A 57,671-nucleotide genomic window follows, 5' to 3' on the forward strand; every position below is an offset into this window, starting at 1 on the left:
GCTCAGAGATGTGTATAAGAGACAGGCGTCGGCGTCGGCCAGACAGCGGTCGCTGGCCGTCTCTAGATCGAACCAGCCCCACATTTATTGCATTTTAATAACATAAGTGGAAATATCTCTTAAAAATGGATACTCGTGTAACACTCTTACTGATAGCGGCTGTGATTATCGCACTCGAAGGCTTCCTTCCGAGTCTCGGATATTCTCCTACGAGTACACAATCGACGCTAATGTTGGCAGTCGGATCAGTATTTGGTATCGCCGGAATAGTCGCGTACATATCTAATTACGTAAAATAATAAATTATAAATAACAATAAAAAGGTATAATGAATATTTATTAAATAGCATCTAATATGATGTAACTAGTCCTGGGTGTGTGCCCATGCCAATCTTGTCCGCTGTAGCTTCCAGCCCCTGCTACGAGCTAACCAACAATCCCCTACTCAGAGCATAGGGGGAATTCGGGAGCATAAGCGGACGATGACGCCTACTGAGCGGACGGGAAGGGATCCAACGAACCACCTCCGCGATGAACCATATGCATTGAGACAACCGGCCTCAACTACTCTTATTGCAGGTGAGTTTCAACTTGAGAACTAAGTCGCTTGATCAGTACTGCGGTTTTCGACGGGTTTCAGTCCGATTCCGTATGGAACCCCACCCGCTCGGCGTCGGCCAGACACCGCTCGCTGGCTTCCTCGAGGTCGAACTCGCGGACGACCTCGCCGTCCCGGACGAGCGGCTCGAGCAGCGCCTCGCCCTCGTCGGGGGCCTCGCGGTCGGCCAGCGCGACGTGGTGGCCGCCGTCGGGCGTGCGGTAGACCTCCTTCACGCCGGAGAGCTTGCCCCGTTTGGAGATTGGTTCGCCGTCGATTTCGACGATGTCGAGGCTAAAGTCGACCGAGTCGGCGCCGGTGATGTGACTGCCGACGCCGAAGCCGTCGGCGACGTCGCGGAGGGGGCGGATGGTCTCGGGGGTGAGCCCGCCGCTACAGAAGATGTCGACGTCCTCGCGGCCCCGCGCGTCGAGTTCCCAGCGAACTTCGCGGATGATGTGCCGAAAGTCCCCGCGTCGTGAACTCGTGGTGTCGATGCGGACGCCGTCCAAGTCCTCGCCCAGCGTCTCGGCGGCCAGCAGGCTCTCGCTCTTCTCGTCCCAGAAGGTGTCGACCAGTGCGATCCGCGGGACGTCCTCGCCGACGGCCTCGTCGAAGGCCGTCCAGGCCTCGTTCTGGTTGCCCTCGCCGAAGCAGAACATCAGCGCGTGGGGCATCGTCCCGCCCGGTTCGCGATCCAGAATCTCGCCCGCGGCGACGTGGGAGAAACCGTCCAGCCCCGCGAGCAGGGCCGCGCGTTCGACCGTCGACGTGATCGACGGGTGGACGTGGCGGGCGCCGAAGGAGAGCACCAGCGAATCGGGCGCCGCCAGCCGCGCCTCGAGGGCGGCCGTCGCGAAGCCGCTCGGCTGCGAGAGGAATCCCAGCAGCGAGGTCTCGAGTTCGGCGAACTCGAGGTACGGACCCTCGATGCGCAGGACGGGCCCGCCGTCGAACAGCTGGCCGTCGGGCAGGGCGTCGACGTCGACGTTCCGACCCTCGAACAGCGTGGCGACGTCTGCCACGCCGGTGAAGACGTCGAAGGAGCCGGTGGGAAACTGGTCGGCGGTCACCTCGGCCACGACGTGAGGGTTCTTCCCCGCGTGCTCGAGCGTGGCGCGGGTGCGCTCGAAGTAGGCGTCGGTGGCGCGCCCCTCGAGAACGGCCTCTGCCGGGACGGTACCGAACGGATTTGACATATCGGTGAGTTCCCGAGGGAAGTAAAAAAGCTACTCGTCTGCGGACGCCGTCGCCGCCGGCGCCGGTGACGGTGTTGGTGTCGATGCTGTCGCGGCTCCCGCACGCAACGGGGCGGGTGGCGCGGCCGTTGCGACCGGTTCGCTCGGCGCGGCTGGTGCAGTCGCCGCGGTCGGTACGTCCGACAGGGTCGACGCAGTCGGCGCGTTCACTCTCGGCGCGTGAACGGCCTCGAGGTCGTCGACCGTCGGCGCGCCGACGATCGTGACGGTGTCGCCGTCGACGGTCACGCGGTAGGCCCCCTCGAAGGGGTCGCCGTTGGGAATTCTATAAGTATCCGATCCGGCGTCGACCGACTCCGCACCGCGGCCCTCGAGGAGAGTGCGGTACGCGGTGGCGAACTCCTCGGCGTCGGCGTCGCTCTCCCAGGCGAGGCGCCAGACGTGGCCGGTCCGCTCCCCGCCGGCGTCGCGGTACGCGGTGAAGCTGTCGCCGGCCCAGCCGTCGGTCGCGGGATGGGAGTAGTTGTACGGCGAGAGCTCGGTCGCTCCCTCCGTGATCGAGCGCTCGACGACGCCGTTGGCCCACAGCGCCCCGAAGAGGGTCGCCTCGCCCACCGTCTCGGTCCGAACCTCGCCGTCGGCGGTGATCGGGTCCCACTCGTCGCTCGAGCGATCCGGGACGTCGACGTCGACCGGTCGGTCGTCCGGGTAGCGGTCGGGGTGGATCACCTGGCTGGTGCTGGGGGGATACTCGTCGTGGGCGTCGTCGACCGCGGCCCAGCCGCCGCGCTCGGAGAGGGCCTCGACGAACGACGGGCCCTCCGCGTACGGCGCGTAGATCGAGAGAAAGAGGCCGACGTTGAACGGCCGCTCGGCGCCGACCTCGGACGGTGCCGCCGGCGTGACGGGGAGACACTGCCACTCGTCGCCGCAGCGCTCGGCGTAGCGGTGGGGGACGTAGTTGGCTTCGCCCTCGATCAGGCCGAGTTCGGCCCGCCGCTCGTCGATCGTCTCGCCGTCGCGCTCGAGGCCGAAGCGCTGATCCTGGAGGGCGTGGACCAGTTCGTGGACCAGCGTCTCGCGGTCGATGCGGATCTCGTCTGCGTCGTCGGCGATGACGACGATCCGATCGTCGACGTAGTAGCCCTGAACGCTGCTGCCGTAGAGGTCGTCCATCGCCTCGTTGACGTCCGTCTCGCCGTCGACGACGAACGACCCGCGCCACAGTTCGTTCGTAAACGCCGACGCCGACTCCGACCCGCTCCGCTGGCTTCGGTACTCGGATCGCGAGATCACCTCGAGGTCCACGTCGCGTTCGAACTTCTGCCCGCGGACGACCTCGATCCGGGCCATCGAGCGGTACTTGACGGCCTCGAGTTGGGACTCGGTGAGCGTCTCCTCGCCGTCGAACGAAAAGGTGTCGTCGTGGGCGTAGCCGCCGACGTGTCCCAGTTCTCGGCTCGTGTCGAACCTGTCGGGCGAGCCGGGGACCGCACACCCCGAGAGGAGCAGCAGGCCGACGAGCGCGAGCACCGAGAGGCGGCTCCGTTGCATCGAGGGCCGGTTTCGAGGGCAGGGACAAAGGCTCGTCGTTCAGGCGCGACCGCGGTCGGAACGGCCGCCGTCGGGTTCCTCGGGTCCACCGTCGGGTCCGGACGGCGTCGAACGCGGGGACGCGGCGGTAACCGGCGCCGTCCGCGGCGACGAATCCGACCCGCCGCCGCGCTCGGCTTCGAGCCGCCGTGCCCGCGCTCGCGCCGCCAGCAGCGCGATCGCGACGGCGGCGCCCGTTCCGGGGACGGCGAAGCCGGGCAGCGAATCGTCTTCCTCGCTCCCGTCTTCCGCCTCGCCGGTGTCGGTCGTCTCCTCGCCGGAGTCGTCGGCGTCGGCCGACTCGATCGAATCCTCGCCCGCCGGCGCGGCGCCCGCCGAGAGCCCGTCGAGCGCGGCGATCGACGGCCCGTGGACGATCCGCACCGTCTCGCCGTCGCGCTCAAGGGCGTACGCGCCGGGGTACTCCTCGTCGTCGATCGCGTAGGTGTTCCGCCGATCCTCGACGGCGTCGGCGCCGTTGATCTCGAGCAGGTCGACGTAGGCGCCGGCGAACGCCGCGGCGTCGTCGGCCGACCGCCACTCGGTCTCCCAGACGTAGCCGGTTTCCTCGCTGGCGTTCCCGCCGGCGTAGGCGACCAGTTCGTCCCCGGCCCAGCCGTCCGTGTACGACTGGTTGTAGTCGAACGTCGTCGGGTCGTCGCCGAGCATGGCCTCGCGTGAGAGCACCGACGACCGAGTCGGCTCGAAGGCGCCGTCGGCGAACATCGCGACCATCGTCCCCTCGCCGACCGTCTCCCTCGCGACCTCGCCGCCGACCTCGAGGGGCCGCCACGACTCGTTCGAGCGATCGGCGACCGAGACGTCGACCGGGTCGCGGTCCTCGCGGTGGATCACCGTCGACGAACTCGCCGGCGGATCGGCGTAGCGGTCGTCGACCGCCGACCAGCCGTCGCCGGACTCGCGCAAGTGGTCGACGTAGGCCGGGCCGTCGCTGTAGGGTTGATACAGCGACAGGTAAATCCCCCAGTTACTCGGGGTTTCGCCGCCGGAGTCGTCGTCGGGGAGACACGCCCAGTCCGTCCCGCAGCGCCGCTCGTACTCGGTCTCGACGCTGATCGCGTCGCCCTCGATGAGCCCGTTCTCCGCCGCTTCCTGATCGATCGTCGCGCGCTCGTAGTTCGACAGGTCGAACTGCTGGTCCTGGAGGGCGTGGGTCAGCTCGTGGCCGAGTACGATCTCGTCGAGCTCGAGTCGGTCGGGCGTGTTCGAGACGATGACAATCCGGTCGGTCGAGGGCTCGTAGTAGCCCTCGACGCTCCCGCCGTAGATCGCCCGGAGCTCCGTCGTCGCATCGGTCTCGGCGTCGACCATGAACAGCGCCTCGTAGGTGACGTTTCGGGCGCGCTGCTGGCTCTCGTTCGAGTCGACGAAGGCGCTGTCCCGGGACTGGAACTCCTCGCGGGAGATTACCTCCACCGGCACGTCGTCCTCGAAGGTCAGCCCGCGGATCTTCTCGACCCGGGCCATCGACCGGTAAACGACCGCCTCGAGTTCGTCGTCCTCGACGACGGCGTCGTCCCCCTCGTCGACCGGGAGCTCGTCGTCGTACCAGTAGCCCTCGACGTAGCCGACGGTCTCCGCGGTGGTCGGATCGTCGGCTCGGTCGGCGCCGTCGGGCGACTCGTTCGCGAACAGCGGCGGGGCGGCGCCGGCCGCGACTGCGACTAGTGCGAGCGCCGCGACTACGGCCAGCGCGGCGGTGACTCGCGTCGGAGGGGTCCTCATTGCGAGCGGATGGTTTGCCGTACGGCGGCGAGCGCAAAAAGCCCGCTGATCGGAACGGTTCCGGCACCCGAGAGCCGTCCTCGCCGCCGCGAACTTTTTACGAAGGCATCCGTAGGTTTACATATGCATCTCGAGCCAGACAGCACGGCGGTCGTGGTCGTCGACATGCAAAACGGGTTCTGTCACCCCGACGGCTCGCTGTACGCGCCCGGCAGCGAGACGGTGATCGAGCCGATCGCCGACCTCGTCGAGCGGGGCCGGGAGGCCGGTGCGCAGGTGATCTTTACGCGGGACGTCCACCCGCCCGAGCAGTTCGAGGACGCCCACTACTACGACGAGTTCGACCANCGAGGGCTCCTGGGAGGCCGAGATCGTCGACGAACTGCCCGTCGAGGAGGCAGACCACGTCGTCGAGAAACACACCTACGACGCCTTCCACGAGACCGAACTCGAGGGCTGGCTGAACGCCCGCGGGATCGACGACCTCGTCATCTGCGGCACGCTCGCGAACGTCTGCGTGCTCCACACCGGCGGCAGCGCCGGCGTGCGGGACTTCCGGCCGATCATGGTCGAAGACTGCATCGGCGCCATCGAGGACGAACACAAGGAGTACGCCGTCGACCACGCCGGCTGGCTGTTCGGCGAGGTCCGCGAGATGGACGACCTCGAGTTCGCGAGCGCGTGACCGGGCGGTTGGACGGCCAACCCCGAGCACGGCGAGTCGGGACGGGACTCTCCGACTCGAGGCGGGAGTGGAAGGGGAGCGTTTTCAACGTCCCGTCCCAACGGCGTAGTATGAGTGACGTTCGACTCGCTCGGGCCGACCGACTCGAGCGACCGGTCGCGACGCGAGCGGGTGAGGTCGCATGAACGCCCGCCGGCTCCGAACGATGTACGTGTTCGGGATCCTGCTGAACGCGGTCGCGCTGATTTACGCGGCCGTGGACGGGGCGATACTGTTCGCGGTGACATTCGGGATCGTCATGGTCTACCTCGGCGTCCGGTACTGGATGGTCTCGACCGCTTGAGAGCCCCGCCGCGACGCCGAACCCGGGTCGGACCTCGAGTGCGAGTCGGCCGGTTCGCTCGGTCGGAGGACCTCGTTTCGGGCGCGGACGCCCCTCACTTCCGCTCCGGTCGGAAGATGCGGAACGCGCCCTGTCCGGTCGCGACCTCTTTGGTTTCGCCGTCGGGGCCGGTGCTCTCGACGGTGATTTCGCTGACGCCGACGCTGCCGCCGACCCTGATCACGTCCGCCGTCGCCGACAGATCGCCCGTCGCGGGCCGGAGGTAGTTGACGTTCAGGTTGATCGTCGCGATCCGGGCCCCGAACGGCTCGTCCAGTTTCGTTCGGAGCACGAGGCCGCCCGCCGTGTCGATCAGCGTCGCGGCGATGCCGCCGTGGATGTCGGCTCGCTCGTCCGGTCCGGTATCCGGCCGCGTGTTGCTCAGTTTCTCGTCGTAGGGCAGCGAGAGCGTCATGGTCCCGTCGCCGACGTCGTCGACGCGCGTCCCGATCCACGAGAGGAACTCCTGGTGTTCGTCGATGAAGTACTGAATCATCTCCTCGAGGTCGTCGAACCGCTCCATCGTCGTCCGCATATCCTCGGCCATGTCCACTTCTGCCCCTCCGACGGCCTTTACCGCTGTGTTTCTCGCCGTCCCCGTTGTCGACAGTTCACTTGACTCGCAAGCGTGGCGTCTACGGTGTGTAGGTCGCTACTCGAGAACGAGCGTAACTGCCGGTGAGCCAAGTGACCGACGAGAGCCCCGAATACGACGTCGACTTCCGCGACCGGCCGGAGAAGTACGAGATCGGTCGCGGCGAGCAAGGCGCGTTGCACACCTTTTTCCGTTCGGGATCGCGGTCCGCGGCGCTTCGCGCAACGACCGCGACCGCTCACGCAAAAAATCTGGGCCAAAAAAGACCGCCTCGAGCCGATGGCGCTCGGTGGCAGACCAAGAGGGAACGCAATGACTGACGAAGGTCCCGAGTACGACATCAACTTCCGCGAACACCCCGGAGCGTACGAGATCGGCCGCGGCGAGCAGGGCGTGTTCAAAGTCGAACCGTACAAGAGCGAACTGCTCCCGCTGTGGTCGTACCGCGACGAGGACGCAGCCCGCGAGTCCGCGGTGGCGATCTACGAGGAGTACGAACGCTACCGGGAGAACGACGAGTTCCCGGGAATGGATATGGCCCGGAAGTACCTCCAGATGGGGTATACGCGGGCGATGCGCTACGCGAAGTACCCGGGCGGTCGAAAGTACGATTCCGATGGCGACGAACGCGAGCCACAGCGCTGGGCCGACCGCGAGAAACGCGCCGCCGCGCTCGTCTTCGAGCGGTACTGGGAGCGCGTCCGCGAAGACGACGCGTATCAGCGGGCGAAAGACGCCCATCGAGAGCGACGGTGACGGCCGCTCTGAACGCTCAAAAGCGTCTTTGAGTCTACCGAAGGTGTTTATCCCCGGCGAACGGCTACTCGAGTATGACCGCTGACAGGCGACGCGTGCTGGCCCTGACCGGCACCCTCCTCGCCGGCGCCGCGGGCTGTCTCGGCGATTCGACCGACGGGGAGGATCCTGCGAACGGCGACGAAAGCGGCGATGAGAGCGGCGCGCTCTTCGCGGACCGCGACGCCCCCGACTTTCCCCGACTGGATCTCACCACCGACCCCGACCTCGAGTCCGACCGCCTCGCCGAACAGATCCGCGGAAACGTCGCCGTCTCCTTTGACGTCCTCGCACGGCTTCGCGAGGAGACGCCCGGCGAGAACCTGTTTTTCTCGCCGTACAGCGTCTCGATCGCGCTGGCGATGACCTACGCGGGGGCTCGCGGCGAGACCGCCGCGGAGATGGCCGACGCTCTGCATTACGATCTCGAGGGCGAGGCCCTCCACGCCGCCTTCGGCGCCCTCGAGGGCGAGTTCGAGCAGCGAAACGCAGACGGAGAAACGGTCGAGACGCCGGAGTGGTCCGACGACGAGGGCAATGAGGGAGAAGGGGAAGGGAGCGAGGGCGGCGAGGGCGACCTCGGGTTCCGGCTCTCGAGTGCCAACGCCGTCTGGCGCGACGAGGGACACGACTTCGACGACGCCTACGTCCAGTTACTCGAGGCCTACTACGAGGCCGGCGACCACCTCGCCGACTTCTCGGGGAGCCCCGAGGCGGCCCGGGAGGAGATCAACGCGTGGGTCGAGGAGCGAACGAACGACCGAATCGAAGACCTCCTGCCGGCCGGATCGGTCGACCAGTCGACCCGGCTCGTCCTCACGAACGCCGTCTACTTCCTGGCCGCCTGGGAACACGACTTCGACCCCGCCGACACGGAGCCGGCGACGTTCACCAGCCTCGACGGCAGCGAGACCGAGGTCGAGATGATGCACCAGTCGCAGGAACTGCGCTACGCCGAAATCGACGGCCACCAGCTCGTGGAACTCCCCTACGCCAACGGCGACACGAGCATGATCGTCGTCCTCCCGGCCGAGGGCGAGTTCGAATCCTTCGAGGCGTCGTTCGGCGTCGACGAGTTGGCGATCATGCTCGAGGAGGCGTCCCGGCCGAAGGTCGACCTCGCGCTTCCGAAGTTCGGCCTCGAGTCGAAGTTCGGCCTCGTCGAGACCATGCGGGAACTGGGGGTGGAGCGTGCCTTCGACGGCGGCAGCGCTGACTTCAGCGGCATGGTCGAGAACGCCGAATCGGATCTGTTCATCGACGACATCATCCACCAGAGCTTCGTCGAGGTCGACGAGGAGGGGACCGAAGCGGCGGCCGCGACCGCCGTCGTCGTGGAGGACACCGCCGTCGCGGACCGCGTCGAGATGACCGTCGATCGCCCGTTCCTCTTCTACGTCCGCGATCGGCCGACCGAGACGCCGCTGTTCGTCGGGCGCGTCGTCGACGGCGAGCAGTTACAGGAATAATAGCCGCGTTGTCCTACTTTCCCCATCTTTGCGCAGTGGCGCGCGCCGAACGGCACCGAACGGATAGTGAGGAGCCGTTCAAAATCGTGCGAGGGATGAGCGAGGGAGGAACGACCGAGCGAATCGGCTGGGGAGGAAGTGGCAGTTCCGCGTTGCCACGGTAGCAAAACAGTTCGTTTCGCGTATCACCGCTCGGGTGTCTGCCCTTCGCTCTCTCATTGATTCGAGGACGCTCCCGTCACTCTCTAGCGCTCGAGCGCGCCTGCACCCGCACCCGAACCCGCTGGCCGACCTCGAGCGGTCGATCGGGACAGATCAGCTTCGCCCCGAAGGCGGCGTCCCGAGCGCAAAACAGCGAGAGGCCGGTGATCGGCTCGCCGTTGACCGTGACGACCACGTCGTCCCAGGCGATCGTCCGCCCCCGGGCGACGCCGAGGCGGTCGCCGTTCAGGCGGACCGGCGTCGCTCCATCCTCGCGAGCCTCGCCACCGGCCGTCTCGAATTCCGTCCCCGCTCGCTGGTGCAGGCCGCCGCCGTCGTAGTGTGGCAGGCCGCCGTCGAGCACGCCCCCTTCGTCCGCTCGAACGCCGACGAACGACTCGCCCGGCGCCGGATGCGTCGGCGCGTCGAGGACGGCGTAGGTCTCGCCGGTCGACGCGACGGTTCCGGTCCCGTCCCACTCGAGCGGACGGAGGTCGATCCCGAGCGCGAGCGGGAGCGACCCCGACGCCCGGTGGGGGTTCTGGTCGGGCCGGCGCAGGCCGACGTGGAGGTGGTTGTCGACCCACGGCGCGAAAAAGCCCGCGCGGACGAGTTCGCCCAGCGAGTCGCCGCATTCGACGCGGTCGCCGGCTTCGACGACGGGGTCGACGTGTAGGATCCGGGCGGTCAGCCCCTCGAGTTCGCCCGGTCCGTCGCAGTCGACCAGGATCAGGTGATCGTGCTCCGGCGCGTAGGGCTTCGGCGGCGCGGTGACGGCGCGGGTCTCGCGGACGGTCCCCGAAACCGGACTCGGGGCGGCGCTCGTCCGCCCGTCGCGGAGCGTGCCGGGGTAGAGATCGATCGCACACCCCTCGTCGTGGGCGGGATACGGCGAGTTGTACAGCGAGAAGCGCTGGTACTGTTTCAGTAGTTCCGCGGGGAGCGTCACGGCCATCGTAGTCGCCGTCTGCGCGGCGAGACCGTTTAGGTCCGTCGGGTCCAATCGACGCGACACACGATGCGAGTGTTCCGCGGCCGCGCGGCGACGATCGAGACCGACCGCGAGGTCAGCCGACGGCTCCTCTCGACGGCCGCCGACGGCGAGCCCGCGGTGCGCGTCTGGACGCCCCACCGACAGGTCGCCTTCGGCCGCCGGGACCGGCGGCTCGAGGGATACGACCGCGCCTGCGAGCGGGCTCGAGCGCGCGGGTTCCCGCCGGTCGAGCGCGACGTCGGTGGTCGGGCGGTCGCCTACGACGGCGAGACGGCGCTCGCCTTCGCCCGCGCGGAACCGGTCGCGGACTTCCGACGCGGGACCGACGATCGGTACGAACGCGCGACGGCGGCCGTCGAGGACGCGCTCCGATCGCTCGAGGGTCGTCTCGACCCCGTTCGCGGCGAGCCCGATGACTCCTTCTGTCCCGGAACGCACTCGCTGTCGCTGGCGGCCGGCGGCGAGGGCGGAACCGAGAATCACCGCAAGGTCGCCGGCATCGCCCAGCGCATCCGCCAAGACGCCGCCGTCGTCGCCGGGATCGTCCTCGTTGCGAACCGAGACCGGCTCGCGGCCGTGCTCGAGGACGTTTACGGCGCGCTCGAGGTCCCGTTCGATCCCGACACGGTCGGCTCCGTCGCGTCGGCGGGCGGCCGGTCGGACCCCGCCGTCGTCCGCGCGGCCGTCGAGGACGCGCTGGTCGGCGACGCGGCGACCGTCGCGGTCGAGTCGGTCGCGGCGAGCGAGTAACCAGGAGACAACGTTTTTTCCCTCGCCGTCCACCGCCCCGAGTATGGAGACTCGAGCGCGAGCGCGGACGGAGGGAGATCGATGACGACGACCGACGACGCCTCGCGGTGGACGGAACTCCTCGAGGACGCGGCGGCCATCGCCGAGGAGTTCCGGGACAACGGCTGGGACGTCATCGTGTTGGAACCCGAGGCCGTCGTCCCGATCGACTGCGAGGAACGGACCGGCTTCGATGTCGGCGTCTCCGACGAGGAGTACGACCTCGTCGAGTCCCTGATCGACGGGGGTGACGTGACCGTCACCGCGGCCGACATCTACTACCGTCCGCCCGAGTCGGACGACGAGGGGCGGATCGCGCTCGTCGTCGAGCGCGACGAGGATACCGAAACCGCCGTTTTCGTCCCGCTGCGATACGATCTCGAGGACGAGGCGACCCGATCGGTGTTCGAAACGGCGCTCGCGACGGAGGAGGTGTTCGTTCACGTGACGCCGACCGAAGCGGCCGGGGCGACGACCGACGCCGAACCCGCGAACTGGGTCAGTTTCTCCCACGACGATCCGTCGCTGTTTCTCGAGGAAGCCGACGTGCGAAACTGGTAGGGGGGNGGGATCTTCGCCGCCGTTTCAGCACCCGCCGTACTCGAACTCGAGTTCGCCGTTCAGCGCCATCGAGTGGTCGTCGTAGTAGGCATAGAGGTTTTTCGGAGCGGTGTACCGTCCGCCGTAGTGCCCGACGGGGCCGGTCGTGTCGATGATGTTGTCGTCGAGGTCCTCCGTGAACGAAATGTCCTTGCGCTCGAAAACGAGGTCGTCGTCGAGCCAGTAGCGAACGACCCCGTCGTGGTTCGCCTTGCCGTTGGTAATCGTGTTCACGCGCACGTAGTACTCAAATTCGTACCACACGCCGGGTTCGATTTCCGGCGACCCGAGCGCGTATTCCTCGCCGTCGACGAGATAATCGTGGTCACCGATACCCTCGTCACCGTCGCCCATGTGGTAGGTGTTCGAGAGGAGGTGGAACGGTCCCTCCGGATCGGTGTCTTTGGTGGACACGTACATGCGATTGCTCCAGCCGTTGGTGCCGTCGGGCCGACCGCCGCCGGCGCTGCCTTCGCCCCTCGCGATCGCGCAGTTCCAGAGGCGACAGTTCGTCGGCGCGTCGCGCCCGGGCATCGCCCAGTTGCTGTTCAGGGCGAAGTTGACGCGTCCGTTGAGTTCGAACAGTCCGTCGTCGAAGTCGTAGTGCGTGCTCAGGCCCCAGTGAGCGTCTTCTCGAACGCGCAACTGCAGGGCGCTCTCCCCGGACGCCGTCGGGTTCGAGACGAGCGTGAGATTGTCGGGATCACCGTTCGACATCCGGTAGACGTCGTCCCAGCTATCGTAGTCATCGTAATCGAGGTGAACGATGCTGTCCGGGTGGCTGCAATCCGCTGTTGCCGTATCGGTTCCGAATCCGGCGACACCGAGCAGACTGCCCGCGCCGACGGCTCCGCCCATCTGAAGTGCCCGACGTCTGGTCACGCTGGCGCCCGTCGTCTTCTCGGCCGCTCCGTCTCCGTTGTCGTCTTCTCCTCGGTTCGCTGCATCAGTAGTATTTGTAGCCATCCGGCTTGGTGTTGTAACATAGTATCTAATTGTATCGGGTTCTCTACCCAGAATAAGGTGGCAATCATATAGTAACACTAACAATTGGCGTGCGAAGAACTGTCGTCGTAGTGAGGCGACTCGCGATCGATCAGTCAACGAGTACCCTCGGGCGTACGGCGCGATACGAGCCGGAATCTGACCGACGCTCGGTCCGGAGACGAGTCGAATTTCGGGTGTTGCGGTCGTCGAGACGCGTCACGAGAACCGCGTCCTACTGGCGTGCATAAGTCGTTTGCTTGCGAATAACAGCGAACAGGCGGTCCGTTACTGCGGAAGGCGGTACGTGAACGGCGGGGTCACTCCTCGTCCTCTCGCTCTCGCAACTCCTCGCTCGCCTCCCGCACCTCGCGCATCACGCTCGAGATGCGCTCCTCGGCCTCGAGTTCCTCCTCAACGGAGAGGTCGACGCCTTCGACCTCGAGCAGGAACTTGGCGACCTCGGTCGACTCGTACATGACGTCGTCGAGTTCCTCGGCGGTGAAGAAGTCACACATCGCGCCGTAGAGGAAGGTCGCGCCCGCCTTGCGAACCTTCTCCTCGAAGGAGGCCCGGGCCTGGTTGACCGCCTGCGGGGTGTAGGTGTCGGTCATGAAGGGGACCAGTTCGGGAAGGTTCTCGCCGATCTTCGTCATCTCGACGCCGGTCTCGGTCCGGAAGTCGGAACAGAGCCGGGCGATGGCCCACTCGCGGGCGGTGACGTAGGTACGGTCTCGGAGGAACTCGTTGACGCGGTCGTACTGCGCGCCGTCCATCTTCGTAAAGCGGGCGTACTTCTGGACGTCCTCCGGCACGTCGTTCTTCTGGGGGTCGGGATCCGGAACGTTCGGCATCGGTCCGTCGCCGTCCGCGTCCGCGTCGTCGGCGCTCGCGTCGGATTCGGGGTCGGTGTCCGCTCGGGAGGGCGATTCGTCGTCGGCCGCGAACCGGGAGGCGTCCAGTCCGTCCTCGTCCATGGCCGCGTATTACCAGCAATCCGAGATAAGCGTTCGGAAGGGGACCCTCGCGTCGGCGGACGATCGCGGTCCGGCCGCACTGACTCCCGTCGACTCGCGCGGACGTGAGAGTCAGTTCGGCAGCGCCCCGACGAAACGCGAATCGAGACCGATCGGCACGCGACCGTTTCGGTGGAAAACCGGGATATGAGCCTCGAGCGGCGCGTAAACGGTTCGAACGTGTACGGGAGTTCGACCGGATTTAAGTCCGTCAGGGACGTTCGGTAGTATATGTCACAGACGCCAGTCGTGGTCGAGGCAGTACGGACCCCGCAGGGGAAAGAGGACGGCGTGTTCGCGGACGTCCGCAGCGAGGACCTCTCGGTGCCGCTGATCGACGAGATTCTGGCCGAGACCGGACTCTCTGGCGACGAGATCGACGATCTGATGTGGGGCTGTGCACAGCAGCGCAGCGAGCAGGACAACAACCTCGCTCGCGTCATCGCTCTCCTGTCGGAACTCGGGGAGAACGTGCCGGCGACGACGATCAACCGCTGGTGTGCCTCCTCGATGCAGTCGGTCATCTCCGCCTCCGACGCCATCGCGGCCGGCAACCGTGACGCCATCATCGCCGGCGGCGTCGAGAGCATGAGCCGCGTCCCGATGGGCGGCGGCTTCGAACATATCCACCCCAAACTCGCCGAACTGTACGATCTCGGCGACCTCCAGATGGGGATGACCGCCGAGAAGGTCGCCGAGGAGTACGGCATCTCCCGCGAGGAACAGGACGAGTACGCCGCCCGCAGCCAGCAAAACGCCGCCGAAGCGACCGAGTCGGGCCGCTTCGACGACGAGATCGTCCCGATCGAGACCGAGGACGGCACCGTCAGCGAGGACGAGGGCATTCGCCCCGGCACGACGACCGAGAAACTCGCCGAACTGCCGACCGTCTTCAAGGACGACGGCACCGTCACGCCCGGCAACGCCTCCCAGATCTCCGACGGCGCCTCCGCCCTGCTGATCACCAGCGAGGCCTTCGCCGAGGAGCACGACCTCGAGATCTTAGCCGAGGTCGGCCAGAACAACGTCGCCGGCGTCGACCCGACCGTCATGGGGATCGGTCCGGTCCCGGCGACGAAGGGCCTGCTCGAGCGCAACGGCCGCGACATCGACGAGTACGACCTCGTGGAGCTCAACGAGGCCTTCGCCAGCCAGTCGCTGTACTCCCGCGACGAACTCGGCATCGATCCCGAAATCTTCAACGTCAACGGCGGCGCCATCGCGCTCGGCCACCCGCTGGGGGCCTCGGGCGCGCGCCTGCCGGTCACGCTGATCAACGAACTCCAGAAGCGCGGCGGCGGCCTCGGACTGGCGACGCTCTGTGTCGGCTTCGGGCAGGGTGCGGCGATCGAGTTCGACGTCAACTGAGACAGTTCGTCTGGGCTTTTTGGTCCAGGTTTTGTGAGCGAGGAGTGCGCGGTTCGGAGGCCGAAGGCCGAGAACCGCGACTGACGAGCGAGACAAAAGGTGGTCGCGTCAGGGCGCGGCGATCGAGTCCGACGTCAACTAACGCGTTCGTCGCCAACTGAGTCGGTCGGCTCGAATTCTGCAATTCTTTGCGGACGGACAAACCGACAAGTAGCGAGAGCAATCCAGTGCCGTGGCGCGCGCTGACGGTGCGCCTGAGTAGAGCGAGGTGCGAGCTATGCGAGCACCTCGGAAAGTGAACGGCGAACGAAGTGAGCCGTGAGCACTGCGAAGGCGTGCCGGTGACTGCGTGCGAGGTCTTCGCGAGTTGTACGAGCGAATGGCTTGGAAGACGCGGAGCGTCTTTCAATGGATGAGTGAGCGACCAATGGGAGCGAGCGAATCGGCTGGGGAGAACGTGGCGATCCCCGTTGCCACGGTAGCAGAGAGACTACCTCTTCGTCACCACTCGGAACGCTCGCGGTCGAACAGATAGCACTGCCAGCGCGCTCGAGTCCGCGCCATCAGAGCGATGGTTGTCACGAACGACCGACGCCTCGAACGCCGAAGAGAAATGGCTCGCACCCGCCATACGACCGGGTATTTAGATAGCTCGAGTCCGAGGAGGCTAGTATGAGCGCGCCCTTGCTGGCAATCATCGTGGGGATCCCTCTCGCCTGGCACCTCGGGCTCACCGCCGTCGCCTACTACGACGCGGGACGGGTCGGCCTCGAGCCGCCGACAAAGTGGGCGGCGATCACGTTCTGCATCCCGCTCTTTGGCTTCTTCATCTACCTCTTCGAGCGCAGCGAGCTCTCCTACGAGCCGGACGACGACCCCTACCGCGGGAACAACTTCAACATCCACCCCTCGCGGGCCGACGACGCGCCCTTGCCCTCCCGCGGGGACGATCGACTATCGGTCGACGAGGACGATTGGGACGAGACCGGCGGCGAGGACCCGCCTCGAGACCGAGCGGAGCGAGGGGACGGCGATCCGCGCGACGGCCGGTAGCGGGTCACCGCCCTCGAGCAGTTACAATAGCGGGACAGGTACAGACGAACAGTCATCTCGTCGCGGTCGAAGGAATGACCGTCCCGCGGATACCCTCGATTGCCTCTCTCTGTTCGTGTCCGCGGGATCCGCCTCCCTCTGTGCCGTTTTGCGTCGTGAGGCTGCACTCGCTCGAGCGATCGCGCTCGAGACGAAGACGCAGCCGCTGACAGCAACGCGGTCGCGAAACAGCCGACTTCGAACAGAAAACGACGAATCGTAATAGTCGCCGTCGCGGAGCCCGCTAGTCCCTCAGTCGTCGGCCGGCGCCGCGTCGAAGTCGGCGTCCTCGAAGCGCTCGGCGGGGACTGTCCCGTCGGCCTCCCAGCCGCGTTCGTCGTAGTACTCCTCGAGGCCGTCCTCGAAGTCCGGAATCTCGTAGGGGAGGGTATCGTCGCTCCGGTCGAAGCCGCGCTGGTTGTTGAAGTGGCGCTCGAGGGAGACGACGGTGCCGCCGAGTGCCAGCAGGTCCTCGTAGTCGGCGTCCAAGAGGATCTCGAAGCGCTCCTCGGTGACGAAATCCCGCGAGAACTTACAGAGGACGGCGCTGTCCTTGACGGCGTTGATGTTCTCGAGTTCGATGACCTTCGGCGGCTTCCCCTCCAGACCCGACTTGTCGAAGGCATCGTCGGCGTCGACCAGCGGGTACTCGTAGGGGTAGAACTCGGCGTACATGTGGTCGGCGCCGCGGTTGGAGGTGGCGAAGGACAGCCCCTGGCCGTTCAGGGTGCGGCCGTCGTGGGCGGGAAACTCCATTCCCTTGACGGTCCAGTTCTCGACGCCGAGGTCCTCGTGGAAGCGGTCGATCCCCTCCGCGAGCCGGTCGCCGACACCCTCGCGGTAGGCGATCTGTTCGACGAGGTCGTGGATGAGATCGACGTTGCCGAACTCGTCTTCGCTCGCGAGGTAGGCCGCGACGGCGTCGCCGGCCGAGATCGCGTCGAGCCCGAGCTCGTCGCAGAGCTGGTTCGACTTCATCACGTCGACGATGTCGTCGACGCCGGAGTTGGGGCCGAACGCCATCAGGGTCTCGAACTCAGGGCCCTCGGTCTCGACACCGGATTCCTCGTCTCTGGTCGGCAGTTTGCAGGCGAACGCGCAGGCCGAACAGGTTCCCTTCTTGTACTTCTTCTCGGCGACGCGGTCGCCGTTGACGCCGTCGATCCCCTCGAAAGAGAGCTCCGAGAAGTAGTAGCTGGGCAGCGCCTCGACCATGTTGGCGTACTCCGTGACGGAGGTCGTCCCCGACTCCTTCATCGGGTGGTCGGCCTGGGCGGCCTCGCCGTGGATCTCCATCTGGGCGGCCGGAATCTCGACCTCGTGAGTCGAGTCGCCGTCGAAGGTGATCGCCTTCACGTTCTTCGACCCCAGAACAGCGCCCAGTCCGCCGCGGCCGAAGGCGCGCTCCTCCGAAGTCATCATCGAGGCGAAACGGACCTCGTTCTCGCCCGCGGGACCGACGACGACCGTGTGCTCGGAGTCGAGGCCGTGTTCGTCCGCGATGTACTCGCAGGTCTCGGGGACCGTCGCCTGCTCGAGGTCCGGTACGTCCTCGAACTCGACGCCCTCGTCGGTGACGTGGACGATAACGAGGTCGTCGCTCGCGCCGGTGACCTCGACGGCGCTGTAGCCCGTTCCGGTGAAGTTCCGCGAGAGGAAGCCGCCGGCGTTCGAGGAGAGCAGGCCGTCGGTTAGCGGCGAGACGCCCGTCGCCGACATCCGGCCCGTGAAGCTCATCGTCGAGTGCTGGAGCGGGCCGGTCGCGAAGAACACGCGGTTGTCGGCCCCCAGCGGGTCGACGTCGAACGGGATTCGATCGTGGGCGAGTTTCGTTCCGAGCGCGCGACCGCCCAAGAACGACTCGAGGAGGTCGTCGATCGCCTCGGTCCGCATCGTCCGCTCCCCGACGTCGATCGTACACAGCGGTCCCTGGACGTGTCTCATGTGAGTGGAATTACCTTCCGCGGGTGCAAAATGGTATCGGTTCCTGTTACAACCGCACATGGATAGTGTATATATCGGGGACAGAAACCGATACGCGACGGCTGGCCGATCCCGATCTGAGCGGCCTCGAGCAGTCGTGGTTCCCGGGGCGCGTACCGTTCGTGCCGTTCCCGCCGTTCCCTCCCGAGGGACGGTGCCGAAAGGACGCGTGCGACGTGCTTTAGCCTCGGTAGTGTGAGAAACCGCATATGGCAGCATCGGAGGGTCAACCGGACGACCCGACGTTAGACGATCTGTACGAACAACTTGAGGCCTTAGAGGAGACGGTCGACACGGCCGACGAGCGGACGGAAGTACGCCGGACGCGACGGCTCGTCCGCCGCCTCTCGCACAACGCCGTGGTCGGGAAGGTGATCACGCAGTTCACCCGCAAGGACAAGGCCGAGGCGTTCGTCGGCAGCGTCGTCATCGGCATGCCGATGCTCGTCGAGGACGGCGTCTTCGAGATCGGTCGGTTCCTCGCGGCTCATCCGGCCGCGTTCCTCGCGAACCTCGCGATGGCGGTCGGCCTGGTCGTCGGCATCCTCTACGTGGCCGACTTCCGGGCGGTCCAGATCCACAACCCCTACTTCGGCGTCGTCCCGCGGCGGCCGGTCTGGGTCTGCGGGATCGCCTTCGCCACCGCGGCCGCCCTGATGACGCTGTGGGGACGGATCACGTGGGACGAACCGTGGGTGAACCTCTGTCAGGTGTCGGTCGTCTTCACCGCGATGGCGCTCGGGGGCTCGCTGGGCGACATCCTACCCGGCGAGTCGTAAGCGACGCGGACCGTTTTAGTCCGATCGAAGCAGTTTCGGCTCGTCCTCCGGCAGGTGCAGCTCGTCGTCGAGGACGATCTCGAGGCGGTCGTCCTCGAGCAGGCGATCGATCTGGTCGTGGGTGAACCGGCCGTCGCAATCCGGCCCGACGAAGGTGACGAACCGGTCGGTGTATTCGACGACGGTCGCCAGCGAGTCGCCGGTGCGGTAGTAGTAGTGGACGGTCGTCCCGGGATGGAGGGCGGTAGCGGTCGTCCGAAACGACGACCGGCGAGGATCGATCATGCGGGCAGCCACTCGAGCGACCAAATAAAGCGGCGGGGCGAACGAGTGCAGCCATTATCAGTAGCGACTAGCAACATCTCGTTATGTAGGTCTGGCACGAAACGCGCGTTCAATACAGGATGCAATTATCGACGGAGCAGTCGGTCTCTCTGATTCCCGTCAAAAACATGCTACTGAATACAATGTATGCAGCACGACGGCTTCGTTTGTTTCACGCCGAAACCGGTGAACCATCCTCTCAATAGATCTTGCGTAATGCCCATGCCTCTCAAAGCACTGAGTGCATCTAATGACGGATCCGGAGACGCCGAGTGAACCCCCCGATCACAGTTCTCCAGAAGAGGTCTTGGAGCGCGTAACCGATGCTGTCTTCGCGCTTGACGAAGACTGGCGGTTCACGTATTGTAACGACCAAGCTGAAACCCTGTTCCAGCGAGACCAAGCAGATCTCCGTGAGGAAGTGATCTGGAAGGAGTTTCCCACGTTGACCGACTCGCTGTTCCAGTGGGAGCACGAACGTGCGATGGAGACCCAAGAAGCCGTCACATTCGAGACGCACCAACCGCCACAGGACGGTTGGTTTGAAATCCATGTCTATCCCTCTGAAACCGGACTTTCGGTGTACGTCCGTGACATCACTGACCCGGATGACCGTCAGCAAGAAATCGAGAAACGGGAGCAAGCGCTCCGACGTGCCAATGAAGTAATGGCGGCCACAGACCAGCCGTTCTCCCAGCAGATAGATTCCCTCCTCGAAGTAGTCCGGACGACGGTCGGAACCAAGTTTGCGACGCTCTCCCGTGTCAACGAAGATGCCGGTGAATACATCTTCGAACACGTGGTCGCGCCGGAAGGTGTGGACCTCGAACCGGGTGACACGACGCCGCTGGAGACCCTGCCCAACTGCTCGCGCGTCGTCGAGACTGCGGAGACGCTCGTCCTACAGGACGTAAAGTCCGAGGCACCGGAACTGGTCGATCCCGAGTGGGGTATCGCCTGTTATCTCGGGACCCCGGTCATCGTCCATGGAGAAGTGTACGGGACGTTCTGCTTCTACGGGATGGAGGCGCGGATCGAGGCGTTCTCCGATTGGGAAGTCTCGTTCATCGGTCTGCTCAGCAACTGGGTGAGCAATGAACTCGAGCACAAGGTGTATAAGCAGGAACTCGAGGAGTCCAATGAACGCTTGGAGCAGTTCGCCTACGCCGCCTCGCATGACCTCCAAGAGCCCCTGCGGATGGTGACGAGTTACCTCCAGTTGCTGGAGTCGCGGTATACCGACGATCTCGACGAGGACGGCCGGGAGTTCATCGAGTTTGCGGTCGATGGTGCCGACCGGATGCGCGACATGATCGATGGACTACTCGAGTATTCGCGGGTCGAAACGCGTGGGGACCCCTTAGAGCCGGTCGAGTTGGACACCGTTCTCGAAAACGTTCACAAGGACCTCCAGTTGAAGATCGAGGAGGCGGACGCGGAGATCGTCACGGAGACACTTCCTCGCGTCAAAGGCGACGCCGACCAACTCCGGGAAGTGTTCCAAAACCTGCTCGGCAACGCCATCGAGTACAGTGGCGACGGGCCACCACGAGTGCACGTCTCAGCCGAGCAAGCGGGTGACGAGTGGACGATCTCGGTTCGCGATGAGGGTGTCGGTATCGATCCCGCGGACGCCGACCGTGTCTTCAAGCTGTTCCAGAGCCTCCACACGCAAGAGGAAGGCGCGGGGACGGGAATTGGGCTGGCACTGTGTGAGCGCATCATCGAGCGCCACGGCGGCGACATCTGGGTCGAGTCCGACCCTCGCGATGGAACAACGTTTGCTTTTACGCTGCCGGTAGCAGACGAGTCTGATAACTGAGCGCACTGTACTGAGTGAGTACCACTTCCAAATCAAGCCGGATCTCGTGTTACATTCGCGCTGTGTATTCAGCACGACCGCCGGCATATGTCATCTCCTGAGGGTTTCGACAGAGCCAACGCAAAGTATCGACGCCTGTCATAGCACGCTGGCGAGAGATATGACAACTGAAACGTACCTGTTAACACTCACCGACGCGACACCGCTCTGTCTCTCGAATCATCCGCGATCCGATGGCAACCCGCGAACGGGACGAGGCGCGACCATCGGAGAGACCAACGCTTAATGCAGCGGCCACAGACCTTCAGACAGATGCTGGGCCAGGACTCGGCCATCGACGTCTACAGGCAGGCGCTACCGGTTATCCTCGTCAGCCTCGTCGCGGGACTGTTCTCCGGCACGCTGCTGGGTACCGAGGCCATGCGCGAGGGAATCGAGAGCGTCCCCGGGATCCTGCTGTTGCTGCCGGCCTTCCTCGCGACGCGGGGCGGCGTCTACGGCTCGCTCGGCGCGCGCCTCTCGAGCGGTCTCCATCAGGGGCTGATCGATCCCCACTTCGAGTGGAACGATCGCCTGCGAAACGCCATCGTCGCCTCCTTCCTGAACGGGATGATCGTCTCCGTGTTCATCGCGGTGTTGAGCTGGGGCGTGTCGCTCGTGCTGAGTCGGGAGGCGAACCTCCTCGAGTTGCTCATCGTCCTGATCGTCGCCGCCCTGCTCTCCGCGTTCGCGATGCTTGGGGTGTTGCTGACGGTGATCTTCAAGGGGTACCGCCGCGGCCTCGATCCGGACAACGTCATCGGTCCGGTCGTGACGACCGTCGGCGACGTCTTCGGCGTCGTCTTCCTGTTGATCGGGATCTCAGTCGCGGGGGTGGTGCTGTGAGCGCCGGCGGCGACGGGGGTCGCCGCGACGAGTCGGCGGAGGAAATCTCCGAGGAGTGGACCGTCAGCGGGATCGTCTCGACGCTCGTCCCGTTGTTGCTCGCACTGTCGATCCTCCAGATGGTCTCGGGGACGGTCCTCGAGTCGTTCGAGGAGCAGTTGCTAGCGTACCCGTCGTTGCTCGTCCTCGTGCCGGTGATGATCGGCACGGCGGGTAACCTGGGATCGATCATGTGCGCGCGGCTGTCGACCCAGCTCCACCTCGGGACGCTCGAGTTCTCGCCGACCAACACCGACATCCGCGCCAACGTCGGGGCGGTGATCGGGCTGGCGGCGACCGTCTTCGTCCTCTTGGGATTTGCCGCGTGGGGGATCGGACGAGTGCTCGGCGGGAGCCTCGGGCTGGGAACGTTGCTGGTGATCACGATCGTCAGCGGGATGCTGCTGGCGATCTGGGTCGTCCTCGTCAGTACGGTTTCGGTTTACCTGTCCTATCGACTCGGCTACGACCCCGACGACACGACGATCCCCGTGGTCACGAACGTCTGTGACATCACCGGCGTGTTGATACTCTTCGGCGTGGTCACGGTCGTGCTGTGACTGCGATACGGATCAGCGTACACCCGGTGGCCTACACGGGCGTTCCGCACTGTTCGATCGCCTCGCGGACCCCTTCGCTCCGACCGATGAGCGTAATGTGATCGCCCCGCTGCAGTTCGACGTCGGACGTCGGCACCTCGTCGGTTCCGTTCCGGCTCACCAGCGCGATGAGGACGCCGTTCGGTAACTCGCTGCCGATATCGGCGATCCGCTTGCCCACCAGATCATCGCGAGTCACCTCGATTTCCTGTACGTCGCCGGACCGGCCGAGTTCGGACATCCAGTTCGAGAGCGCCGGCCGTTCGATCTGGTTGTCGATCGCCCACGCGGTCGACTCGGCCGCCGAGATGGTCTCGACGCCGAGATCCTCGAACGCCGTCGCGTTCGAGGGTTCGTTCGCCCGGGCGATGACCTTCTGTACGTCGAAACTCGACTTCGCGAGCTGGGCCACGAGGAGGTTCGCGTCGTCGTCGCCGGTCGCCGCGACGACGGTCTTGGCGTTCTCCGCGCCCGACTCGCGTAACACGTCGACGTTGGTTCCGTCGCCCTTCCGAGCGGTGAACCCGTCGTTACGGAGCTGCTTGAGGACCGTCTGATCGTCCTCGATGATGACTACGTTTTCGCCGCGCGCTTCCAGTCGTTCTGCCAGCGAGCGACCAACGCGGCCGCCGCCGACGATGAGTACACGCATTGGTATCACGTCCAGTTTTTCCGCGATCTGTCTGGCGAACCCTCCCTCGAGGACGACCGTCACGAAGATGACGAGAAAGACCGTCCCGACGAGTAGATCCGCGCCGGCCGCGTTCGTCGGTGCGTTCCCGGCTCCACCCTCCTGCAGCCGAATCGCGAACAGCGTCGCGACCGAGGCGGGGATGATCCCGCGCGGGCCGACGAAGCTCATGAACAGTCGCTCCCGGAACGTGAAGCGATCGCCGCGAGTCGAGAGGAGAACGAGCGCCGGCCGCAGGACGAACATGACGGACGCGACGACGGCGACACCGCCGAGTCCGAGCGCGAACAGCTGGTCGAACTCGAGTAAGGCCGCGAGGGTGATAAAGACGAAGGAGAGCACGAGGAGCGTGATATCGCCCTTGAACGCCTCGATCTCCTCCTCGTAGGGGAGATCAGCGTTCCCGAGGATGAGTCCGGCAGTCGCCGCGGCCGCGACGCCGGCCTCGGAGAAAACGAAATCGGCCGTCCCGAAGGCGACGATTGCGCCGGCTAGCGTGAGCAGCCGCGCGTTTCGCGGCGCATTGTCCGGCGAAATGTCGACGTACTGCAATATAGACCAGACGACCGCCGCGACGACGACGCCGACGAGCAGCCCCGTCCCGAGCCGCTCGGCGAACAGTTGGAGGTAGACGTCGGCGTGGATTTCCTGGATGGTCATCGCCTTGAACAGCACGATCGCGAGGATCGCCGCCGTCACGTCGTTGACGATCCCCTCGGTCTCGAGGGTCGCCGCGACCCGATCGCGGACGGGGACGACCGTCAGTATCGGCGTGACGACCGTCGGCCCGGTCGCGACCAGCAGGGCGCCGATCAGCAGGCTAATATCCCAGTTTGCGCCGACGAAGAATCGGACTGCGGCGGCGGTCCCGACGAACGCGATCGCCGCGCCGATCGTCGTCAACCGCAGGACGGCCCGCGGCGCCTCCCTGATCTTGTCTGCTTTGAGGTGAAACGCCCCTTCGAAGACGATGATCGCGACCGAGAGCCCCACGATTGTCGAGAGCGCCGGGCCGAACGTCTCTCGAGTCACGAACGGCTCCATCGTCGCGATCGACGGGGGGACGTTGCCGGGGCCGACGATCGCCTCCGTGGCGATCGGGAGCCATTTGCCGATCCCCGACGGTCCCAGGAGGACGCCCGCCGTAAGCAGGAAGATGATACTCGGTACCCGAAACCGCGCCGAAAGCAGTTGCGAGATGACGCCGAGTCCGACGATCGTGGCGACCAGTAAGAGGAGCTCGCCGCCGCCTCCTGCGGCCGTCATAGTCGCGACTGGCGGTCCGCGGACGGTCGACACGGTGACGCTGCGATTGCGACCATTCGTATCGACAGAATCAGTCCAGCCTGTTAACTCCTGTGAGGGCGGTCTCACTCCCCGAATGTGGTGAGATACCACCGAACGATGTGAGCACGTCCGTCCGGTAGCGGTCAGCTCTCGGCGTAGATCCGCTCGACGCGGTCCTCGAACCGGTCGAGGATGACCCGGCGCTTTTTCTTCATCGTCGGGGTCAGCATCTCGTTCTCCTCGGTGAACTCCTGTGGAACGAGTTCGAACCGCTTGATCGTCTCGTGTTTCTCGAACTGCTGGTTGACGCGGTTGACCTCTTCCCGAACGTGCTCGCGGACGCGCTCGTCGTCGCACATCGCCTCGAGGTCGTCGGACAGGTCGATCCCCTCCTCGTCGGCCCACTCGCGGATGTGGGTCGTGTTGGGGACCAGCAGCGCGCCGATGAACTTCTCGCCGTCGCCGACGACCATCGCCTGCTCGACGATCTCGCTGGCCGCGAAGGCGTCCTCGATCGGCCCGGGAGCAACGTTCTTCCCCGTGGAGAGGACGATGATCTGCTTGAGCCGGTCCCGGAACTCGAGGTAGCCGTCGGGCCGGCGGTGGACGATGTCGCCGGTACGGAACCACTGGGTGCCGTCGTCGCCTTCCGTGAACGCGCCCTGGGTCGCGCCGGGCCTGTTCCAGTAGCCCTCGGTGACGCTCGGCCCCGCGACGAGGAGTTCGCCGACCTTGCCGGGATCGTCGTCGAACGCCTCCTGATCGGCGACGGTTTCGTCGATCCTTAGGTCGACGTTGGACACCGCCGGTCCGATGGTGCCGATCTTCGCGGCGTCCGGCGGGTTCGTCGCGACGACCGGCGAGGTCTCGGTCAGCCCGTACCCCTCGAAGATGGGGAGTCCCATGGCGTGGTAGAGCCGACAGAGCTCCGGCGAGAGGCTGCCGCCGCCGCTGATCAGCAGGTCGATGTTCCCCCCCAGCGCCTCGCGAACCGTCGAGAAGACGAGTTTGTCGGCGATGGCTTGCTTGGCCCGGAGGAGCGGCCCGGGCGAGTCGGCCTGCTGGTACGCGACGCCGACGTCTGTCGCCCACTCGAAGATCGTCTGTTTCGCGCCGGACTCGCTGGCCTGCTCGCGGATGCCGTCGTAGATCTTCTCGTAGACCCGGGGGACGCTCGTGGCCGTCGTCGGCCCGACGATGCTGAAGTCTTCCTGGAGCGTGTCCGGGTTCTCCGCGTAGGCGATACAGGAGCCGCTGGCGAACAGCACGAAGTGGCCCGCCGTCCGCTCGAAGACGTGGGCCAGCGGCAGGTACGACATCGCCAGGGACTCCTCGTCTAACGTCGGCACGTCGTCGTCCCGGTCCGGCCTGCGGGCGAACCGCTTGCGGATCGCGTTGACGTTCGACCGAAAGTTCCAGTGGGTGAGCCGGACGCCCTTGGGCTGGCCCGTGGTCCCGCTGGTGTAGATTAGGCTCGCCAGATCGTCCAGTTCGACCGCGTCGAGGCGCTCCTCGTAGGCCTCGAGGTCGAACGTCTCTGTGCCGCGGTCGTAGACCTCGTCCAGGGTGTAGACGTCGTCGCGGTCGTCGTAGCCGTCGAGCTCGTCGATCGAGACGACGAACTCGAGGTCGAGTTCGTCCTCGACTTCGAGGACCCGCTCGAGGAGCGCCTCGTTCTCGACGACGACGGCGTCGGCGTCGGGATCGCCGAGCAGGTACTCGACCTGTTTCGGCGAGGAACTCGTGTAGACGGTCGTGACGGCGGCGCCCGCGCTGAGGAGGGCGAAGTCACACTGAGCCCACTCCATCCGGGTGTTCGAGAACAGGCCCACGCGGTCACCGGCGTCGATACCGAGGTCGTGAAAGCCCGCCGAGAGCTTGCGCACGATATCGCGCATCTCCGCGTAGGAGAGCGGACGGAACTCGCCGGGAGTTGTGGGCCGAATCACCGAATCGGTTAGCGATCGATCGTAGACGCCGCCCTTGTACCGCTGGGCCGGCCGGTTCGCGTTTCGCTCGGCCGAGCGTTCGAACATCCGTCCGAGCGTCGTCTCCCGGATCGTCTCGTCCTCGTACTCTCGTTCCGCGTCCCGCCAGTCCATATGCGTGTGACAGTACCTCCCGAGCGATAAAACGTGCTAAAACTGCGATCAGTTACCTCGAAGCACAGTTCGGTTCCCGAATCGCTCCGAGAGCGGCTGTACGTGCCGATCGACCGCCCGCGACGAAAACTCGCGACGGGTTGGTCGCTCCTCGATCGCCGACGGACTCGAGTCCGTTTATACGGTCTGCCGTAAGTCATTTCCGGCGCAACCGCAACCCGTCCTGCGGTTGCACCGGTAAATCGTTACAGCAGACCGTATCAGTCGCGCTCGTCGAGGTAGCCGAGGACGCCGCGCGCGTTCATCGCGGCCTCGGCGCCGGCCTTGCGCTCCCCCCAGACGTCGGCCATCTCCTCGGAGTCGGCGAAGTAGTCGATCACGGCCGCGTCGTCCTCGAGTTCCGCGCGCTTCGCCGCGACGGTCGCGACCCACTCCTCGAGGACGGTCGCGTACGCGTCGAGCGCGTCTGCGACGTCGTCGCCGACCTCGCGGGGGCCGAAGTGCGTGTAGCAGAGGACGTCCGGGTCGATCGATTTCAGGGTCTCGACGTCCTCGAGACACTGCTCTAAGTGGAAGTCCGACGGCGGCGAGGTCTCCCGAATCTCCTCGATCTCGGGAACCCAGATACCGGCGGCGTCGCCCGTGAAGACGGCGTCGTTCGCGGGGTCCTCGAAGACGACCTGGTGGAAAGCGTGGCCCGGCGCCTCGTGGACCCGCAGTTCGTGGGTCCCGAGGTCGACGGCGTCGCCGTCCTCGATCTCGACGATCCGGTCCTCGTCGATCGGCTTCGGTTCGACGTAGAACTCCCACTGGTCGCCGACGGCGGCTTTCGTCCCCTCGACCAGCCGCGTCGGATCGACGAGTAGCCCCGCGCCCGGCGACGGGGCGTAGACGTCCGCGTTCGGACACGCCTCGGCGAGGAAGCCCGCGCCGCCGGCGTGGTCGAGGTGGATGTGCGTGACCGCGATGGTCGCGACCTCCTCGCGGTCGATGCCGAGCTCCTCGAGGGCTTCGAGAATCAGCTCGTGGTTGGTTCCGAGTCCGGTCTCGACGACGGCGGGCCGGTCGTCGTCGACGATATAGACGGCTCCGTACTCCGGGGTATCGTACATTCCCGTGTCGATGTAGTAACAGTCCGTACAGTCGCCGGCCGTCACTTCGCGTACCGCACCGATCTCCGTGGCCATACTGGTATCCCGTCAGCGCCGGAAATAAAGGCTGGCCCCGGCCCGCGGCCGACGCCGATCGGCCGCGTACGGTATCTGAGGGTCGCCGTCGCCGCGAGACGGGCCGGACTAATCAAAGTCGTTACAGACTTTACACCGGCCTGCGTTGGCTATCGCAGATGCCGTTACGGTCCGCGGGTGGTTCGTCGGAGGGGGGAACATGAGCGGCGCGGCGAGGCGCCGACGGGTGGAGGGGGCGGCGCGGGTGCTCCCCCGGGCGGTCAGCGGGCTCGGGCTCCTGTCCGCCGGCGGTTTCGTCGCGTGGTGCCTCTGGTTCCGTTCGCTTCTGTCCCCGACGGCCGTCGTCGTCGGGTTCGCCACCGTTTTCCTCCCCGCGCTCGCGCTCGTCTGGGCCGGGTTCCAACTCGCCCGGGGCGGTATCAGCCGCGACCGGTACGGACGAGTCGTTCGGTGGTCTTTCGGCGGCGCGATCGTCTTTTTGGCGGTCAACGGCTTCGTCATGGCGTTGTTCCCCTGGAACGGCCTCGCCGGTAACCTCGCCTGGGCGCAGTTCTCGCTGAACGCGGGGGGCGGGGCCGGCTTTCTCGTCGGCTACGTCGAAGCGCGAGCGATCCAGCGGGAGGTCGAGGCGACGGCCGCGGTCGCCCGCGCCGCACAACTCGAGGAGGACCGCGAACTGCTCACGTATCTCAGCGACCTCCTGCGCCACGAGGTGTTGAACAGCACCCAGATCATCGGCGGCCACGCGACGTTGCTCCTCGAGGAGGCCGACGACTCGACGCGAGAGTCGCTCGAGGCGATCGACCGCGAAAGCGAGAAATTGACCGACGTGATCGACGATATTCGCGCGATGCTGAACGCGACGCAGCCGTCGGCGGGCCGCGCCGTCGTCGCGCTCGACGACGTCCTGTCCGACGAGATAGCGGACGTAGAGCGGCGGTTCGACGACGTCGGGGTCGAGGCGTCGGTTCCGGACGGCGTGCGCGTCGAGGGGAACGAGGGGATCGGGTGGATCTTCGCGAACCTCCTCGAGAACGCCGTCGAACACAACGACGGCGAGTCGCCCCGCGTCGAGGTGACGGTCGCGACGACGGACGAAACCGTTACCGTGCGGATCGCGGACGACGGGCCCGGCATTCCGACGCCCGTCCGAGAGACGCTGTTCGACCGACGGACCGACAATCACGGGCTGGGGCTGTACCTCGTCCGGATTCTGGCGACGCGGTACGGCGGGCGCGTCGATCTCGCGGAGACCGGACCCGACGGGAGCGTCTTCGCCGTGACGCTATCGCGGGCCGGCGACGGGCGAACCGCTGAGGCCTCGGATCGTCACCGAAACGGCTTTCGTCGCCGGCGGGAGCCGAGAACGGGAGTCGACGACGGAGACGATCTCCGCCGATCGGGAACCGACCGAGACGAAACCGAACGAACGAGACGGGATCGACCGGGCGCGATCGACTCCGCCGCGGGACGGTCCTGAAATATCGTCGCCGATCACCGCTCGTCGAGTCGCTCCTTCCACTCGCCGATCCCCGACGGGTCGAGGTGGACGTGGGCGTCCCCGACGTCCTCGAGGTCGCGCACCCGGTCGACCAGCTCCGACTCGACGTCGTGGGCCTTCCGGAAGGGCATGTCGCCGTCGACCTCGACGTGGACCTCGACCTCGAGGACGGTGCCGTCGTAGAAGACGGTCAGGTCGTGGACGCCCTGAACGTCGGGGTGGCTGCGGAGGGTCTCGATGATCTCCGCCCGTTTCTCGGGGCTCGCCGCGGCGCCGATGAGGTAGTCGACGTTCTCGCGGCCGATCTCGACGCCCTGATAGACGACCAGCAGGCTGACGAAGCCGCCGGCGATCGGATCGAGCAGCGGCTGGCCCAGCAGGACGCCGACGACGCCGACGACCGCGGCGAAGGAGGTGTAGATGTCGTTGAGGCAGTCGACCGCCAGGGCCTTGAGCGCGGTCGAGTTCAGCGCCTCGTTGATCACCGTCGTGTAGCGGTAGACGAGGTACATATCGACGATCGAGAACGCGAGCGCCCCGAGCAGGAGCGGGCTGAACTCGACCTCGACGCCGTGGAGGATGCCCTGTGCGGACTCGTAGAGCAGGTTCAGTCCGAGGAGGGCGATAACGGCCCCGACGAACAGCGCCGTCAGCGGTTCGATCCGGTCGTGGCCGTGCGGGTGGGTGTCGTCGGGCTCGTCGTAGGAGCTGCGACCCCAGACGAGCACGACGAGGCTCGCGATCAGATCGGCGATCGAGTGGGCCGCGTCGGCCAGCAGGGCGACGCTGCCGAAGAGCAGCCCCGCGGCTCCCTCGACGACGATCTTCACCGCGTTCCCGAGAACGTTGACTACCGCCGCGCGCGTAAAGCCCCGCTGCCCGCTCCCGGCGCCGTCGGTGGCCATGGCACGGTCTAGAGCCAGTCTAACCTTGGCTCTTTTCCTTCCGTCGGCGGCGGGAGCGACGCGCCGCCGGGCCGAGCGCTCGAGGCGTCGTTTCGCAATCCTGATACCGATCGTGTGAGAACTCCCACCGTCTTCGATTCGACGGTCGGACCGTTCGCGATCGGCTGATCGCCTCGCCGACGGGCCGCATTCAGAACCGCCCCTTCCCACCGCCCACTCATGACCGCCGACACTCCGCTCGTTCGCCTCGAGACGCTCGCGTTGGTCGCCGTCGGCGCGTTCGCCGGGGCGAACCTCCGCTTTTTCGCGATGGGGTTGGGATCCGACGTTCGGGCGGTGCTTGCGGTCAACGCCCTCGGAAGCACCGCGCTCGGCTTCATCGTCTACGAAGCCGAGTACGCGGGCCTCCTGGGCCGGCGGTCGCGGCTCTGCCTCTCGACCGGCTTACTCTCGTCGCTGACGACCTACAGCACGTTCGCGCTCCAGACCGCGCTGGCGACCGATCCCGTCGTCCTCGTCGCTATCGTCGCCGGCAACTACGGGTTCGGCTTCGCGGGCGTCCTCGCGGGGCGAGCCGTCGCGCGTCGACTCGGTTCGGTCCTCGAGCCCGAAACGGGCGGTGAGACGGCGTGAGCCTCGAGCCGGCGCTGGTCGTTGGAATCGGCGGGGCGATCGGCGCCGTGCTCCGCCACTTGGTCTCGCTCCGGTTGGCCAGCGAGCGGTTCCCGTGGCCCACGCTGGCCGTGAACGTCCTCGGGAGTTTCGGCTTCGCGCTCGCCCTCTTCGCGGGCGCCGGCGAGTCGACGCTCCGACTGGTCGGGACCGGAATCTGCGGCGCGTTCACTACTTTCTCGTCGTTTTCCGTCGAGACCGTCGGGTTGTACGAGCGCGGCGACCGGCGCCTGGCCGTCGCTAACGCGGCCGGCAACCTCGCGCTCTCGCTGTCGGCGATCGGACTCGCGTGGGCGATCGTCGACGTCGGGCCGCTGTGATCGACTCGAGCGATCCGAGACACGTCCGCAGAACGGACCCACGAACCGATCAGAGACGCGGCCTCTCGAGGCGACGCTCCTCCGCGTCTGCTTTCGCTTTTGATTCCGTCGCCGCGGCGTCGCCGCTCGAGTCACCGCCGTTGCGCAGCAGTCTGTACCCCGCGTAGACGGCCCCCGCGACGAGTCCGGCTCCGAGCGCGCTCGCGCCGGGGAGTTCCCGCCGCTGGCGGAGGCTCGTGTAGAGGCTCGTCTCGGCGACGTGGCCCTCGTAGCCGCCGCGTTGCTCGAGGCTGCCGGTCGGCTCCTCGAGGCCGTCCGGGGCGTCGGGACGCGGCGGATCGCCGGTGCGCTGCTGCCGGTAGAAAACGGTCTCCATGATCGTGTCCATCAGGCGCGCGGCGTGCTGTCCGAGGACGGTCGTCCCCTTGCCGCCGGCGCCGACGGTCACCTCGTGCTGGGGGTTCTCGGCGGCGTGGAGGATGGCCCGGGCGACCGTCTCCGGCGCGTAGACCGGCGCCGGCAGCGTCGCTTCCTCGTCCATGTGATTCTTCGCGTGGTCGGGGAACGGCGTGTCGATCGCGCTCGGCTTGATCAGCGTCACCGAGACCGGCGCGTCCTCGCGCTCGAGTTCCATCCGTAGCGTCTCGGTAAAGCCCTTGACGGCGTGTTTGGAGGCCGAGTAGCTCCCCTGCAGGAGGACGGCGCGCTCGGAGACGATGCTGCCGACGTTGACGATCGCACCCTCCCGACCGCTGGATTTGAAGTGATCGGCGGCCTCGAGCGAGCCGTAGAGCAGCCCCCAGACGTTGACGTCGAACTGGTCGCGCATCTCCTCGATCGGAACGTCCTCGAGCTCGCCGTAGATGGAGACGGCCGCGCCATTGACCCAGGTGTCGAAGCCGCCGTACGTGTCCTCGGCGACTCGCCGGATCTCGCGGACGTCGTCGCGGTCGCTGACGTCGGCGACGACGGACGTCGCCTCGCCGCCGTCGGCCTGGATCTCCGCGGTCAACTGCCGGAGGGCGTCCTCGCTTCGGGCGGCGACGACGACGCTGGCACCCTGATCGGCGGCCATCCGCGCGGTCGTCAGTCCGATCCCCGAGGACGCGCCGGTGATCACGATCACCTGCTCGTCGAGCGGCTTCAGCTCTGGGTTCATGGTTCGTCCCCGTACTACGGGCTCGATCGGCCTTGCACTCGGCCCCTGTATGGGCATGGCCGCGGCCGCCGGGGTCGTTCCGGCGGACTCGAGCGGAGACGTCGGCCTCGGTCGACATCGAGCGGCGAGTCGGTCGGCCTCGATCGGCGGACTATCGGACGCGTCGCGTGTCCGACGTCGGGCCCGCGTCAGCTACGCGTCAGACCGTCAGTCGAACGTCTGACTGAATTTCAAGTGTCCGACCGTGGGCTCGGTCTGTATGGACCCTGCCCCACGACCCCCTCGAGATACCCGACGCCGAACGGACCGAGACACCCGGTTCCCACCACACCGAGACGCTCACGCGCGAAGCGAACGCCGCAAACGGAGGCCGGGTCGATGATCAGCTTCCTCAGGACGATGCCGATTCGAAAAAGGAGCGAGACGCTCGTCCCGTTCGCGCTGGCCGCGGTGATCGCCATCCTCGGGGCCCTCGTCTACCTCGAGCTCGTGACCGTACTGCTCGAGTACGCTGACTGAGCCGACGAACCGATCAGGCCCGTGCGAGGTCCTCGAACGCCGCCGCGGACGTCCGCGTCCCCTTCGAGATGAGGACGTCCCCGCCCTGTAGTTCGGCGTCGGCGTCGGTGACCAGTAGCCAGCCCTCGCCGGGCCGCCGAATCGCGATCACCGACATGGTCGACTCGACGTCCGGAACGCCGCCGGTCACGGCGATGCCGTCGAGGTCGCTGCCGGGCTCGACCTCGACGCGCGTGATGATCTCGTCGCTCTCCTGGACCGCCAGCTGAACGACCGGATGGACGTCGATATCCCGGAGCACGCCCTCGCTGATGTCGATCGCCGCGTCGCTGATGGCCTCCGTGCTGGTTCCCAGTCGGATCAGGCCGCGCAACACGACGGGGTCGTCCGCGTCCGCGGCCGCCCGGAGCGTCCAGGCCTCGAACCGCGACTGCATGGCGTCGACCTCGACCTCGAGGTTGCGCACCTCCTCGGCGAGTTCGGCGCTGTCGAACAGCACGCTGCTGTAAGCCAGGTCGACCGCCAGCTCCGAGAGGTTCTTCATGTGGATGATGGTGTCCACCGCCCGCTCTAAGTCGGGAATGCCGGGATCGTCGACCGACGGCGACTCGTAGACGTCGCCGGTCAACTCCTCGCAGACGTCGCCGATCGACGGATCCGGGCCGCGCAGCAGCGCGACGTCATCGCTCTCGACGGTCGTGTTGGGGCCGGGGTTGAGCAGCCACTCGTCTCCGCGGCGCAGGGCGATGACGCGGACGCCCGTCTCGGACTCGAGGTCGATGTCCTGGAGGGTTCGATCCGCGTAGACGGAGTCGGGATCGACGACGCCCCGGACCAGCGTCTCCGCCGCTTCGGGCAACGCCGCGCGCATGGCCTCGGGCAGCCCCATCTCCTCCAAGACGATCTTAGCGATGTCGCCGGCCGCGTCGCTGATCTCGTCCGCGGCGGCGACGATCCCGAGGACGGGGGCTAGCTCCTCCGCATCGGCCGGCTTGCGGACGGCCATCATGAGGCTCATCCGCGCCCGGAGCTTGAGCACGTCCATCCGCTCTTCCAAGCGGAGCACTTCCCGCGCGAGGTCGGCGTTGCGGTGGAGGACCGCCGAGTACGAGAGGTCGATGAGCAGCTCCGCCGTGTCCTTCATCTCGACGAGCACGTCCTTGACGCTGACCGGCTCGTACTCGATCGATACCGACGACGTTTCCCCCTCGAGCGGGTCCATAGCACGAACTCGGTTACGCGGCGAAAAAAGCGTTTCCCGCATCGATCGTCAGGGACGCCGGGCGGACGCGACCGCGACTCGACGAATCGGCCGGAGACAGGTCCGACACGGTTTTGGCGGGGCACAGAGAACCCACGGGCAATGATCGATCGGACCTACCTGCGCGAGAACCCCGAGGAGGTACGCGAGGCCCTCGACGACCGCGGCGCCGACGTCGACCTCGACGAGATCCTCGAGATCGACGAGCGCTGGCGCGAGCTGAAGGCCCGCGGCGACGAACTCCGCCACGAGCGCAACCAGATCACCCAGCAGATCGGGGAGCTGGTCGCCGAAGGCAAAGACGAGGAACGCGAGGAAGCGATCGAGCAGTCGAAAGAGCTCAAATCGGAGATCGAAGACGTCGAGACCGAAGCCGACGAGCTCAAGGACAAACTCGACGAGCGGCTGCTCGAGGTTCCCCAGATTCCCCACGAGAGCGTCCCGAAAGGGGTCGACGAGCGCCACAACGTCGAGGACCGGCGCTGGGGCTTCGACGACCTGCGCGACGTCCCCGACGACATCGTCCCCCACTACGATCTCGGCGAGGAGATGGACATCATCGACGAACAACGCGGCGCGAAGACGACCGGCGGCGGCTTTTACTTCCTCAAGGGCGACGGTGCCCGCCTTGAGCACGCGCTGATCCAGTTTATGCTCGACGTCCACCGCGAGCAGGACTACGTCGATATTTTCCCGCCGGTGCCGATCAACAGCGAGTCGATGCAGGGGACCGGGCAGTTGCCGAAGTTCGCCGACGACGCCTACCGGCTGGGGGGTAGCAACGAGGAGGACTACGAGGACGACGATCTCTGGCTCTGTCCCACCGCGGAGGTGCCGGTCACCAACATGTACGCCGACGAGATCCTCCTGCAGGACGACCTTCCGCTCAAACACCAGGCCTACACGCCGAACTTCCGTCGCGAGGCCGGCGAGCACGGAACCGAGACTCGCGGCATCGTCCGCGTCCATCAGTTCAACAAGGTCGAACTCGTCAACTTCGTCGAACCCGAGGAGAGCTACGACCGCCTCGAGGAACTGCTCGGCGAGGCGGAGGAAGTCCTCCAGCGACTCGGCCTTCCCTACCGCGTGCTCGAGCTCTGTACCGGCGATCTCGGGTTCAAGGCCGCCAAACAGATCGACCTCGAGGTCTGGGCCCCCGCCGACGACATGGACGACGGCCCCGAGGAGGGCGGCCGCTGGCTCGAGGTTTCGACGGCCTCGAACTTCGAGGACTTCCAGGCTCGACGGGCCGGCCTCCGATATCGCCCCGAGCGCCACGAGTCGGCGGAGTACCTCCACACCCTGAACGCCTCGGGCGTCGCGATTCCGCGCGTGATGGTGGCCATCCTCGAGTACTACCAGAACGAGGACGGCACCGTGACGGTCCCCGAACCCCTGCGGCCGTACATGGGCGGTCAGGAGGTCATCGAGGGCCACGAGAAGGTCGGCGAGAGCGCGCTCGGTGCGGGCGAGCGGGAGTAAGCGCATCTCGGCGCTGGTGGTAGCTCACTTCTCGAACGCTTCTCGAGTCCGTTTCACTCGTTCATCGCCGCGAGCGTCGAGCCGGTCAACTGCGAGTCGTTCGTTCTCCGAGCGAGCAAAAAATAGTCCCTCGAGCGGCGGTGAACTGAGCGGATCAGTCGCAGCCGCTTTGAGGTTCGAAATCGTCGAGAGGCAGAGATAGCACTCGAGGCGAAAAATAACGGAAGAAATCGCGGTTGCGAGCGGCGAGTCGACCTTACAGGTAGTCGATGCTCGGCGGCAGCTCGAGCTTCATGCCCTTGCGCTCGCGGATCTCCATGATCTTGTCGCGCTGGAGGGAGTCGGACATGACCTCGAAGCCGGCGTTCTCCGTGTTCCAGGAGGCGCGACCCTCGGTCGCGGAGCGAATGTCGCTCGCGAAGCCGATCATCTCGCCGACGGGCGCGATACCCTCGACGACCATGAGGTCCCCTTCCTGGTACATGTCGTCGACGCGGCCACGACGACCCTGGATCTCGCCGGAGGCGGCGCCCATGTGGTCGTTGGGCACGTCGATGCGGACGTCCTGCATCGGCTCGAGCATCTTGATCTTCCCGTCGATCAGGGCCTTGTGGACGGCCTCGCGGGTCGCCGGGATGACCTGTGCCGGACCGCGGTGGATGGTGTCCTCGTGGAGCCGGGCGTCGTGGAGGCGGATGAGCGTCCCCTGGACCGGCTCGTTGGCCAGCGGGCCGTTGTCGAGGGCTTCCTCGAGACCCTCGACGACGAGTTCCATCGTCTCGTTTAAGTGCTGGATACCCTTCGTGTCGTCGATGAGGATGTTCGTCCCGTGGATGTGCTCGACGTTCTGGGACGTGTCCTTGTCCATGCCGGCTTCCTGCAGGGCCTCGCGGCGTTCCTGCTCGGGCATGTCCATCGAGGCCTCGCCGAGCTGGATCGTCTCGACGAGGTCGTCCGTCATCGGTTCGATGGAGATGTAGAAGCGGTTGTGTCGGTTCGGCGAGATGCCCTCGACCTCGTCGCTGGGGTTCTGGGGCTGCTCGCGGTAGACGACGATCGGCTCACCGGTGTTGACCGGAATACCCTGATTCTTCTCGATACGCTGGGTGATGACCTCGAGGTGGAGCTCACCCTGTCCGGAGATCAGGTGTTCGCCGGTGTCCTCGTTGATGTTGATCTGGATCGTCGGGTCCTCCTTGGAGACCTGTCGGAGCGTCTCGATCAGCTTCGGCAAGTCGTCCATGTTCTGGGCCTCGACGGACTTCGTGATGACCGGCTCCGAGATGTGTTCGATCGACTCGAACGGCGTCATCTCGACGCTCGAAACGGTCGAGCCGGCGATGGCGTCCTTGAGACCGGTGACAGCGGCGATGTTCCCGGCGGGAACTTCCTCCACTTCCTCGCGCTCGCCGCCCATGTAGATGCCGACGCTCTGGACGCGGTTCTTGCCCGCCGTTCCGGAGACGTACAGCTCCTGGCCCTTCTCGAGGGTACCCGAGAAGACGCGGCCCGCAGCGATTTCGCCGGCGTGGGGGTCGACCCCGATGTCGGTGACCATCAGCACGACCTCGCCGTCCTCGTCGACGAGTCGCATCGATTCGGCGAGGTCGGTCTCGTCGTCGCCGCGCCAGACCCGCGGAATACGACGGGGCTGGGCGTCGATGGGGTTCGGGAAGTGCTCACAGACCATGTCGAGCACGACGTCCGACAGCGGCGTCCGCTCGTGGAGCTCTTGACGCTTGTCCGCGCGCTCGAGTTCCATGATCTCGCCGAAGTCCATCCCCGTCCGCTGCATCGAGGGCATGGAGACGCCCCACTTGTAGAGCGCGGAACCGAATCCGACGGTGCCGTCCTCAACGGAGACGGTCCAGTCGTCGATGTCGTCCATATCTTCGGTCATGCCGCGGATCAGCTCGTTGACGTCGCTGATAACCGACAGCAGACGCTGCTGCATCTCTTCGGGACCTTCCTGCAGTTCGGAGATCAGGCGGTCGACCTTGTTGATGAACAGGGTCGGCTTGACGCCCTCGCGAAGGGCCTGTCGCAGCACCGTCTCGGTCTGGGGCATGGCCCCCTCGACGGCGTCGACGACGACGAGCGCACCGTCGACGGCGCGCATCGCCCGCGTCACGTCGCCACCGAAGTCGACGTGGCCCGGCGTGTCGATGAGGTTGATGAGGTGGTTGGTGTCCTCGTACTCGTGAGTCATCGAAACGTTTGCCGCGTCGATGGTGATCCCGCGTTCCTGTTCGTCTTCCTCAGTGTCCATCGCGAGCTGCTCGCCGGCGGTCTCGTCGGAGATCATGCCGGCACCAGCCAGCAGATTGTCGGTAAGCGTCGTTTTCCCGTGGTCAACGTGAGCGGCGATGGCGATGTTCCGGATGTTCTCCGGTTCGTCCATCAACCGTTCACACTCTTGGACGATCTTCTTGCGTCGGCCCATATACCCCCCATTACCGCCAGCGGGGTCAAAAGGGTAGTGTTTCGTCGCCGCCGGAATTCGTCGCGTTTCCCGGTTCGAGCGGTGGAATATCCAATTTGAGTGAGTGAATCCCTTGCACAATTTGGTCGCTGTCAACCGGCCCGTCTACCGCCGAACCCGTCGTTCTACGCAGCAATCGTCAGCAAACCGTCTGATCTCGCCTACTCGTCCCCGCGAACCTGCCCGATTCCAAACCGGTTCGGGGCCGCATCCGCGCTGCGTGGAATCCTGAGGTCGTCCGCCGCACGCGAACGTACAAAAGAGTCAAATCCTTCGACCCCTTGCTATCCGTACACATGAATATACGCGTACAGGGACCGGGACCGACTTCTCCATTCCTCAGCGCCCGCGACCTCTTCGAGACCGAGCACGACCTCTCGCTGCCGGTCGACGTCCGACTCCGGGACGATCCCGACGAACGCACCTGGGCCGGCCACTACGACGACCGCCACGTCCTGAACATCTCGAGACAGGCCGCCTCGAGCGCCATGGCCCGCGAACTGGCCCTCCACGAGTTCGCGCACATGGCCCGGTACGAACAGGAACACCCCTCACACACCCAGTCGACCGAGGAAGTGCTCTTCCTCGCGCTGGCCGGCAAGAGCGTCGAACGGCGGAAGCTCTCTCACTGCTACCAGATCGCCAACCACATGAAGGACATCTACGCCGACGACATCACGCTCGCGGTCGGCCCCGGCGAGAAACTCCTCTCCTTTCTCGAGTCGAGCCTCGCGATGGCCGTCGCCGACCGCCCCGAAACTCCGTCGCGGCCCGGTTTCGAGCGCCTCTCGGCGAGTTCGGATCCCGAGATCACGGCCGTCAACGCCGCGTTCGCGCTGGCGCTGGCCGAACGTCACAACTTAGTCGCCGACGACCACCGGCTGTACGACCTCGCACACGCCGCCGCGATGGACGCTCCAAACGTCGATTTCGAGGGGTTCAAACGCCGCTTTCGGGAACTTGCCCGCGACCCAGATCCGAGTACCTACCGCCAGGTTCTCGTCGATGCCACTCGCTCGTACGTCAGTAGCCCGGAGTCGCGGGCGGACGGTCCTGCGGCGGACTGACCGACACCGACGCTCCGGCCGTAAAGCCGGTCGCCGATAGGGAGGCCGGTTCGGGCCGATTCCTCGCACGTCCAGCTTCGCTTCAACCCGAACATTTAATGTTTGATCCCGCTAACGGTCTAACATATATTGATGTTTTCGCGCAAGGGCTGGGGTAGCGGGTCCGGGGACGAGCAGTTCACGGCGGAGCTATCGCAGCTGAAACGCCGGGGAGCGAGCGTGCTCGTTGTCGGAGCCGTCCGAACGGAACAGCGCCAGGAGGTTAGTCGACGCCTGCTGGGGCAGACAACGTCCCAGCCGCGTCGACGCGTCCTCGTCTCGACGACCGGCGAAAGCCACACCATGTCTCACCTCGCCGACGGCGACGACGCCGAGTCAGCGACGACCGCACTCGTCAACTACGAGACTCAGTCTCGGGGTGCTGCCGCCGCTAACAGCGACTCGCAGTCGATGGAATCCGTCTCCGTGCAGTCCGACGACTCCCCGACCACCGTCGCCACGCTCGCCGACCTCGGAATCGCCGTCTCGAACGCCATCGAGGAGTTCGAACGCGACGCCACCAGCCTCGCACCGGGTGAGCTTCGCATCGCCGTCGACTCGCTCGTTCCGCTCCTCGAGGAGTACGGCGCCGAACACGTCTTCAAATTCGTCCACCTGACCAACGGCCGCACCCGAGACGCCGACGGCATGATCCACTACCATCTCCCGCTGGACCGCGACTCCGACGTCGTTTCGGTCCTGACGCCGGTGTTCGATATCGTCATCGAACTCCGCGATCGAAACGGCGTCTTCCAGGAACGTTGGACGATCAACGACGGCGACCACAGCTCCGGCTGGCTCTCGATCGGACAGTCGTAACGCCTCTCGATCGCTCGAGCGTCACGTCCACTATCTCCCGGGGAGATCGACCACAGTCTCCCTCTCACTTGCTGATGCTATGAAACCGAAATTCGAACCCCTCGACGACGGCCTCGAAATTATCGATCCGATCGAACGTCACCGGTATCGGCTGACGACTCACGAGCGAGTCGATCCGGTGCCGATAAGCACTGACGAGATTCCGTTTCCAGTTGATTCGACTGCTAAGATTTCGACTGAAACGGTAACACTCCCGTCAAGCGACCTTCTTTATATCCGGGACCAGGACGGGTTGATGATCACCGAAGTTCAGCCGGACGAACAAGCTTCATTACCGGAAAATCAGTATATCATAGACTTGTCCGGGCCTATGAAGATATATGCATACGTCGATTCGACAGTTAATGTTTATTCAGACAGCGAGCACACCTACATTTCCTTTGACGATTCAACAACGGTTATTATCGGAGCGCGATCTTTTCATACGAGACCTGCAGAAACAATCGTAACAACGACCGATCCAAGCGACGTAATGCGTGCAGTCACAGCGTTCGGGTCCGCCTTGAAGACGACAACCCCAGAACGATCGTACCCGACGCTACGAGGTCACCCACCGAAAATCGAAATTGGAGAGGAGTTCAAGGCCCCTCGCCGGTTAGAAGATCGTGATCCAACTGTTCGGATCGAAATACCGTCGACACTACGCCATATATTCGTTATCTCCCCACTCGCGTACTATCTCGGTGCGGAGGTTATCCCAGGAAAGAGAGCACAAATTCTCACTGACGATGGAACTTCACATCTGTTAGATGACAACGGTTTTGAAGAGAGCGTTGAACGAATACTTAAGAAGATATTCTTTTTGGATTGCATTGTCCGTACAGAAGGGTCAACGCCGTTACCGCTATACGAACGACAGAAAGTCGAAAAGAAACTGGACTTCGATATCTCACGTGTATATAATCAGCCACTTTCTCAACAACTCAAGGCCTATCTTGAAGTACCATTTGAAACGATAGAGTCGTGTCTCCCAGATTGGAGATTAGGCATTCATATTGAACCCCACACAGAAATCATTGAATTTCTCCCTTTCATCGCTAATGACCTTGCAATAGTCAAAATACAAGATAAAGACGAGCAATTAACGCCCTCATCAAAAGGACAGAGTGAAGCAATCGAAGAATTCGTGCGAGGTGGTGTTGATCAGCCGTCAGTGAAGATTCGAAGTTCAGAAACCCGTAGTGGGGATGAACGGAAATTACCGACACCGACGGTACGTCAGACGTGGAAACTAGGCGGAAATTCTGCCGTTAAAAGCACGGCATCTCTCTCTGCCTATCAGAATAATATCGGTCGGAGTCCGCGAGAGGACCCAATCGAAATTAAAGTCGTTTGTAATGATCCGGATATGCGGGAGGAATTGGAGAAAGTAAATGGAGTCTATGGTACTCGCAAGGAGTTACCATTCGATGTTACTATTTACTACGACCTCTCAATAGAAGATCTTGAATCTATATTGGCAAGTAAAAGTGACTTTCTTCACTATATTGGACATATCGATGGGAATGGATTTCAGTGTTCCGACGGTAAATTAGACGGTGCATCGATTGACTCTGTAGGAATGAAGGCGTTTCTACTTAATGCGTGTCAATCATACGAACAGGGATTACAGTTAGTCAACTCCGGAAGTATCGGCGGAATAGTCACCTTTGATGAAATTGTCAATACTGGTGCAGTTAGTGTCGGTAGTATAATTGCACGACTCTTGAATCGAGGGTACCCCCTTCACGCTGCGTTAGATGTTGCACGACACAAAAATGTGATCGGCAACCAATACCGGCTCGTTGGAAACGGGAAGACGACAATAACTCAATCAAAAACGGGAGGCCCTACCGTATGTTCAATAGACCGTTCGCAAAAAGGAACACGTGTTACTATAAACACGTATACGACTTCGTGGGCAGGGAACGGGAGTATCTTCACACCCCACATAAATTCTGTAGACAAATATTACTTGAGTCCGAGAGAAACAGATCAAATCACAGTCTCTAATGAGGAATTAGAGGACTATCTTGCTAGAGAGCAGATACCAGTTATAACTGAGACTGGAGTCCGATGGAGCAAAAATCTCGCTGAAGAATTATTCTAGCGTCTACGGCCCGTGGTAGAATCCGCTAGAGGCAGCGGCGGAACCTGCTTGTGAAATCGCTAGCAAGATGGTGAACAAAACGCCGATCATTCGTGGGTGGTTCTTTAGGTACTGGGTTAGGTCGTCCATGGTACACCTTAGACATATCCGCCGGAGGCCATAAATTTATTTTAATATATCGGATGAATAAACGATAGTGTTATTGATTAACACATCTGTTGTAAAATGCTTAAGTGTTGACGATAACTACGAAAGCGCTACTAAGGCTGAAAGAGGTTACTCGAGCAACTGTCGAAGTGCCTGATCGAACTCATCGCTCGAGAGTTGGTCTCGAATGGCGGCTGCCCGTGCACGAGAGTCATAGAGGTCAGAAACGACGGACTGGTACCGGTCGCCGACATCGAGTCCGGATCGAAGTTCGCTCTCGAGCAGCGCTCGTTCGGTCGAGAGACGGAAGAACTCGTCCATCGCCGTCTCGTAGGCTTGCTGGAGAAGCAGGCGTTCGATCGTCGACTGTAAGACTTCATCGGAGAGGGGCCGAACGAGGAGTTCGTCTGCACCGCGGTCAACGGGGTCGTCGGTGGGAACGTCGTCAGCAAGCGCGAGTATCTGGGTGTTCGGTGCTCGTTGCCGAAACGCGTCGAGAACGCCACGCGCGTCCGGAGTTTCGAGTTCCCAATCGAGAACGAGGAGATCGTAGCTCTCGTCGATCTGATCGAGGATCGACCGATCGAAGTCGGCCTGTCGAACCGTCGCCGCGATTCGAGCCTGATCGGTACCCAGATCGGGGAGGGAAAGGGTAGGATGGACGACGAACAGTCGAGAGGTAGATTTCAACAACACAGTACCTACCAATACTGGGAGGGCAGATACTATTAAATGTGATTAGGTACGAACGTGGACCTCTAAGTACGTACTCGAATATATGAGTTGACGACTAGTAAGATATATAGAACAGCCGTAACTTATACTGTATCTAGTCGACATCTAATTTGATACGGAAGATGGCGAGTTTCCGAGCGTCTTTCACCAAACTTCACAATCGATGAAACCGAGATTCAAAGCAATTGAAAAAGGATTAGAAATTATTGATCCAATCGAGCGAAAACGCTATCCACTAGAGACAACGACACCGGTTACACCGACAGTTGGTAATGCAGGTCGGATACCGTTTCCCGTAGACTCAACGATAGAGATCAGAACAAGTAGAGTGACACTTCCGGAGAATCCATATATCTACGTTCGTAATCCCGATGGGACACTGTGTGCTGAAGTCGGTCCTGGAGAGAACACCTCTTTTTCAGGAGAAGAATATATTCTCGATCTCTCCGGTCCGCTGAAGGTTTATGCACACGTCAGTGATCCCGTTCAGATCTGCGTAGGAAAAGCGAGAGCAGAAATCGCTTTTGAAAAGCCCGCTCGAGTAACACTTAGCGCACGGTCCTTTCACCGCCGGCCAGGCGAAACAGTGACAACGACTGATGATCCGGCCGATATAATGCGGGCACTCTCAACGTTCGGAGCGACGTTGAAGACAACGACATCGGGGCGATCGTATCCGACACTTCGTGGCCATCCACCGGAAATCGAACTAGCTGACGAGGTATCTATTCCGGATACCCTAAATCAGCCTCAGACTGGGATCAGAATCGAAATCCCGCCGACGCTCGATCACATTTTTGCTATTACGGCTTTAGCGTATTATCTCGGCGCAGAGGTCGTTCCAGGGCCGACACCACGACTGATAACAGAAACTGGATACTCTTACTCACTCGATGGTCGAGATGGCTTCGAAACGACGGTTGAGCGGGTTCTCAGACAGATTTTCTTCCTCGACTGCATCGTACAGACTGAAGGAGAAACGCCAAGTTCACTGTACGAGCGACAGGCAGTCGAACCACTACTCGAGTTCGATATCGAAGAAGTATACGAGCAACCGATGGTCGAACAGCTCGAAACGTATCTCGAGGTTCCCTTCGAGCGGATAGAACCTCAGGTTCCACCGTGGTATTCCGAGATTCGTCTCGAGCCAACGGAGGATCATATCGAGTTTCTCCCCTTCATTGCGAACGACCTTGCAAGTGTTAACGTTAGAGAAACCGCGAGTGATTCGACAGAACCTCCACAGGAACGACAGCGAATGACTACAGAACCAACGCGGATAACGGAATCCCAGATTACCAACTTAGGCACCACAGATCCTGAGATAGATGCGGAATCACTTCCCTCTAGTCCAGTACTTCAGCAATGCTGGAAAAACCACGATGGTAGTACTATCGTAAGCACGAAACCGCTACCGGCGTCTCGAAATAGCATCACACGAGCGCCGCGAGAGGAGCCACTCCGGATCGAAGTTATCTGTAACGACCCGAGTATGAACGATGAACTCGTAACCGTCCACAGTACGTATCAGGATTCCGCCGTCCCGTTTGACGTTACTGTTCACCACGACCTTTCGAAGCAGGAACTACGAAAAGTCTTCGCCAAAGAGAGCGGTTTTCTTCACTACATCGGCCACATCGATTCAGATGGTTTCCGGTGTTCGGATGGAACGCTTGATGCGGCGGATCTCGAATCCGTCGGCACGAAGACGTTCTTTCTTAACGCCTGTCGATCGTACGAACAGGGACTCCACCTCATCGAGGCGGGAAGTATTGGTGGGATCGTGACGCTCGTCGAGATCACAAACCAGACCGCAGTCAGTACCGGGAATACGATCGCACAGTTATTGAACAGCGGGATACCGCTCTATGCAGCACTAAAAATACTCCAGCAGACGACGGACAACGATCAGCAGTATCATCTCCTCGGCGAGGAGGGACTTGCGATCTCCCAACTAGAGGCGAGTCCACCGCTCTCCGTCGAGATAACGAGGGCCGGATCGAATTACGAAGTGACCGTAATAGTGTATAAGAACTCGAGAATGAAACCCGGCTCCGTCTATACACCGTACCTCTCGGGTGTGGACTCGTATTATCTCGTTCCCGGAGAGATGTCATTCCAGCACGTCTCGAGAGCAGATCTCATCGAGTTCCTCAACACAGAAGGGTTCCCCGTGTTCCTCGAGGGAGAACTCCGCTGGAGCACGCAGATCAAGACCGGCGAACTGTAGACGGTCGTCTCGAGCCCTGCTGCTGGACGGTCGGAGAGAATCGAAAAGAGACGAGCCAGCGATCGCTTAGCGTGCAGCCGCTGCGACGCGCTCTTTCTCTTCTTTCTGGCTGACTGCGTAGGTCTGGACGTCGTAGTTAGCCGCGCCGACGAGCTGGTTGGCGATGGCCTCTTCGACGGGCGTGGACGTCTTGAACGAGTCGTTGTAGACGCCTTCCGCGAGGAACTTCAGGGCCTGGTCGACGCGACGCTGGGGTGCGACGTCGACGGCTTTGGGGACCGAGATACCACCGTACTTCAGGCGGACGGTCTCCTCGCGCGGGGCCGCGTTCTCGACGGCGGTCACGAGCACCTGAACGGGGTTCTCGTCAGCGCGCTCGTCGATGAGTTCGAACGCGTCGCGGACGTGGTTGAGCGTCTTCTGTTTCTTGCCCGTGTTCTCCTCGGTCTGCATGAGACGGTTGATGAACCGCTCGACGATGGAGATCTGGGACTTCTTGAACTGCTTGCTGGCGTGACGACCGGCGGTGTGTGCGACCGGCGTCACCGTGATGTAGCGTTCGGTCGAAGGGTCCTCGTAGGCGATCTCGTCGATCTCCCAGGTGCCGAACAGCTTCGCACCGACGTCGGCTCCGCCCGCGGGGGCGTCGGGGTCTGGTTGGTCTTCTGCCGCCATGGTTATCGCACCGGTTTCTCCGCGTTTCCGCGAACGAGTTCCTTCAGTGCGACACCGTTGACCTTGTCGACCTTGTAGTTGACGCCGGAGAGGTCGCCCATCGCACGACCCTTCGCCCCGCCGATCCCGGCGATGGTGACTTCGTCGTGTTCGTCGATGAACGAAATGGCGCCGTCACCGGGACAGAACGCGGTGACCTGTTTCCCGTTCTTGATCAGCTGCACTCGAACGCACTTTCGGATCGCCGAGTTGGGCTGTTTCGCTTCGATACCGACTTTTTCGAGGACGATACCGCGGCCCTGCGGAGCACCCTCGAGCGGGTCGGACTTCTCGCGGAGGCCTCGTGCGCGGCGCGCGTAGTCAGAGTCGGACCACCGCTGGTTCTGGCGGTCCTTCTTGAGTTTGCGCGCGGCGTATTTGCCGTTTGCCATGGGCGTCGCTATCCGACGAAGGCACTTAAGCGACCCGTTTCGAATCGGCGTTACGGCACGAGAGCCCTCAATCGGGGTCGACGAAGGACTCTGAGAGCGTTTCACCACCGCGCAATAGTTCTCGAGCCGTCCGTACCGATACGACGCGCTAGCGCCTCCGAACGCGTGCTCGAACGGAGGTGACCGGATTTGACCCAGAATCGAGTCCGTACGGAGTGTCGAACGGGCGATGAACCGACGGACAATTGTAGCGAACTCGGTTGACGGACGGGTATCGCTCGCCGACCGTTTCGGTTCGGGGGTGACGAATTAATTCCATTGAACATTCACGAATTCCTAGTAGTTATTAGTCTGGTGGGTCATTCTGCATACGGTATGACTACAATTAATACAGTGTTCGTTACTGCTTCGTGGTTCAAGCGACTCATTGGCTCTTCCGACGAGGGAGCTCAAACAAGTGATGAAATCCCGAAAGTAGACGATCGAATGGGGTTCGATGGGACCCTCGAGGACTCGGAAGTGATCGGTCGAAGTCCCCTCTCGTACATCGCTGCAGGCGAATCGGTCTCGTCGTTCGTGGGGAAACAGATCACCAATAAACTCGCCGAGTACGGACTCGAGGACATCGAGCCCGACGAGTGGTATCCGCTCGAAATCCCACTCGCCATGCTGTACGATATGAACGAAGAGTACGGTGACGTCAGAATGCGGAATATGGGACAGAACGTTCCCCAACACGTCGAATTCCCACCGGAGCTTTCCGAGGTCGAGAACGCGCTACGGGCGATCGATACGGCGTACCACCAGAACCACCGCGGCAGCGAAATCGGTTCCTACGAGTTCCGACAGGAGGGGGAGAGCGCGGGCGTGATGACCTGTGAGAACCCCTACCCGTGTGAATTCGATAAGGGACTCATCAGGGGCGTCGCGAAGAAGTTCGCAAACAATCCCGTCGAAGTCGAGGAAATCGGCGATCAGTGTCGGTCAGACGGCGGGCAGTGCTGTGAGTATCGCGTCGAGTGGCTCTGAGTAGAAAGCGACTATCGTGACTAGCGACACGGACCGGCGAAACGCGTTCTGAACCGGGGAACTACCCGGATCAGTACGGATACTCGCGCGGCTCGCGCTGGATCGAAATCCACTTCAACGTCGTCAGGGTTTCCAGTATCCACTCGTCGTTGTATCGGCCGAGTCCCGATGCGCCAACGCCACCGAACGCGATGTGCGGTTCGTCGTTCAACGGCTGGTCGTTGATGTGGACCATACCCGTCTCCATCGCGTCGGCCACGTCGCGCGCCCGGGCCACGTCCGTCGAGTGAACCGATCCCGACAGCCCGTACTCGGTGTCGTTGGCGATCCGGATCGCCTCCTCGTCGCTCTCGAAGGGGATAACCGGCGCGATCGGGCCGAAGTGTTCGTTACAGGCGATCGGCATATCGCCGGTGACGTCCGACAGCACCGTCGGCTCGACGAACAGGCCGTCGTGACCCCCTCCGGCCTCGACCGTCGCGCCGCTCGCCACTGATTCCTCGACGAATCCGACGATCTTGTCGCGCTGGCTCTCGTTGATGACCGGTCCAACGAGAGTTTCCTCCTCGAGCGGATCACCGATAGGGAGTTGTTCGGCGCGGTCAGCCAGCCCCGCCACGTACTCGTCGTACAGGGATTCGTGGACTAGATGGCGATTGATCGAGATACACTCCTGTCCCTGGTGGGTGAACGACCCGAACGCGCCGGCGTCGATCGCACGCTCGAGGTCGGCGTCTTCGAGTACGACGTGCGCGTTGTTTCCGCCCAGTTCGAGTGCGGGCTCCGTGTACGAGCCGACGGCACGCTGGCCGACGCCGCGTCCGACTTCCGAGGAGCCGGTAAACGACATCACCGACGGAACCGAATGTCCCGAGAAGTGGTCCCCGATCTCGTGGCCGTATCCGGGGACGACATTCAGGATCCCGTCCGGGAGCCCTGCCTCTTCGAACGCCTTCGCGAGCACGAGTCCGCCCGTCACGGGGGTGTTCTCGTCCGGCTTCAACACCACGCTGTTGCCCAGCGCGATTGCGGGTGCGACAACTCGGCTAGTGAGGTACAGCGGGAAGTTCCACGGTGTAATGACGCCGACGACGCCGGCCGGTTCGCGCACGAGCAGGTTCTCCTTGCCGGGCGTAACCGAATCCTTGCGTCGGCCGCCGTCGCGCATCGCTAATCCGGCACCGACGTCCATCGTGCCCTGTGCGAGTTGGATCTCGAAATCGGCCTTCAGCTGGACGCCGCCGCACTCGACCGCGAACAGCGTCGCGAGGTCGTCGGCGTACTCACCCAGCAGTTCGCAGGCCTCGGACACGATCGCGGCCCGCTCTTGAGGCGGCCGCTCCGCCCACTCCGCCTGTGCCTCCTCTGCGATCGCGTACGCCTCGTCGACGTCGTCCTCGGTCCCTGAGGGTACCCTCGTCACGGTCGTTCGAGTCGCGGGATTTTCGACGTCGATCAGCTCCCGATCACCGGCGGGAACCCACTCCCCGTCGAGGTATAGCGCGTTCCACCCGTTTTCCGGCGCGATCTCGAGTTCGTCTACATCTCTCCCCCTAGCGGCTGAGTTGCTCGGAGCCGTCATACGAACCTCCCTACCGATAGGATCTTTTTATTTATTTGGATGTGACATTCTCTATTGCTAATGTTCTTTCGCCGCTCTCAGAGATCGATTGGGAATAGACGCACTCTTCTCATAGGGAGGTGCTAAAACAGTCCCTCGGCCACTGATTTCGTGTGGTACGCCCGCGTGTGGAAATTGAGAAACCAAGAGGGAGTCGAAAGGCGGTTAAATGAGCTGTACGTCGTCGATCCCGAAGTGACGCCGTGCAAGCGTCCGCGCGGCCTCGATCGTCTGCCCGTTCGAACCGATGGCGACGCCGCGGTCCTCGTCGGCGACCTCGACGTAGGCGACGGTGTCATCGTTTTCGCTGATCGTGACGTTGTACACCGCCGCCGGCGAGAGCGCGTTGGCGACGAACGCCTCCGGATCGTCGGCGTCTTCGACGAGTCTGACCGGTTTCCCGACGCGCTCTTCGTACTGCCTGACGGTCCGCCCGCCGGGACCGATCGCCTCGCTCATCCGGCCGCTCGAGACGACGACGGTCAGTCGTTCGTCGGCGTCGGCCGTCGACCCGTCGGTGATCAGACAGTCCTGACCGCTGACGTCGGTGACGTCCTCGAAGGCGGCCAGGTACTGACGGGCGTCGTCGTCGAGGGTGACGCCCATCGATCAGTCGGCCTGACTGCCGCTGGATTTCGTCGACCCCATCCGGAGGTCGACGTCGCCGGTGCCGAGCTTGATCGGTTTCCCGACGATGACGTTCTCCGTGACGCCGTCGAGTTCGTCGGTTTCGCCGTGGATCGCGGCGTTGAGCAGGTGGTTGACAGTGACCTCGAACGCCGCGCGGGCGAGCACGGATTCCTTCGAACCCGAGATGCCGTGGCGGCCGATCGACTCGATCTCGCCGCGGTTGGTCATCATGTCCGCGACCAGCATGAGGTGCCGGACGTTCACGTCGTCGAGCCCCTGCTCGGCCAGCGTGTTGTTCGTCTCCTCGATGATCGCTTCGCGGGCGGCCTCGATGCCGAGGTTGCGGTGGATCTCGTGGATGTTGTTACACGTCGTCCGCGAGGCGTCGACGCCCTCGATCTCCAGGACGTCGCCGAAGGCCGATCCCTCGGTGTAGAGGACGAACTGCTCGCCCACGTCGAGTTCCTCGCGACGGATGACGACCCGGGAGACCTCCTCGATCCCCTTGAACGTGATATCGCGCAGTTCCTCGACCAGCTGGAGCAGATCCCGGTAGGACGGCTCCTCGGGGCCGAACTGAATCTCGGTCCCCTGCTGGACCGTGCTCACGCCGAGGTTGTCCTCGATGATCTCGGCGACTTCCTCGGGCGTGATCATCCGCTCGCGGAGCGTGTCCTCGTTGAGCGAGATCTGGACGCGCATGTCCGCGACGTTGGTCGAGACGTCACCCAGCGCGAGGATCTTGGTGGCCTCGATGTTCCAGACGACCTCGTGGGCCTTCTCGCGTTCGGCGGCGTACTCGTCCTCGAGGTAGACGGTCATCATCGGCGTGTCCGGGGTCTTCCGGGCGTCGACCAGCTCAATCAGTCGCGGCAGCCCCTGGGTCACGTCGATCTCCGCGACCCCCGCGTAGTGGAACGTGTTCATCGTCAGCTGCGTCCCGGGCTCCCCGATCGACTGGGCCGAGACGGTCCCGACGGGGTCGAGCGGATCGACGCGGGTGTCGAGGTAGCGGGACTCGACGGCCCTCGCGAGCTCGTCGGCGTCCTGGACGGTGGCGTCGCCGCGGTCCTCGAGTGTCTCGTAGACCTCGTCTTTGAGCCGGCGAGGGAGGTCGGTGTCCTCGACGACCGCGATCATGTCGTCGGTGACGTCGTAGTCGACGTTAGTCATCGGAGGTCACCTCCGAGCCCTCGACCAGGCGATTGTCCGCGTGTTCCGAGAGGTTCGTCAGCTCGGAGCTCGTGCTGAGGAACTCGTTTTTGGCCGCCTCGGACTCGAACTCGGTGTCGAGGACGCGGTCGGCGATCTGGGCGACGTCGATGTCGTTGTCGTCGCCCGAAGACACCTTCACCGGACTGGTGCCGTCCTCGCCGAACTCGAACTGGATGATGGTGTCGCTGGAGTCCCGGACGGTGCCGTCGTACTGGGTTTCCAGCTCGTGGAGGGCGTTGATCAGCCGGCGCTGCAGGTAGCCGGACTTCGAGGTTCGGACTGCGGTGTCGACCAGGCCCTCGCGGCCGCCCATCGCGTGGAAGAAGAACTCCCGCGGGGTCAGGCCGCTGGTGTAGGAGTTCTCGACGAAGCCGTGGGCCTCCGCCGAGAGGTCGTTTTGCTCGTAGTGGCTGAGGGTCCGATCCTCGTAGCCGCGGTTGATTCGTTCGCCCCGAACCGCCTGCTGGCCGACGGCGCCGGCCATCTGGGTCAGGTTGAGCATCGACCCACGCGCACCGGAGTTGGCCATGACGACGGCGGGGTTCTCGTCGTCGAAGTGCTCGTCTGCGATGTTCCCCGCGTTGTCACGCGCACGCGAGAGCGTCTGCATGATCTTCATCTCGAGGGTCTCGTCGATCGTCCGGCCGGGGAGACTCTCGAGTTCGTTGTTCTCGTAGGCCTCGATGAGCTCCTCGACGCGGTCGTTGGCGTCCTCGATGGTCTCGTCGATGCGGGACTGGGCCTCCTCCGGGATCGTTTCGTCGTCGATCCCGATCGAGAACCCGAAGTGCATGATCGCACGCATCGCCAGCGTCGAGACCTCGTTGATGAAGATCCGGGCGCGGGTGTTGCCGTAGACCTTCGTGATCGTGTCGACGATCTCGCCGCCGAACTCGCCGACCTCGTCCTCGGCGATGGTGCCCTCGATCAGCTGGCCGTCCTCGATGACGACCGGTTCGCCGACGGTGCCCGTGAACTCGAGGTCCAGATCGTCGGGCAGCAGTTCGGAGAAGACGTCGTAGCCGGTCCAGAACGGCTCACCCTCGTCGTCGATGCCGCTGGGTTCGGGCAGTTCGTCGATCCGGGTTGCACGCAGCAGGTCGAGCGCCTGCGTCTCGTTGAACCGGGGGTTGTCGGCGGTCAGCAGGTACATCCCGGAGATGTGGTCCTGAATGGCGCCGATGATGTTCTCGCCGAAGCGCGGCGAGAGGATCTGCTCCTGGACGCGCATGAGCACGCGAGCCTCGGCGCGGGCCTCCTCGTTCTGGAGGGCGTGCATGTTCATCTCGTCGCCGTCGAAGTCGGCGTTGTACGGGGGACAGACGACGGTGTTCAGCCGGAAGGTCTTGTACGGCATGACCACGACCTCGTGGGCCATGATCGACATCCGGTGGAGCGACGGCTGGCGGTTGAAGATGACGATGTCGCCGTCGATGAGGTGGCGGTTGACTTCCCAGCCGGCCTCGACCTTCTCGGCGAGCTGTTCGCAGTTCTTCTCGGTCACCTTCAGCCGGCGACCGTCCGGCCGTCGGACGTAGTTCGCGCCGGGGTGGCCTTCGGGGCCGTTCGAGACGAACCGGCGGGCCTCGTCTAAGTTCCGCTCGGTGACGTTCATCGTCTGGGTCATCTCCTTGGCGACCCGGTCCGGAACGCCGACCTCGTTCAGGCTAAGGGTCGGGTCAGGCGAGATGACGGTCCGAGCCGAGAAGTTCACGCGCTTCCCGGACAGGGAGCCGCGGAAGCGACCCTCCTTCCCCTTCAGGCGCTGGGAGAGGGTCTTGAGCGGCCGGCCGGAGCGGTGGCGGGCCGGCGGCGTGCCCGAAATCTCGTTGTCCATGAAGGTGGTGACGTGGTACTGGAGCAGCTCCCAGAGGTCCTCGATGATCAGCTGGGGCGCGCCGGCCTCGCGGTTCTCCATGAACCGCTGGTTGATCCGGATGATGTCGACCAGCTTGTGGGTCAGGTCGTCCTCGGAGCGCTGGCCGTTGTCGAGCGTGATCGACGGCCGCGCGGTGACCGGCGGAACGGGCAGCACCGTCAGGATCATCCACTCCGGTCGGGACTTCGCGGGATCGATCCCGAGTACCGTGATGTCCTCGTCCGGGATGTTCTCGAACCAGTCCCGGATGTCGCTTGGCATCAGCTTGTTCGTGTCCTCCTCGGTGAGGTCGATGTCCAGGGCCTTCTCGATGGCCTTGCGCTGGCTCTCGCGGGGACGGAACGAACCGGAGAGGATCTCGTTGATCCGCGTGAGGTCGATGTCGGTCTGCTCGGCGAGTTCGTCGGGGGACATCCGCTCGGCGTCCTCACCCTCACCCTGCATCGCGGCCGCGATCTCCTGGGAGTACTCGCTTGTCAGGACCTGCTGGACCTCGTAGTAGGTCGTCGGCTTCTCGTGGTCGATGTCGTACTGAATTTCGCCGCAGAACGGACAGCGATCCTTCTTGCGGGCCTGCCGGATCGCGGCCTTGGTGACGTCGTTTAGATCGCGGCCGAGCTTGCGCGACTCCGTGATATCCTCGCGGAATTCGTCGCGCTCGTCCTCGGTGAGCAGGAGCTTCGAACACTCCCGACAGGTCCCTCGCAGGAGCCGTCGGATGAGCTTCGTGAAGCCGACGTGGATGACCGGCGCGGCCAGTTCGATGTGTCCGAAGTGGCCGTTACACGACCCCGAGTGTTTGCCGCAGGTCTTGCACTCGAGACCGGGGTCGATGACGCCGAGTCGGGGGTCCATCAGCCCCATGTCGATGGGGAACCCGTCGTCGTCGTAGGTGTCGGCGGTGATGATCTTCGTCGCGCTCATCTCCCGATACTCCTCGGGCTGCATGAGCCCGAAGGAGAGTTGTCCGATGTCTTTGGGTGTACTGTTTTGCATTGTTTAGACGGCGTCTTCCAGTTCGAGTCGCGGTGCGATACCCAGCGCTTTCATCTCGTCTAGCAGGAGCTTGAACGCGTAGCTCATCTCGATCTCGTGGATATCGGTTTCCTCGTCGCAGTTCGGACAGTAGACGCGCCGTTGTTCGACGTTTTCGACCGCGCTCATCCCGCAGTTCGCACAGACGTGGATGAACTCGCGGTCGGACTCGTCCAGCAGTCGTTCTTTCAGCGTCATCGCGGCCCCGTGGCCGATGAACACGTCCCGTTCCATCTCCCCGATACGGAGTCCGCCCTCGCGGGCGCGCCCCTCCGTCGGCTGGCGGGTCAGCACCTGCACCGGCCCGCGCGAGCGGGCGTGCAGCTTGTTCGAGACCATGTGGTAGAGCTTCTGGTAGAAGATCACGCCGACGAAGATCTCGGCCTCGATCTTTTCGCCGGTGACTCCGGAGTACATGGTCTCCTTGCCGGCCGAATCGAAGCCGGCGTCCTCGAGGCCGTCGCGGAGTTCGTCCTCGTCCTCGCCGAGGAACGGCGTCCCGTCGACGCGTCGGCCCTCCATCGAGCCGAGTTTGCCGCCGATCATCTCGAGGATGTGTCCGACGGTCATCCGCGACGGCAGCGCGTGGGGGTTCAACACGAGGTCCGGCACGACGCCCTCCTCGGTGAAGGGCATGTCCTCCTGAGGTGCGAGGTGGCCCACGACACCCTTCTGGCCGTGTCGGCTGGCGAACTTGTCCCCGAGTTCGGGGATCCGTTCGTCGCGCACGGAGACCTTCGAGAGCTTCGAGCCGTCCTCACCTTCCATCAGGGTGACGGTGTCGACAACGCCCGATTCGCCCGAGCGCATCGTCACCGAGGTCTCACGGCGCTTCTGGGGCGAGAGACCGCCCATGTCGTCGGGTTCCTCTAAGAATCGCGGCGGGCTCGTCTTCCCGAGGAGAACGGAGTTTTCGTCGACCTCCGTCTCGGGGTTCACGAGACCGTCCTCGTCTAAGTGGTTGTACGCGTCCTCGCCGCGGGCGCCGCGGACGTCCTGGGAGGGGATCTCGAAGCGGTCCTCCTGGCCGCCGGGGTAGCGACGTTCCTCGCCCTCGTAGGTCCGGAAGAAGTGCGACCGGGCGAGCGCGCGCTCGACGCTGGCCTTGTTCATGACCAGCGCGTCCTCGATGTTGAACCCCTCGTAGCTCATCACGGCGACGACGAAGTTCTGCGCCGCGGGGCGCTCGTCGTAGCCGATCTGTTCGGTGGTCTGGGTCTTGACCATCGAGAGCTGGGGGTAGTGCAGCAGGTGCTGGCGCGTGTCCGGCCGGATTCGATAGTTGGCCGACGGGAGGCCCAGCGACTGCTTGATCATCCCTGCCCCCATCGTAATACGCGGCGAAGCGTTGTGCTCGGGGTAGGGAATCATCCCCGCACCGATCGAGAAGATCAGCGACGGGTCGATCTCGAGGTGGGTGTGTTTCTCGGTGAGGTGCTCCTCGTCGACGGCCACGAGGATGTCCTCTTCCTCCTCGGCGTCGATGAACTCGACGTAGCCGTGCTCGACGAGATCGTCGAACTCGAGGTCGCCGTCCTGCAGTGCCTCGATCTCCTGGTCGGAGATGCGCGGTTCGCCGTCCTCGACGACCAGCAAGGGTCGTCGCGCGCGGCCGGCGTCGGCGTTGACGATCACTTCGCGGGTGCGCTCTTTCACCGAGACGTTGACCATCTCGGAAACGTCACCGATGCGTCGCGCTTCGCGGATCTGTTCGGCTAGCTCGTGCGGATCGGGATGGGTCCCCACCAGCGACCCGTTGACGTACACTTTCGCGTCTCGTTGTTGGCTGCTCATGATTGATCAGTCGTCTGCGGTCGATCGTTCGATGCCCTCGAGGCCGGGAATCCCCTCGACGCCCATCGATGCCAGTTCGCGTTTGAGTTCCTGTTCGTCCTCGACGTTCTGGGAGAGCTCCATCGACTGCGCGAAGTTCTTCACCAACCCACAGTTCGGTCCCTCGGGCGTCTCCGAGGGCCCGATTCGACCCCACTGGGTCGCGTGTAAGTCCCGCGCTTCGAAGTGCGGCTGCGAGCGCGAGAGCGGGCTGCGAAGGCGTCGCAGGTGCGACAGAACGCCCATGAAGTCGGTTCGGTCGACAAGCTGCGAGACGCCGGAGCGGCCGCCGACCCAGTTCCCCGTCGCGATCGGGTGCTCTAAGCGCTCGGTCAGGACGTCCGAACGGACGACCGTCGAGACCGAGAGGTTTCGGTTGCGCATGTTGGCGCGCTCGAGCTGATACTTCACGTCCCGGGCCAGCTTGTTCAGCGCGGTCCGGAACAGGTCCTTCATCAGATCGCCGCTGACCTTCAGCCGCTTGTTGGCGTAGTGGTCCTTGTCGTCAGAGTCGCGCCGACCCAACGCGAGTTCGAAGCAGGCCTCGGCCATCCGGCAGAGGTAGTGGGCCTTGTTGATCCGGACGTCCTCCTCCTCGACGCCGTCCTCGTGGAGGTGGGGCAGCAGGTAGCGGTCGATGACGTAATTCGCGCGCTTGAGCTGGTAGTTTTTCCCCTGCCCGGAGGCGACGCGCTTCCCGAGTTCCTCGATGGCCTCCTCTTCGCTCTGGACCTCGGCGGCCTCGAGGTTCTCGAGCATATACTTGACGACCTCGGGGTCGTTCGAGACCTTGTGGACGATCTCCTCGTCGCTCTCCAGTCCCAGCGCGCGGACGAGCGTGACGAAGTTGATCGAGCCCGACACCGACGGGAACGAGACCTCGAGCAGCCCCTCGCGGTTCCGTTCGCAGAGAACGAGCGCGCGGTAGCCACGGCGCTGGGAGAAGGTCTTGGCGACCTGAATCTCGTCGCCGTACTTGGTGTCGTACTCGGCGAGGATCTTGTTGGGCGCGAGGTCCTCGCTGGTCATCAGCACCCGCTCGGAGCCGTTGACGATGAAGTAGCCGCCCGGGTCGGCGGGGTCTTCGCCGATCTCGACGAGCTCCTCGTCGGAGAAGCCGGCGATGTTACACTTGTCGGAGCCGACCATGATCGGCATCCGACCGATCTTCGTCTCGGTGGAGTCGACGACTCGCTGGTCGCCCTCCTCGCCCTTGACGATCGACATCTCCATGAAGACCGGTGCGGAGTACGTAATGTTACGCAGCCGGGCTTCCTGCGGATAGAGCAACTCTTCCGAGCCGTCTGCCTCCCTGACGCGGGGCGTCACGACGCGGACGTCGCCGAGTTTGACGTGAACGGGTTCCTCCCCTTCCTTGTCGCCGATGTCCGTGTCGATCGTCTCCTTCTCGTCGACGACTTCCTGCATTCCGCGGTTGAGGAAGGCGTTGAACGATCGGTAGTGGTGTTCGGCGATCCGTTCCTTCGCGAAGTATTCGCGCGAGATCTCTCGCCGTTTCTCGCGATTGAGTTCCATTGACATTTATTCCACCACGAGTCGGTATACGACTGCCTGGTCGGCTGTCCGTGAGTTCCGAACGATCTTGATAACGTCGCCGATCTCCGCCTCGTCCGGCAGGGCGGGATCGCTGCGCTTGATTTTCGGCAGGTCTGTGCGGTCGATGTCGTACTCCTCGAGGACCTCGTCGAGCGCGTCCTCGTCGAGTATGGTGTGCTCCGGAACGAGTTCGTGTTGGCTTACGTCTACCATGTGTTGGGGTTGGTGTGCGTGTCGGCTATTGGGAGAGAAGCGGCTGTCACGAGATACTACAGCAGAATACCGCCGGGACGCATTTAACGGTTACTAACTCGAGCGGGTAGCGCAGCTACCCGACCGGAGCGGCCCTGACCGGAGGCACCGATCACGTGCGACAGTACCCCGGTATCAGTTAAATTCCTTGTGGAGCGTGTGAGGGTGTATCACAGTGGGGGCTCGAGGCGATCTCCGTGTTTCGATTCGCCGTACCACACGG

At 63.9% G+C, this 57,671-nt stretch carries 48 protein-coding genes and 1 pseudogene; 22 read left to right on the plus strand and 27 right to left on the minus strand.

All coding sequences use genetic code 11. The features are described 5' to 3' along the window. Window positions 1–636 precede the first annotated feature (636 nt). From C477_RS02300 to C477_RS02310, 3 genes are read right to left on the minus strand one after another with little or no spacing between them, the layout of a single operon-like run. The gene (locus C477_RS02300; protein ID WP_008892815.1) at window positions 637–1,797 is read right to left on the minus strand and encodes a nicotinate phosphoribosyltransferase; all 1,161 of its coding nucleotides are present in this window, start codon (window positions 1,795–1,797) and stop codon (window positions 637–639) included. A 30-nt stretch (window positions 1,798–1,827) separates the two neighbouring features. After that, on the minus strand, window positions 1,828–3,351 hold the full coding sequence (locus C477_RS02305) for an Hvo_1808 family surface protein (RefSeq protein WP_008892816.1): 1,524 nt from the start codon (window positions 3,349–3,351) through the stop codon (window positions 1,828–1,830). A 39-nt stretch (window positions 3,352–3,390) separates the two neighbouring features. Next, entirely contained in the window at window positions 3,391–5,136 is a 1,746-nt protein-coding gene (locus tag C477_RS02310; RefSeq protein ID WP_008892817.1) for an Hvo_1808 family surface protein, read from the minus strand. A gap of 123 nt (window positions 5,137–5,259) precedes the next feature. Here C477_RS02310 and C477_RS02315 point away from each other — a divergent pair. Continuing rightward, window positions 5,260–5,821 (plus strand): annotated as a pseudogene (locus tag C477_RS02315) (cysteine hydrolase family protein). A 181-nt stretch (window positions 5,822–6,002) separates the two neighbouring features. Beyond that, window positions 6,003–6,164: a hypothetical protein gene (locus C477_RS23945; RefSeq protein ID WP_008892818.1), complete on the plus strand. Its 162-nt coding sequence runs from the start codon at window positions 6,003–6,005 to the stop codon at window positions 6,162–6,164. A gap of 94 nt (window positions 6,165–6,258) precedes the next feature. Here C477_RS23945 and C477_RS02320 read toward each other — a convergent pair whose 3' ends face one another. Continuing rightward, window positions 6,259–6,750 carry a PaaI family thioesterase gene (locus tag C477_RS02320; RefSeq protein WP_008892819.1) on the minus strand — a complete coding sequence of 164 codons (492 nt, stop codon included), beginning with the start codon at window positions 6,748–6,750 and terminating at the stop codon, window positions 6,259–6,261. Window positions 6,751–7,110: 360 nt separating this feature from the next. On the opposite strand from C477_RS02320, the gene C477_RS02325 reads away from it, so the two are divergent. Next, window positions 7,111–7,554: a DUF4385 domain-containing protein gene (locus C477_RS02325; RefSeq protein WP_008892820.1), complete on the plus strand. Its 444-nt coding sequence runs from the start codon at window positions 7,111–7,113 to the stop codon at window positions 7,552–7,554. 74 nt (window positions 7,555–7,628) lie between these two features. Beyond that, window positions 7,629–9,062, plus strand: coding sequence for a serpin family protein (locus tag C477_RS02330; RefSeq protein ID WP_049914153.1), 1,434 nt, complete (start codon window positions 7,629–7,631; stop codon window positions 9,060–9,062). 238 nt (window positions 9,063–9,300) lie between these two features. Here C477_RS02330 and C477_RS02335 read toward each other — a convergent pair whose 3' ends face one another. Then, entirely contained in the window at window positions 9,301–10,218 is a 918-nt protein-coding gene (locus tag C477_RS02335) for a hypothetical protein (protein WP_049914176.1), read from the minus strand. A gap of 63 nt (window positions 10,219–10,281) precedes the next feature. On the opposite strand from C477_RS02335, the gene C477_RS02340 reads away from it, so the two are divergent. Further along, window positions 10,282–11,007, plus strand: a complete 726-nt coding sequence (locus C477_RS02340) for a lipoyl protein ligase domain-containing protein (protein WP_008892823.1) — start codon at window positions 10,282–10,284, stop codon at window positions 11,005–11,007. Between the two features lie 81 nt (window positions 11,008–11,088). Continuing rightward, the gene (locus C477_RS02345; protein WP_008892824.1) at window positions 11,089–11,607 is read left to right on the plus strand and encodes a DUF7529 family protein; all 519 of its coding nucleotides are present in this window, start codon (window positions 11,089–11,091) and stop codon (window positions 11,605–11,607) included. A gap of 24 nt (window positions 11,608–11,631) precedes the next feature. Here the strand turns inward: C477_RS02345 and C477_RS02350 are convergent, their stop codons facing one another. Further along, window positions 11,632–12,612: a hypothetical protein gene (locus C477_RS02350; RefSeq protein ID WP_049914155.1), complete on the minus strand. Its 981-nt coding sequence runs from the start codon at window positions 12,610–12,612 to the stop codon at window positions 11,632–11,634. Between the two features lie 338 nt (window positions 12,613–12,950). Continuing rightward, window positions 12,951–13,607, minus strand: a complete 657-nt coding sequence (locus C477_RS02355; RefSeq protein WP_008892826.1) for a DUF5806 family protein — start codon at window positions 13,605–13,607, stop codon at window positions 12,951–12,953. A 270-nt stretch (window positions 13,608–13,877) separates the two neighbouring features. Here C477_RS02355 and C477_RS02365 point away from each other — a divergent pair, with 270 nt between their 5' ends. Together C477_RS02365 and C477_RS02370 are read left to right on the plus strand one after the other, a co-directional pair. Next, entirely contained in the window at window positions 13,878–15,014 is a 1,137-nt protein-coding gene (locus tag C477_RS02365) for a thiolase family protein (protein WP_008892828.1), read from the plus strand. Between the two features lie 672 nt (window positions 15,015–15,686). Continuing rightward, on the plus strand, window positions 15,687–16,067 hold the full coding sequence (locus tag C477_RS02370) for a hypothetical protein (RefSeq protein ID WP_008892829.1): 381 nt from the start codon (window positions 15,687–15,689) through the stop codon (window positions 16,065–16,067). Between the two features lie 291 nt (window positions 16,068–16,358). On the opposite strand, the gene C477_RS02375 is transcribed toward C477_RS02370, so the two are convergent. After that, entirely contained in the window at window positions 16,359–18,050 is a 1,692-nt protein-coding gene (locus tag C477_RS02375; protein ID WP_008892830.1) for an aldehyde ferredoxin oxidoreductase family protein, read from the minus strand. 248 nt (window positions 18,051–18,298) lie between these two features. On the opposite strand from C477_RS02375, the gene C477_RS02380 reads away from it, so the two are divergent. Further along, window positions 18,299–18,868, plus strand: a complete 570-nt coding sequence (locus C477_RS02380; protein WP_008892831.1) for a DUF2391 family protein — start codon at window positions 18,299–18,301, stop codon at window positions 18,866–18,868. 15 nt (window positions 18,869–18,883) lie between these two features. Here the strand turns inward: C477_RS02380 and C477_RS02385 are convergent, their stop codons facing one another. Next, entirely contained in the window at window positions 18,884–19,153 is a 270-nt protein-coding gene (locus tag C477_RS02385; RefSeq protein WP_008892832.1) for a hypothetical protein, read from the minus strand. 289 nt (window positions 19,154–19,442) lie between these two features. Here C477_RS02385 and C477_RS02390 point away from each other — a divergent pair, with 289 nt between their 5' ends. The 3 genes from C477_RS02390 (at window position 19,443) to C477_RS02400 (ending at window position 22,498) form a co-directional block, all read left to right on the plus strand. After that, window positions 19,443–21,014 carry a sensor histidine kinase gene (locus tag C477_RS02390; protein ID WP_008892833.1) on the plus strand — a complete coding sequence of 524 codons (1,572 nt, stop codon included), beginning with the start codon at window positions 19,443–19,445 and terminating at the stop codon, window positions 21,012–21,014. 312 nt (window positions 21,015–21,326) lie between these two features. Next, on the plus strand, window positions 21,327–21,899 hold the full coding sequence (locus C477_RS02395) for a magnesium transporter (RefSeq protein ID WP_049914178.1): 573 nt from the start codon (window positions 21,327–21,329) through the stop codon (window positions 21,897–21,899). Continuing rightward, window positions 21,896–22,498, plus strand: a complete 603-nt coding sequence (locus C477_RS02400) for a magnesium transporter (protein ID WP_008892835.1) — start codon at window positions 21,896–21,898, stop codon at window positions 22,496–22,498. The genes C477_RS02395 and C477_RS02400 overlap by 4 nt, the downstream gene beginning before the upstream one ends. Before the next feature lie 31 nt (window positions 22,499–22,529). Here the strand turns inward: C477_RS02400 and C477_RS02405 are convergent, their stop codons facing one another. From C477_RS02405 to C477_RS02415, 3 genes are all read right to left on the minus strand, one after another. Next, entirely contained in the window at window positions 22,530–24,494 is a 1,965-nt protein-coding gene (locus C477_RS02405; protein ID WP_008892836.1) for a cation:proton antiporter domain-containing protein, read from the minus strand. 164 nt (window positions 24,495–24,658) lie between these two features. Beyond that, window positions 24,659–26,617, minus strand: coding sequence for an AMP-dependent synthetase/ligase (locus C477_RS02410; RefSeq protein ID WP_008892837.1), 1,959 nt, complete (start codon window positions 26,615–26,617; stop codon window positions 24,659–24,661). Between the two features lie 260 nt (window positions 26,618–26,877). Further along, window positions 26,878–27,804 carry an MBL fold metallo-hydrolase gene (locus C477_RS02415; RefSeq protein ID WP_008892838.1) on the minus strand — a complete coding sequence of 309 codons (927 nt, stop codon included), beginning with the start codon at window positions 27,802–27,804 and terminating at the stop codon, window positions 26,878–26,880. 199 nt (window positions 27,805–28,003) lie between these two features. On the opposite strand from C477_RS02415, the gene C477_RS02420 reads away from it, so the two are divergent. Then, entirely contained in the window at window positions 28,004–29,284 is a 1,281-nt protein-coding gene (locus C477_RS02420) for a sensor histidine kinase (protein ID WP_049914156.1), read from the plus strand. 14 nt (window positions 29,285–29,298) lie between these two features. On the opposite strand, the gene C477_RS02425 is transcribed toward C477_RS02420, so the two are convergent. Further along, window positions 29,299–30,210, minus strand: coding sequence for a cation diffusion facilitator family transporter (locus C477_RS02425; RefSeq protein ID WP_008892840.1), 912 nt, complete (start codon window positions 30,208–30,210; stop codon window positions 29,299–29,301). A 219-nt stretch (window positions 30,211–30,429) separates the two neighbouring features. Here C477_RS02425 and C477_RS02430 point away from each other — a divergent pair, with 219 nt between their 5' ends. Together C477_RS02430 and C477_RS02435 are read left to right on the plus strand one after the other, a co-directional pair. After that, entirely contained in the window at window positions 30,430–30,843 is a 414-nt protein-coding gene (locus C477_RS02430) for a fluoride efflux transporter FluC (protein ID WP_008892841.1), read from the plus strand. Further along, a complete protein-coding gene (locus C477_RS02435; RefSeq protein WP_008892842.1) occupies window positions 30,840–31,202 on the plus strand; it encodes a fluoride efflux transporter FluC in 363 nt (120 codons plus the stop codon). The genes C477_RS02430 and C477_RS02435 overlap by 4 nt, the downstream gene beginning before the upstream one ends. A 49-nt stretch (window positions 31,203–31,251) precedes the next feature. On the opposite strand, the gene C477_RS02440 is transcribed toward C477_RS02435, so the two are convergent. Further along, the gene (locus tag C477_RS02440) at window positions 31,252–32,361 is read right to left on the minus strand and encodes an SDR family oxidoreductase (RefSeq protein WP_008892843.1); all 1,110 of its coding nucleotides are present in this window, start codon (window positions 32,359–32,361) and stop codon (window positions 31,252–31,254) included. Window positions 32,362–32,739: 378 nt separating this feature from the next. On the opposite strand from C477_RS02440, the gene C477_RS23950 reads away from it, so the two are divergent. Next, window positions 32,740–32,880, plus strand: a complete 141-nt coding sequence (locus C477_RS23950) for a hypothetical protein (RefSeq protein WP_008892844.1) — start codon at window positions 32,740–32,742, stop codon at window positions 32,878–32,880. Window positions 32,881–32,893: 13 nt separating this feature from the next. Here C477_RS23950 and C477_RS02445 read toward each other — a convergent pair whose 3' ends face one another. Continuing rightward, window positions 32,894–34,102 (minus strand): potassium channel family protein, encoded by a 1,209-nt coding sequence (locus tag C477_RS02445; RefSeq protein WP_008892845.1) that lies wholly within the window; start codon window positions 34,100–34,102, stop codon window positions 32,894–32,896. A 141-nt stretch (window positions 34,103–34,243) separates the two neighbouring features. Here C477_RS02445 and serS point away from each other — a divergent pair, with 141 nt between their 5' ends. Next, entirely contained in the window at window positions 34,244–35,623 is a 1,380-nt protein-coding gene (gene serS, locus C477_RS02450; protein WP_008892846.1) for a serine--tRNA ligase, read from the plus strand. 256 nt (window positions 35,624–35,879) lie between these two features. On the opposite strand, the gene C477_RS02455 is transcribed toward serS, so the two are convergent. Then, complete coding sequence (locus tag C477_RS02455) at window positions 35,880–38,066, minus strand: elongation factor EF-2 (RefSeq protein WP_008892847.1); 2,187 nt, start codon at window positions 38,064–38,066, stop codon at window positions 35,880–35,882. Between the two features lie 335 nt (window positions 38,067–38,401). On the opposite strand from C477_RS02455, the gene C477_RS02460 reads away from it, so the two are divergent. The 3 genes from C477_RS02460 to C477_RS22760 all read left to right on the plus strand — a co-directional run bounded on the left by C477_RS02460 (window position 38,402) and on the right by C477_RS22760 (window position 42,179). Continuing rightward, a complete protein-coding gene (locus C477_RS02460) occupies window positions 38,402–39,172 on the plus strand; it encodes a DUF5781 family protein (protein WP_008892848.1) in 771 nt (256 codons plus the stop codon). A 132-nt stretch (window positions 39,173–39,304) separates the two neighbouring features. After that, window positions 39,305–40,030 (plus strand): DUF7504 family protein, encoded by a 726-nt coding sequence (locus C477_RS02465; RefSeq protein ID WP_008892849.1) that lies wholly within the window; start codon window positions 39,305–39,307, stop codon window positions 40,028–40,030. Window positions 40,031–40,325: 295 nt separating this feature from the next. Continuing rightward, on the plus strand, window positions 40,326–42,179 hold the full coding sequence (locus C477_RS22760; protein WP_338032975.1) for a hypothetical protein: 1,854 nt from the start codon (window positions 40,326–40,328) through the stop codon (window positions 42,177–42,179). Window positions 42,180–42,182: 3 nt separating this feature from the next. On the opposite strand, the gene C477_RS24990 is transcribed toward C477_RS22760, so the two are convergent. Both C477_RS24990 and C477_RS02470 read right to left on the minus strand, forming a co-directional pair. Beyond that, window positions 42,183–42,308, minus strand: coding sequence for a DUF7503 family protein (locus tag C477_RS24990; protein ID WP_449271920.1), 126 nt, complete (start codon window positions 42,306–42,308; stop codon window positions 42,183–42,185). Window positions 42,309–42,455: 147 nt separating this feature from the next. Beyond that, complete coding sequence (locus tag C477_RS02470) at window positions 42,456–43,022, minus strand: HalX domain-containing protein (protein ID WP_049914158.1); 567 nt, start codon at window positions 43,020–43,022, stop codon at window positions 42,456–42,458. 367 nt (window positions 43,023–43,389) lie between these two features. Here C477_RS02470 and C477_RS02475 point away from each other — a divergent pair, with 367 nt between their 5' ends. Then, window positions 43,390–45,291 (plus strand): type II secretion system F family protein, encoded by a 1,902-nt coding sequence (locus tag C477_RS02475; RefSeq protein ID WP_239641833.1) that lies wholly within the window; start codon window positions 43,390–43,392, stop codon window positions 45,289–45,291. Window positions 45,292–45,357: 66 nt separating this feature from the next. On the opposite strand, the gene C477_RS02480 is transcribed toward C477_RS02475, so the two are convergent. Together C477_RS02480 and C477_RS02485 are read right to left on the minus strand one after the other, a co-directional pair. Next, window positions 45,358–45,966, minus strand: a complete 609-nt coding sequence (locus C477_RS02480) for a 30S ribosomal protein S7 (protein WP_008892852.1) — start codon at window positions 45,964–45,966, stop codon at window positions 45,358–45,360. 2 nt (window positions 45,967–45,968) lie between these two features. Beyond that, window positions 45,969–46,397, minus strand: coding sequence for a 30S ribosomal protein S12 (locus C477_RS02485; RefSeq protein ID WP_005580585.1), 429 nt, complete (start codon window positions 46,395–46,397; stop codon window positions 45,969–45,971). A gap of 375 nt (window positions 46,398–46,772) precedes the next feature. Here C477_RS02485 and C477_RS02490 point away from each other — a divergent pair, with 375 nt between their 5' ends. Continuing rightward, the gene (locus C477_RS02490; protein ID WP_049914162.1) at window positions 46,773–47,426 is read left to right on the plus strand and encodes a hypothetical protein; all 654 of its coding nucleotides are present in this window, start codon (window positions 46,773–46,775) and stop codon (window positions 47,424–47,426) included. Between the two features lie 70 nt (window positions 47,427–47,496). Here the strand turns inward: C477_RS02490 and C477_RS02495 are convergent, their stop codons facing one another. The 7 genes from C477_RS02495 to C477_RS02525 all read right to left on the minus strand — a co-directional run bounded on the left by C477_RS02495 (window position 47,497) and on the right by C477_RS02525 (window position 57,409). Further along, entirely contained in the window at window positions 47,497–49,008 is a 1,512-nt protein-coding gene (locus C477_RS02495) for an aldehyde dehydrogenase family protein (RefSeq protein ID WP_008892854.1), read from the minus strand. 204 nt (window positions 49,009–49,212) lie between these two features. Continuing rightward, window positions 49,213–49,653, minus strand: coding sequence for a NusA-like transcription termination signal-binding factor (locus C477_RS02500; protein WP_008892855.1), 441 nt, complete (start codon window positions 49,651–49,653; stop codon window positions 49,213–49,215). A gap of 3 nt (window positions 49,654–49,656) precedes the next feature. After that, window positions 49,657–50,850, minus strand: a complete 1,194-nt coding sequence (gene rpoA2 / locus C477_RS02505; protein ID WP_008892856.1) for a DNA-directed RNA polymerase subunit A'' — start codon at window positions 50,848–50,850, stop codon at window positions 49,657–49,659. Continuing rightward, window positions 50,843–53,767 (minus strand): DNA-directed RNA polymerase subunit A', encoded by a 2,925-nt coding sequence (locus tag C477_RS02510; RefSeq protein WP_008892857.1) that lies wholly within the window; start codon window positions 53,765–53,767, stop codon window positions 50,843–50,845. The genes rpoA2 and C477_RS02510 overlap by 8 nt, the downstream gene beginning before the upstream one ends. Window positions 53,768–53,770: 3 nt before the next feature. Continuing rightward, a complete protein-coding gene (rpoB, locus tag C477_RS02515) occupies window positions 53,771–55,600 on the minus strand; it encodes a DNA-directed RNA polymerase subunit B (RefSeq protein WP_008892858.1) in 1,830 nt (609 codons plus the stop codon). Between the two features lie 6 nt (window positions 55,601–55,606). Then, a complete protein-coding gene (locus C477_RS02520; RefSeq protein ID WP_012941576.1) occupies window positions 55,607–57,181 on the minus strand; it encodes a DNA-directed RNA polymerase subunit B'' in 1,575 nt (524 codons plus the stop codon). Further along, window positions 57,182–57,409: a DNA-directed RNA polymerase subunit H gene (locus C477_RS02525; RefSeq protein WP_008892860.1), complete on the minus strand. Its 228-nt coding sequence runs from the start codon at window positions 57,407–57,409 to the stop codon at window positions 57,182–57,184. Between the last annotated feature and the right edge of the window lie 262 nt (window positions 57,410–57,671).

This window comes from Haloterrigena salina JCM 13891 (assembly GCF_000337495.1).
GTDB classification, from domain to species: Archaea; Halobacteriota; Halobacteria; order Halobacteriales; family Natrialbaceae; genus Haloterrigena; species Haloterrigena salina.

Bases quoted from the DNA above. Each gene is read 5' to 3' on its own strand.
- C477_RS02300 (WP_008892815.1), bottom strand. From the start codon at position 1,797: ATGTCAAATCCGTTCGGTACCGTCCCGGCAGAGGCCGTTCTCGAGGGG.
- C477_RS02305 (WP_008892816.1), bottom strand. From the start codon at position 3,351: ATGCAACGGAGCCGCCTCTCGGTGCTCGCGCTCGTCGGCCTGCTGCTC.
- C477_RS02310 (WP_008892817.1), bottom strand. From the start codon at position 5,136: ATGAGGACCCCTCCGACGCGAGTCACCGCCGCGCTGGCCGTAGTCGCG.
- C477_RS23945 (WP_008892818.1), top strand. From the start codon at position 6,003: ATGAACGCCCGCCGGCTCCGAACGATGTACGTGTTCGGGATCCTGCTG.
- C477_RS02320 (WP_008892819.1), bottom strand. From the start codon at position 6,750: ATGGCCGAGGATATGCGGACGACGATGGAGCGGTTCGACGACCTCGAG.
- C477_RS02325 (WP_008892820.1), top strand. From the start codon at position 7,111: ATGACTGACGAAGGTCCCGAGTACGACATCAACTTCCGCGAACACCCC.
- C477_RS02330 (WP_049914153.1), top strand. From the start codon at position 7,629: ATGACCGCTGACAGGCGACGCGTGCTGGCCCTGACCGGCACCCTCCTC.
- C477_RS02335 (WP_049914176.1), bottom strand. From the start codon at position 10,218: ATGGCCGTGACGCTCCCCGCGGAACTACTGAAACAGTACCAGCGCTTC.
- C477_RS02340 (WP_008892823.1), top strand. From the start codon at position 10,282: ATGCGAGTGTTCCGCGGCCGCGCGGCGACGATCGAGACCGACCGCGAG.
- C477_RS02345 (WP_008892824.1), top strand. From the start codon at position 11,089: ATGACGACGACCGACGACGCCTCGCGGTGGACGGAACTCCTCGAGGAC.
- C477_RS02350 (WP_049914155.1), bottom strand. From the start codon at position 12,612: ATGGCTACAAATACTACTGATGCAGCGAACCGAGGAGAAGACGACAAC.
- C477_RS02355 (WP_008892826.1), bottom strand. From the start codon at position 13,607: ATGGACGAGGACGGACTGGACGCCTCCCGGTTCGCGGCCGACGACGAA.
- C477_RS02365 (WP_008892828.1), top strand. From the start codon at position 13,878: ATGTCACAGACGCCAGTCGTGGTCGAGGCAGTACGGACCCCGCAGGGG.
- C477_RS02370 (WP_008892829.1), top strand. From the start codon at position 15,687: ATGAGCGCGCCCTTGCTGGCAATCATCGTGGGGATCCCTCTCGCCTGG.
- C477_RS02375 (WP_008892830.1), bottom strand. From the start codon at position 18,050: ATGAGACACGTCCAGGGACCGCTGTGTACGATCGACGTCGGGGAGCGG.
- C477_RS02380 (WP_008892831.1), top strand. From the start codon at position 18,299: ATGGCAGCATCGGAGGGTCAACCGGACGACCCGACGTTAGACGATCTG.
- C477_RS02385 (WP_008892832.1), bottom strand. From the start codon at position 19,153: ATGATCGATCCTCGCCGGTCGTCGTTTCGGACGACCGCTACCGCCCTC.
- C477_RS02390 (WP_008892833.1), top strand. From the start codon at position 19,443: ATGACGGATCCGGAGACGCCGAGTGAACCCCCCGATCACAGTTCTCCA.
- C477_RS02395 (WP_049914178.1), top strand. From the start codon at position 21,327: ATGCTGGGCCAGGACTCGGCCATCGACGTCTACAGGCAGGCGCTACCG.
- C477_RS02405 (WP_008892836.1), bottom strand. From the start codon at position 24,494: ATGACGGCCGCAGGAGGCGGCGGCGAGCTCCTCTTACTGGTCGCCACG.
- C477_RS02410 (WP_008892837.1), bottom strand. From the start codon at position 26,617: ATGGACTGGCGGGACGCGGAACGAGAGTACGAGGACGAGACGATCCGG.
- C477_RS02415 (WP_008892838.1), bottom strand. From the start codon at position 27,804: ATGGCCACGGAGATCGGTGCGGTACGCGAAGTGACGGCCGGCGACTGT.
- C477_RS02420 (WP_049914156.1), top strand. From the start codon at position 28,004: ATGAGCGGCGCGGCGAGGCGCCGACGGGTGGAGGGGGCGGCGCGGGTG.
- C477_RS02425 (WP_008892840.1), bottom strand. From the start codon at position 30,210: ATGGCCACCGACGGCGCCGGGAGCGGGCAGCGGGGCTTTACGCGCGCG.
- C477_RS02430 (WP_008892841.1), top strand. From the start codon at position 30,430: ATGACCGCCGACACTCCGCTCGTTCGCCTCGAGACGCTCGCGTTGGTC.
- C477_RS02440 (WP_008892843.1), bottom strand. From the start codon at position 32,361: ATGAACCCAGAGCTGAAGCCGCTCGACGAGCAGGTGATCGTGATCACC.
- C477_RS23950 (WP_008892844.1), top strand. From the start codon at position 32,740: ATGATCAGCTTCCTCAGGACGATGCCGATTCGAAAAAGGAGCGAGACG.
- C477_RS02445 (WP_008892845.1), bottom strand. From the start codon at position 34,102: ATGGACCCGCTCGAGGGGGAAACGTCGTCGGTATCGATCGAGTACGAG.
- serS (WP_008892846.1), top strand. From the start codon at position 34,244: ATGATCGATCGGACCTACCTGCGCGAGAACCCCGAGGAGGTACGCGAG.
- C477_RS02455 (WP_008892847.1), bottom strand. From the start codon at position 38,066: ATGGGCCGACGCAAGAAGATCGTCCAAGAGTGTGAACGGTTGATGGAC.
- C477_RS02460 (WP_008892848.1), top strand. From the start codon at position 38,402: ATGAATATACGCGTACAGGGACCGGGACCGACTTCTCCATTCCTCAGC.
- C477_RS02465 (WP_008892849.1), top strand. From the start codon at position 39,305: ATGTTTTCGCGCAAGGGCTGGGGTAGCGGGTCCGGGGACGAGCAGTTC.
- C477_RS22760 (WP_338032975.1), top strand. From the start codon at position 40,326: ATGATCACCGAAGTTCAGCCGGACGAACAAGCTTCATTACCGGAAAAT.
- C477_RS24990 (WP_449271920.1), bottom strand. From the start codon at position 42,308: ATGGACGACCTAACCCAGTACCTAAAGAACCACCCACGAATGATCGGC.
- C477_RS02480 (WP_008892852.1), bottom strand. From the start codon at position 45,966: ATGGCGGCAGAAGACCAACCAGACCCCGACGCCCCCGCGGGCGGAGCC.
- C477_RS02485 (WP_005580585.1), bottom strand. From the start codon at position 46,397: ATGGCAAACGGCAAATACGCCGCGCGCAAACTCAAGAAGGACCGCCAG.
- C477_RS02490 (WP_049914162.1), top strand. From the start codon at position 46,773: ATGACTACAATTAATACAGTGTTCGTTACTGCTTCGTGGTTCAAGCGA.
- C477_RS02495 (WP_008892854.1), bottom strand. From the start codon at position 49,008: ATGACGGCTCCGAGCAACTCAGCCGCTAGGGGGAGAGATGTAGACGAA.
- C477_RS02500 (WP_008892855.1), bottom strand. From the start codon at position 49,653: ATGGGCGTCACCCTCGACGACGACGCCCGTCAGTACCTGGCCGCCTTC.
- rpoA2 (WP_008892856.1), bottom strand. From the start codon at position 50,850: ATGACTAACGTCGACTACGACGTCACCGACGACATGATCGCGGTCGTC.
- C477_RS02510 (WP_008892857.1), bottom strand. From the start codon at position 53,767: ATGCAAAACAGTACACCCAAAGACATCGGACAACTCTCCTTCGGGCTC.
- rpoB (WP_008892858.1), bottom strand. From the start codon at position 55,600: ATGAGCAGCCAACAACGAGACGCGAAAGTGTACGTCAACGGGTCGCTG.
- C477_RS02520 (WP_012941576.1), bottom strand. From the start codon at position 57,181: ATGTCAATGGAACTCAATCGCGAGAAACGGCGAGAGATCTCGCGCGAA.
- C477_RS02525 (WP_008892860.1), bottom strand. From the start codon at position 57,409: ATGGTAGACGTAAGCCAACACGAACTCGTTCCGGAGCACACCATACTC.